Genomic DNA, 57671 nt, shown 5'->3' with positions numbered 1-57671 from the left:
GCTCCGACGCCCGGGACAAGGCACTCAACGCGCTGCGCCAGCTCATCGACGAGGTCCACGCGGGCCGCTTCCCCGGCCTCTACCTGATGATCACCGGTACCCCCGCGTTCTACGACGGCACCCAGGGCGTGCACCGGCTCCCGCCCCTCGCCCAGCGGCTGGCCACCGACTTCACCACCGACCCGCGCTTCGACAACCCGCGCGCCGTCCAGGTCCGGCTTCCCGGCTTCACCCTCGAATCGCTGACCGGGCTCGGAATCACCATCCGCGACCTGTACACCGCGGGCGCCGACGCCCCCGAACGGATCGAGGCGCTCGCCGGCGACGCCTACATCACCGACCTCGCCGCGGCGGTCGGCGGCGCCCTCGGCGGCAAGGTCGGCGTCGCACCGCGGCTGTTCCTCAAGAAACTGGTCGGCGACGTCCTGGACCGCATCGACCAGTTCCCCGACTTCGACCCCCGCGTCCACTACAAGCTCACCGTCACCGGCACCGAACTCACCGACGTGGAACGCAACCTCGCAGCGGACGACATCGATCTGGACGTGTGATGGAGCGGCTGCACCCGGTCGTTCTGCATCACATCGTCAACACGCTCGAATGGCCCGACCTGCGTCCCCTCCAGCGCCAGGCCATCGCTCCGATCCTCGATGGCGACGACGCGCTGCTGCTGGCACCGACCGCCGGTGGGAAGACCGAGGCCGCCGCGTTCCCCATCCTCACCGCGATGGCCGAGCGGGAATGGACCGGCGTCTCGGTGCTCTACCTGTGCCCGCTGAAGGCACTGCTCAACAACCTCGCACCTCGCCTCGACCGGTACACCGGCTGGCTCGGCCGCCGTACCGGACTCTGGCACGGCGACACCCGCGAAGCCGAACGGCGGCGCATCCGGCTCGACCCGCCGGACATCCTGCTGACCACCCCGGAATCGCTGGAGTCCATGCTCATCAGCTACAAGACCGACCACGCCCACCTGCTCGGCAAGATACGCGCGGTCATCGTCGACGAGGTGCACGCCTTCGCCGGCGACGACCGCGGCTGGCACCTGCTCGCCGTGCTGGAACGCCTCACCCGCGTGACCGGCCGTCCCATCCAGCGGATCGGCCTCTCCGCCACCGTCGGCAATCCTGACCGGCTCCTGGCATGGTTACAGGGCTCGGGCACGGGCACCCGTCCCGCCCGCGTCGTCGCACCCGAGGCGGGAACGGCGGCGGCGCCGGGCACCCGGATCGAACTCGACTACGTCGGCTCCATCGAGAACGCCGCCAAGGTCATCGCCACCCTGCATCCCGGCGAGAAGCGGCTGGTGTTCTGCGACTCGCGCAGCCAGGTCGAGCAGCTCGGCGCCGCTCTGCGCGCCCGCGACGTCACCACGTTCCTATCTCACGCCTCCCTGTCGGCCGACGAGCGGCACCGCTCCGAGCAGGCGTTCTCCGAAGCACGCGACTGCGTGATCGTCTCGACGTCCACCCTCGAACTCGGCATCGACGTCGGCGACCTGGACCGCGTGATCCAGATCGACTCCCCCGCCACCGTGGCCTCGTTCCTGCAACGCCTCGGGCGCACCGGCCGCCGCCCCGGCACCGGACGGTCCTGCCTGTTCCTCGCCACCCGGGACCAGGCACTCCTCCAGGCGGCGGGACTGCTGTTGCTTTGGGGACGGGGATGGGTCGAGAACGTCACCGCACCGCCGGAGCCGCGCCACCTGGTGGCCCAGCAGATCCTGGCCATCGCCCTCCAGGAGCACCGGTTCGGGAACCGGACGTGGGCGCGGCACTGGAACGGCCTGCCGCCGTTCGACCGCTCCGGCGAGCCCGTCCTGCGCCACCTCGTCAACGAGGGCTTCCTCGACGAGGACGGCGGCATGCTCTTCATCGGCCCTGAAGCCGAGAAGAGGTTCGGCCACCGGCACTTCATGGACCTGACCGCGTCGTTCACGGCACCGCCGCAGTTCACCGTCCTGGCCGGGCGCGCCGAGATCGGCCGTACGGACCCGTCCGTGCTCACCGAGGAGCGGCCCGGCCCGCGCCGCATCCTGCTGGCCGGACGCACCTGGCAGGTCGGCCACATCGACTGGAAGAGGCGCCGCTGCTTCGTCGAACCGGCCGAGGGGGAAGGCGTCGCGAAATGGACCGCGGGCGGCATCGCGGGCCTGTCGTTCGAACTGACCCGCGCCATGCGTGACGTCCTACTCGGCGCCGACCCGCCCGTCACCCTCACACGCAGGGCGACCACACGCCTCGCCCGCCTGCGCACGGACGAGGCGACGGATGCGGTGCACCCTGCCGGGTCTGTCATCGCGGTCACCGGCACCGACGTTCGGTGGTGGACGTGGGCCGGATACCGCGCCAACGCCACCCTGACCGCCACGCTCTCCTCGGTGACAGATCCGGCGCAGCGGCCGACCGACCTGTACCTACGGCTCCGCCAAGACCTGACTCCGGACATGTGGCGGGCCGCGCGGGCTGAAGCGCCGCTCGTCCTGCCCGAGGTCGACGCCCGCGCCGTTCGGGGGCTGAAGTTCTCGGCGGCCCTCCCGGCGCGCCTCGCGGCCGCGACCGTGGCCGCCAGGCTCGCCGACCTCGACGGGGCCCGAAAAGTCCTCGACGAACCCACCCGCTTCAGCACCCATACTTCTTAGGCTCGCCTCAGCCTGACCACGGCGACCTGACATAACCGCACCGCTGGCCAACCCTCACCCGCTCACTGACTACCTACGACCTTTAGGACTTACTCGTCTGCGGTTAGCGCAGCCTGGTGGGCTTCTTCCGCTGGGACGCTTGGTGAATGCCGACGAATCAGTCAGGTCTGTGGGCGATCACCTGCGCGATGCAACTGAGACCAAAGAGTCCCCCGTTACTTGTGCAGTGCTCGGCAGAAGCACCGAATCGAACCCCTCCTCAATGCAGGAGGTCTTGGTGCATACTGCCCGTACTCGGCGGGTTCAGACGGGGCGGTGGTCTGGGGCGATGGGGGCGGACGAAGCATGGCACCTGGTTCGTTACTTCTGTTGCGATGAGCGAACGGCGAAATATGGGCCCTATGTCCGGCTGATCCCCGATGAGGATCCAGAACCCAGCGTTCTGCTCGACGGCCGTCTGTACTGCTTCCCGCTGATGGAAGGCGATGACGCCTATGGGAGGGGCGTCAACGTCGAGGTCTATCTCGGGCTCTCCAAGCTGGGCGGGCTGCTGTGGGATCAGGAGATCCGGGCATTGCTGCGGCTGTCGGGACTCGACCATCCGGCGCTGCCGGAGTTGCTGGCGGGCGGCTACCAGACCGCCGAGGCAGCGGCGAAGGCGGGCGTGCCGGACGTCGACGGCGTGGCGTTCGTGGCCACCGAGGGTGCCGACCTCACGCTCGCGGACGTGGGATCCGAGGTCTACCGGAAGGACCCGCTGGAAGCGCTGCGGCAGTTCGAGCATCTGGCGGACGGCCTGGCGGTCCTGCACGACGTCGGTCTCTCGCACCGGAACCTCTGGCCGGGCGCGGTCGACCACGCCCGTGACCGGGGTGGCGGCCAGCGGCTGCGGCTGGCCAGGTTCGAGCTGAGCGCTTTCGTGTCCAACCTGCTCAGCGGTACGGCGGTCGACTCGCTGGCGGCGCGGGAGGAGGTCCGCCGGCTCGTCCTCGGGCAGGGGGCCGATCCGCTGCCGTACCTGCCGCCCGAACGGCTGCGGTTCCTGCTGCCGCTGGACGGCGAGACGCAGCCCGTCACCGAGAGCGCCAAAGCCGATGTCTACGGTCTGGGCGCGATCGTGTGGGAGTGGTTCGTCGGCCCGTTCCCCGGAGGGCTGCCGCGCGAGATTCCGGACGGGGCGGACGGTGTGCGCGAGGCGCGCGAGGCGCTGGACCGGCACGGTGATCACCTGCGCACCGCGTTGGCCAGGGCCGACGTGCCCAAGGGGATCCGCGAGCTGCTGCTTCGGATGCTCCACGCCGAGCCTGACGGCCGTCCCACCGCCGAAGAGGTCGTCAACGAGCTCAGCGAGACGCACGAGGCCAACGTCGTCGAACTCGGCGCAGCCGTGCATGAGACCCCCTACCTGGTGGCGTTCATGCCGGACAAGTGCGACGAGACGCTCGGCAGGTGGCAGTGGCTGGAGTTCGACGCCGACACGCCTGAGGGCATCCACGAGACCATCGCGCTGCTGAAGGAGGACCTGAAGGGCGCCGTGGTGGTGCATTCCAAGGACGGCGCCGAACCGTACGTGGACGGGGGCGAGACGGCGGCCAAGAGGGAGGCCACCACCGCGCTCCTGGGCACGCGCGCCGTCTGGTTCTGCCAGATCTTCCGCCGGAACGTCGCGCACGGCCGTGGCGAGCAGCTACCCGAGGTGCTGCTCATCAAATACGTGGCCCGGCGCGACTCGCACAAGCTGCGGACCAGGCTCGACGACCTCAAGGCGGGGTCGCGCGAGCGCCACCTGCCGGAGATCACCCTGTTCGACTACCGGGTTCCCGGAGTCCGGATGGACGCGATGCGCCGGGAGCGCCCGTCCTGGGTGCGGTTCCTGGAGACGGTGACGCCGGTGAGCCGCGTGTCCGAGCGGGAGCTGGACTACCAGCGCGCGATCGACTGGCTGCTGCAGTACCAGGGCGTGGAGCTCCAGGCCCGCCGCTATCCCTACAAGCTCGATCCGGACGCCGCCGCGGGCCCTGATGGCCACGTGCTGGCCTACTGGGACCGGACGCGGGACAGGGACCGGATCTACAAGCAGGCCCTGCTCACCAAGTACGCCAGCTACCCCGATCTGCGTCCGGACTTCGGCGACTTCTTCGGACGCCTGGAGAGCGAGGACAGCGGCAGCGCCGACGTGGAGGTGTATCCGGGCGACAGCGACCGCAAGGACTCCGGCGTGCAGGGGATCGCGGCGGAGGTGGTGCGCGGTGACGGGCGCGACCGCGTTATCCTGCGCCGGAAGCCAGGCCAGCCGAAGATCCCGTCCAGCGGCTGGATCCGGCCGGCCGACGACAGCGGTTCCGAGGCGGTGCTGGCCCGCCAGGCCGAGGCGCGCTGGGAGCTGTTCGCGATGCGGCAGCTGACCCGGCAACTGCGCACTCCCACGGCCGTGCGCACGCTGCCGGACCGGTGGAAGAAGGCGGGGGATCGCCTGCTGGAGGGGGGCGCGAAGGCCGTCCAGGACATCCTCACGCACGAGCCGTTCTTCGCGCTGCAGGGCCCTCCCGGCACCGGGAAGACCACGGTGACGTCGCGCGCCATCGCCGCCTACCTCCAGGAGTGGCCGACCCACCGGATCCTGGTGTCAGCCCAGTCCAACTTCACCCTCGACAACCTCGCCGCCCGCATCCTCAAGGACATCGGCGCCCGCGACGACAAGGGGCCGACCGACCGGCGCGCCGACGTGCCGATCGCGCTGCGGATCGTGTCGCAGCGCGGCACCCCCGACGAGACGGTGAAACCGTGGCTCCGCGACGACCTGGCCGTCCGCCGCTTCCGCCAGATGCGCGCGCACGTGGACGGCATGTTCGCCAAGGGGCTGGACGAGGGCCTGCGCCCGGTCTTCGGCTTCTGGCGCGGGCTGCTCGACGAGGAGGGCGGCGAGTCGGTCCTCGCCGAGCTGGCCGACCGGCTGCAGCGCGGCGCGAACATCGTGTTCGCCACCTGCGCCACGGCGACGACCCGCAACCTGGGCGCGACCGGCGCCGCCTCGTCCTTCGACTGGGTGGTGGTGGAGGAGGCCGCGAAGGCGTGGCCGACCGAGCTGGCGATCCCGCTGGTCCGCGGCACCCGGTGGACGCTCATCGGCGACCACTTCCAGCTGCCCGCGCACCGCCGCGACGAGGTGGTGCGGTTCCTGGACGCGTGCGTCGGCGACCCCAACGCCGGGATCTCCATCGTCGGGGACAAACGGCACACCTATATCGACGCCTTCGACCTCTTCCGCAGCCTGTTCGAGCCGAAGCCGGGGCCGGCGTCCGTGGAGCGGCCCACCGCCATGCTGTCGACGCAGTTCCGGATGCGTGAACCCATCGCCCAGGTCATCAGCCGGGTCTTCTACCCGCGAGAACCGGCCGCCGGCGAACCGCCGCCCGAGGATGGGCTGCCGTCGGGTGGACTGGCCACCCACCACAACGAGGAACCGTCACCGCTGCGGGCTCCGCACTGGCTCCGGGAGCGGGCCCTCGTGTGGGTGGACACCGACGGGCTGGCGCACTGCGAGGAACGCCCCTACTGGAAGAACGAGGGGGAGGCGGAGCTCATCAACTCCATCGTGTCGTCGATGGAACCCCGTCCGGTGCCGGGCCGCGACGGCTACACGGCCGAGCCGCTCGCCGTGCTGACGCCCTACCGGCAGCAGGCCGATGTGCTCCGCCGCTACGGCGATCTCGCACCGCACGTCCAGACCATCCACGCGTTCCAGGGCCGCGAGGCCGACATCGTGGTGGTGTCGCTGGTGCGCAACAAGACGCGCGGCGCGGGCGGCGCGGCCGAGAGCTACGGCCATCTGAGCCGCCCGGACCTGGTCAACGTGATGTTCTCGCGGGCCCGCAGGCTGCTGGTGATCGTCGGCGACTACCAGCACTTCGCCCGGTACGAGGACGGGCGCGGCGACTTCTGGCGGCAGGTCTGCCAGGCGGTCGACCACTACGGGCACATCCACAACGCCTCCGATGTGCTGCGGCTGGAGGAGCTGTGAGCGGCGCCGTCACCGTCTACGTCCCGTGCGACGTGGTGAGCATCGCAGTGCGCATGGGCTACGGGGACTCGCTCTCGCTCATGGAGGAGCTGGTCCTGCGCGCGGTACACGCGGGCCTGATCGAGCCCGACCAGCTCGCCCAGCGGCTGGGGCTCGGCGCCAGGCTCGTCCACGACCTCGTCTACGACCTGTGGCGGCAAGGCCATCTCACCATCGCCACGGCCGTCAGCCCGCCCACCCTCGCGGTCTCCGCCACGGTGGCGCGGTGCCTCGACACCGGCGACCTGAAGAGGCTCCGCGGCGCGGAGAGCATCCAGGACAACCGCGAAGTCATGATCGACAAGCTGACGTTGCGGGTGCTGCCCGCCTCCGGGCGCTCCAGGCCGCCCCGGTCCAGGCTCGCGGTGCCGGTCGAGGACAGGCGGGTGCGGCTGGAGGACGCTCCGCGGAGCGCCGTGCTGAAGGCGCTGGACGAGTCGCTGCGCAGGGACCAGGCGAACCGGCCCGTCGCCGTCGACCGTGCCCATGGGCCGGTCGTCGGGCACCGGGCGCTGCGCCCGCTGTCCTACCGGCTGCCGCCTCCCGACCTGCGCAAGGCGGCCGGCCGCCGGTGGATCGAACTGAAGGTGGCCCCGCACTGGGACGAGGACCTGCGGCAGCTGACCGTCACCGTCGTCGACGGCAGGTGGCCCGCCGAGTACCGGCAGGAGGCATCGGACCAGCTCACCCGCCTCGTCGCGGACGCCCCGAACGGCCCGCTGGCGGTCGAGCTCCGCAACCAGGCCCAGGACACGCTGGTCGATCCGCCCACACCGGCCGCGGCCCTGAAACGCCTGGAACACCGCATCGAGGTGGCCGCCGACATTCCGGCGGGCCAGCGCCGCAACTGGCATCTGGAACTCGCCGACGACGCCCGGCAGCTGGAGGAACTGCTCCGGGCGCAGGTCGGCCGGGAGATCCGCGCCCGCGCCGTCACCGGAAAGGAGCAGGAGGATCTGCTGGTCCGGCTCGTCCGCGAGGCCCGCACCCAGCTGGTGATCGTGTCCCCTTGGATCGGTTATCCGGCGCTGGCGCGGCTGCTGGACGCCCTGGCCGACCGGGCACGGCACGGCGTCCGCATCGTGTTCGTCTGGGGTTCCGACGGCAACAGGGAGTACCAGGAGGAGTTCGACGAGCAGACCCGCAACGCGCTGGAGGATCTGGCCCGCTCCGCGTCCGGTGACCACTCCGACCAGATCCTCATCCCCCGCACAAGCGCGCGCACCCACGCCAAGCTCCTGCTGGTCGATGACCGCACCGCGCTGGTCACCAGCCGCAACCTGCTGTCGTCCACGGGCTCGCTGTCCGAACTCGGCGTGCTGCTGGAGGCCGCCGAGGGCGGGTCGCCGATCATCACGGAGCTGCTGGGCTGGGCCCGTGCCGCGATCCCCTCCTACGAGCAGAGCCGCAGGATCCTCATCCGCCCCGCCGACTTCGCCGCCGCCGGCGGCGCGACGTCCGATGGCGATGCGGGACGGGACGAGCCGCCCGGCGGCACCGGCGGCGAGACCGGGATCGCGCCGCCGGACGAGGATCCCGCCGACCCGCGGGCCGAGAGCGCGTCCCGGGCCTTCTGGACCAAGGCGTGGCGGGAGCACGCCGCACGCAGCCGCGCCTTCCTCGAGGGACGCGCGCTGCCGTCCGGCCGGCCCGTCACCGACGCGGTCCACCGCGCCCTGCTGCGCACCGCCCTGGCCAAGGCCACGCGGCGGGTGGTCATCGCCTCACATGGGCTGTCGGCCGAGGCCGTGGACACCGGCCTGCTGGGCGCGCTGCGGTCCTGCCTCGACCGCGAGGTCGAGGTGACGCTCGTGTACGGAAACGGCAAGCGGCTGACAGGGCCGGCCCGCGACAGCTGGGATCTGGCCGGCACCCGCCTGGAGGACCTGAAGCGGGAGTATCCGGGAAGGCTTCGGCTGATCTGTGACAGCAACCACGCCAAGGTCCTGGTCTGGGACGACGAGGCGGTGGTCGGCAGCTTCAACTACCTGTCCTTCGAGGGAAGGTACGGGCGGCAGCGGCTGGGGTCCGAACTGAGCGTGCGGCTGACCGGGGGCGGGATCGCCGACGAGGTGGCGGCGGCGGTCGGCGCGGCCCCCCTACCGCGCCCCGAGCAGAGCCGCCCGCGCCCTCCGGCGACGGCCGGGACGGCCTTCAACGCCGCGCAGCGGCTGCTCAAGATCTACAAGGACGGAGCCGCCTCGGCCCCGGCGGCGGTCCGCGACGCGCTCGCCCGCGCCGACGACCCGTGGCGGCTGCTCGACGCGCTCGGTGAGGAGCCCGACACGCCGCCGGCCCTGGTCAAGCTGGTGGCCGCACGCTGCCTCACCGACCACACGCCCCCCGGGGAGACCTTCTCCCAGAGCACGAGCCGGTGGCACCGCTGGCTGATCGACCACCTCTGGCGGAACGGCGACTTCGTCGAGGCCGCGGTGCTCCGGCACGCCCTCGCCGACCCCCGGCTCCGGCCGCGGCACCGGCTGGCCATGCTCGCCGCGGCCCGCGGCACGCCCGCGCTCGTCACGGCACTGGAGGACCTCGCGGTGGACGACCCGGACGCCGACGAGCGCGTGGTCGGAGTGCTGGCGGCCACCGGCGCGGTCGCCCTGCAGGGCAGCCATGCCGCGGCGGACGCCTTGGACCTGCTCGCGGCGGATATCGACCCACTCTGGAAGGACCTGGCAGAGCGCACCGCGGGCTACTGGGCGGGCTCCGGAGGCCAGGCGATCACCCGAGAACTGCTGCGGGACGCGTTGCACAGCTCGCAGCGCGACCAAGAACGGGCGGAGGCGTGGATCACCCTGGAACGCCTCCTCGAACACGCACGGTCCTCGACGTTCGAGAACGCCGCCAGCATCAGGACGCACCGCGCCCTCTTCGAGAGCAGCTCCGGCGAGTTCGCCGTCCTCGCCAAACGCGTCAGGGAACGCTCCCCCGGGACGCTGCGTCCCTGGCTCGCAGACCTCCCGACGCGAAACATGACCCAGCTGGTGCAAAACGTCGGAGCCAAGGTGTCCCCCGGCAAGCCACCGATGTACGGCAACCACCTCAAACGCTACGTGAAACGGCTCGACCCGATCCTGGCCCAGGCGGACACCGTCCTGCGGCTGTGCGAGGACGCCGAGCCCGGCGCGAAGGTGACCCTGCCGAGGGAGGCGCCGGAACTGGCGGGCTGGATCGTCGAGTCCTGGTCGGGGTTCACCCAGTACATCGGTGAGATGGCCGCCCCGGAGGGCAGGCTCGCCCGCGCGTTCCTCGACGACCTGGAGGAGCTCACGCGATGGGGGGCGCAGCTCGATGACGACTGAGCCGTTGGCCGAGATCCTCGCGGACTGGCCGGGGCGCTGGCGGTATCCCCGGCTCGTCAAGGCCCTCACCGAGGGCGCACCGATGGACGACTCCGAAGCGGCCCGGTTCCTGCTCGGCGGGCTCGCCGACCCCGTATCGGCCGCCGGCGGCATCGAGCGGCTGATCGCGGAGGGCGAGTTCCAGCTCGTCGACGAGATGCTCACCCGGCAGGCGGAGCGCGGCTCCGCCGACGGGGAGATCACGGGCGACGGCCTGCGGAGGCTGCAGCAGGCGCTGGCGGAGGCCCGGCGGACCGCCCGCGGCGACGCCGAGCGCGAGCGCGCCACGCTCGCCGAGCGCGCCCGCCGGGCCGGGCTGGATCCCGATCCGCTGGCCGGGCTGGCCGACCACGCCCAGCTGAGCCGCACCGGTGCGCGCGAGCTGCTCGACCAGGAGATCGAGCGGATCGCCAAGGCGGAGAAGGCGATCGCCAAGGATCTGGCCGGCAGGCTGCACACGGCGTCGAGCGAGGCGCACCGCGCCGCGGTCGAAGGGTGCATCGGCGCCGGAGAGTTCCCCACCGCCCGGCGGCTCCTGGAGATCGGGCGCATCGACATGGACACCGGCGGCCCCTCGTCGGTGCCCCGTCCACCGCTGTGGGACCCCTCGATGGGCGACACCCTGGAGGAGATCCTGCTGCGCTACCCTCCGGACGCGCAGGAGGCTCTCCGTCCCCACCAGGTCCGGTACGCCGACGTCGGCGACACCGGCGCCGAGGTGGTGGAGGCGCTGCGGCACCTGGCCGCCCACCTGGACGAACCCAACGTCGCGACGTTCGCCACCGCGCTCGGCCGGATGCTGGGCGAGGACGTCCGCCCATCGGTCGAGGCCCGCGACGGCGGGTTCCAGACGAGGCTGCTCGGGCTGGACGACGCCCGGCTGCCCGGACTGCTGGTGACCCGCCGCACCGGGGTCACCCTGTGGGTCGCAGGCGCCGGTGCCCCGCCGCCCGGCGACCTCGAACGGCCATTGGTGTGGTTCGTGCCGGCATCCGTCCCGGTGGACGGGCGCCGCCCGCCCGGAACCGCCGTCCTGAGCGCGACCGACCTGCTGTGCCTGCTGGCCCGGCTGGAGCAGGGCGCTCCCGCGAACTCGCCCAGCCGGCGGGTGAACCTGCTGCGCGCGATCGTCCCGCAGCTGATCGCCCCGCCGGCGGGACTCGCTGGAATCACCGACGCGGAGACCGGTGTCGACCTGAACTCCGGGGCGTCGCCCCGGGAGAGCCTGGCCTGGCTGCTCGACCTGTGCGGCGTCACCGCCGACGCCGTGGTCGTCGACACGCTGGAGTACGAGACGGGCTCCCATCCTCGTGCCGCGGGAGTGCTGCTGAACCGGCTGCTGGCGGAGCCGCCCGCCGGGCACCGCCTGACGCTGACCGAGCTGAACGCCGTCCGGAACCGCGAGACGCGCGATCTGATCCGCGAGGAGCTGACCGCACCGCTCGGCGCCGAGGAGCGCGCCGTGCTCGGCATCGCCTACACGCTGCACCAGGACGCTCCGTTCGCCCCCGGCGATCTGCTCAACGACGTGCCGCTCATCGGCCTCGGCGAGGAGGACACCGCCAGGGCCGTCCAGAACCTCGCTCCGGAGGCCGTCCTGCCGCGCCTGACGCATCTGGCGCTGCTCCGCGACCACGCCGACGGGTACATGACCCTTCCCTCCGGCCTCGGCGAACTCCTGGCGGAGGGCGCCGAGTCCCTCGCCGCCACGGCGCTGCGCGAACTCGTCGAGCGGGCGGACGACGCGCACGCCACCATGATGGCGGCCCTCACCGACCAGGCCCTCGTCCGCGTCGGCCACCGCAGCGACAACATCGTGATGGGCGTCACCGAGCTGCTCGACGAGCTGGAGCGCGAGACCGACCCCGCCGCGCGCGCCCGGCTGATGGAACGGATCCGGGAGAGCGTCGGCCAGCTCGGCGGCGACCGGCAGCGCAGCGCGCTCGACGATCTGAAACGGCCGCCCGAGGACTGCGACCTGGCCGACCTCATGCGCAGACTCGGCCGGGGGGTGGAGTGGCGGGAGGGCGTCGAGGTGTCGTTCCACTGCACCGGCGGCGCGTTCCCCATCCATGCCGTCCGCGCGCTCCTCGAACTCGCCTTCGAGAACCTGCTGATCAACGCGGTGCAGGCGATGCGGAAGGCGAAGGTCCCGGCTGCTCTTCAGGAGATCGCGGTGCGGGTGCGGGAGGCGGAGCGGGACGGCCCCGGCGGCCGGCCCGGGCCGTGGAGCGTCGTCGACATCGAGGACGCGGGGCCGGGGCTCACCGCCGACGAGCTGTCGATACTGGCGCGCGGTGACACCTTCACCAAGCACGGCAGCGGCGGCACCGGGATCAAGGAGACCCGGGAGACCGTCCGCAGGTACGGCGGCGCGATCGAGTTCCTGCCCCGCTCGGAGACGCTGGGCGGCGCGCACCTGCGGGTGTGGCTGCCGAGGTCCTGACCCGGGTCCTCACGAGGGCTTGGTCCAGGCGCGGACGAACTCCCGCACGGCGTCCTCGGCCTGGCGCAGCGTGCCCGACCGCACCGACCGGCGGGTGGCCTCCGCCGAACGTTCGCACTCCTTCAGCCGCCGCAGGCCATCGGCGTTCCGCACCCTGCGCAGGCGCCGGGCCGCGTGGAAGAACGCCGAGTCCAGCCAGGTCTCCAGGCGGATGCGCACGTCCTCGTCCTCGTCGGAGGTCAGGGACTTGACCGCGGTGCGGATGGCCTGGCGGTTCAGCCGCCCGTTCTGCCGGTTCTGCTTGTTCACGATCTTGACCAGGCGGTAGCGGTCGCGGTGGACGCGCGGCTCCCGGTCGTAGTCGTCCCACGGCGGCGCCACCGTCATCAGCGCGGTGGGGATCTCGGTGTTGTCCCGCAGCCACTCGACGATGTCGAACCCCTGCTCGTCGTCGAAGCCGTCGGTCAGATGCAGGTCGACCAGCGCGCCGTGGCAGCGCAGGACACGGTCGCGGTCGGTCTTCAGCAGCCGGTCCCACTCCTCCAGGCTGCCGACCGGCACGTGGTCGTACTCGTCCAGGGCGTCCGTGACCTGGTCGAGGACGTCGTCCTCCACGACGAGGAGCAGCTTGCGCTCGCGCCGGGCGAGCCGGTCGCTCAGCGGAGCGCACTCGGGGTCGCCTGGAAACAGCGCGACGAAGTCCTCCAGCCCCACCGTGTCCACCAAGGCCGCCGACTCGATGCGCTTCAGCAGGGTCGCGCGTGCCTGGAACACCCGCCTCCAGCGCCCCGGACGGATCCTGGGATGGGCCCGCTTCGGGTCCTCCCTCCAGTAGCCGATCAGTTCCGCGACCTGCGCCTCGGTCGGTTCGGCGGGCAGCTCCCGCACCCCGCCGATGAACTCGGCCGCGTCCACCCGCACCCGTTCCATATCGAGCGCGTAAGCGTCCGTCACCAGGGATCCGAACGGCGGAATTGGCCACCCGAGCTTTCGCAGGGCTTCGAAATGCTTGTGCAAGGCGCTCTTGGAACTAATCGCACGCCCGCCGCCCTCTGGAGGGATCACCGCGTCCAGCAGTTCGTGGGTCTTCATTCCCTTGCGGCCGGCGAGCGCCAGGCACGTCAGGACGGCGGCCTGGAGCGAGGTCAGCGGCGGGAGCAGTTCACCGTGCCTTCGGATCACCAGGGCGCCCAGCACATCAATGGTCCACGATGGCTCCGCTCGCTCCACGCCCTCACGATAACCGGGCCTCTGAGTTTTCTCGGAGAAAAGCCCGGCAATGGCCACGAAACTCAGCGGGCGCGTGCCCTGGAACGGGGATCCGCGCGGGGATCGTCATCGCCAAGGACGAGGCGAGAGCGCCTCACCACGGCTCAGGAAAGGCCAGCCATGCACGAGATCCGGCTCACCCGAGACGAGCAGCCCATCCCCGGCCGCGTCCTGGTCATCACGCCGTTCGGCAAGGTGACCCACCCGGACGGGACCACCTTCGACTTCGACTGGCTCTACGAGGAGATCATCCGCACCACGATCGAGGAGGCGGGCATGACCCCGGTCCGCGCCGACGAGGTCTACGGCCCCGCCTCCGTCCAGGGCGTCGTGTGGCGCGGCATCCAGCAGGCCGAACTGGTCGTGGTGGACTTCTCCTGCCGCAACCCCAACGTCTCCCTGGAGTACATGGCGGCCAGGATCATCGGCAAGCGCATGATCTACCTCGCGCAGCACCCCGACGACATCCCCAGCGACGTGCGCGGCCTGCGCTACATCCCCTACGCCTACGGCTACGCCGAGATGGCCGCCATGCAGAAGGAGCTGCGGGTCCAGCTGGAGGCCGTGCGCAAGGAGCCGTCCCAGGAGATGGCCCTCATCCCGATGGCGACCGGCGGCACCGTCCCGGTCCGCGGCCAGATCGTCTCGGTGAGCCGCGAGTTCGCCGTGGTGCGCGCCGACGACGGCGGCCACGGCGTGCTCGGCTGCGAGGACGTCAACTGGGGCAGGATCGTCCACGACATGACCCGGCACTACTCCGTCGGCGACCGGGTCGACGGCGCGTTCGAGATGCTGCCCACCGGCGGGACGAAGTACACGCTGCTCGCCGGGCAGCCCAACCCGTGGAACGAGCTGGCCTCCACCCACCCCGTCGGGCGGACCTTCACCGGCACCGTGCACAGCGTCCGGGACGCCGGAGTGTTCGTCCGGATCTCCGGCCCGATCAACGGCCTCATCCCCCGGGGCAGCCTGCCGGAAGGCGCGTTCCCGCCGCCCGGCGGCAAGGTCGAGGTGACCGTGCTGGCCGTGGACTCCAGGCGGCGCCGCGTCACCCTCAGCCTGGTCGGGACCGGCTCGCAGCCGGCCGGGCCGGCCGGCGGCGTCAAGACCGGCGACCGCCTGGAGGGCGAGATCGTCAAGGTGCGGCCCGAGGGTGAGGGCGGGTTCGTCCTGCTCAAGGTGGACGGCCGCAGGCGCCCGGTCTTCCTGCACTGCACCGCGATGACGCCCGACCTGCGCCACGACCTCAACGCGGGCGGGATCGAGGTCGGCGAACTCCTCGACCTGGAGGTCACGCGCGTCGACCCGGCCGGCGACAAGGTCTTCGTCCGCGACGTGGAGAACGAGACCCCCGAGGCGCCCGGGCTGCCTGCCGCCGCCTGACCCACCGTCCGAGGGGCCGCGCACGGCGCGGCCCCTCCCGTCCCACGTGGAGATCCTCATGCCGTGCGACCGTGACACCGTCCTGGAGATCTACAAGATCGCCGTCGAGACGACCGACCGCGCCTCCGCCCGCCGGGGCACCGCCAACGCCTTCTTCCTCGCGCTCCAGACCGCGCTGATGGGCCTGGCCACCACGCTGCCCCCGGCGAACGCGTTCGCCACCACCGCCGCCTACCTGGCGGCCCTCACCCTGTGCGGCTCCTGGTGGGTGCAGCTGCGCACCTACCGCGACCTCAACCGCGCGAAATACGAGACCATCACCGCGATCGAGGCCACCCTCCCCACCGCCCTCTTCACCGAGGAGTGGGCCAACCGCCGCCGCGGCCACGTCAGCCTCGGTCAGGTGGAACGAACGATCCCCTGCCTCTTCGCCGCCATCCACACCATGGTCTACATCTCGGCGATCGCCACCTGACGCCACCGGATCGGAACCCGCCGGGTACAAGGGAGTACCCGGCGGGTTCCGCCGGAGCCATTCTGATCACCCCAGCGCGAGCTTGTGCAGGGAACGCACGGAGATCTGGTGGCGTCGGCGATCAGCTGCGGCGGCGACGAGCCGCTCGCTTCCTGCCGCGAACGGTGCCTAGAGGGTCCGGCTCGGGCGCCACGTCCGAGCCGGACGCTCAGTACGCGAGCTCCCCGATGCCGCCGTCAACGCGCAGCACGGTACCGGCGGTGTAGGCGGACTCGTCCGAGGCGAGATAGACGGCCGCCTTCGCCAGTTCGGTGGCGGACCCCAGCCGATGGAGGGGCACTGTACGGCGGAGTTCCTCGTAGATTGCCGCCCGCCGCTCGGGGCCGAGGGGCTTGAAGATATCGGTGACGGTCGGCCCGGGGCTAAGTCCGTTGACCCGGATGCCCCGGTCCTTCAGCTCATAGGTCAGCCCGCGCGAGAAGGAGAGCAGGCGCGGCGGTCCAGCTGTACTGGGACACCTACGAGCGCCGGCTGGTCGCGGCGCTGGAGGCGGGGCCGGTGCTGCCGGCGCTGCGCGAGGTGCTGGCCGACCCGGCCCGGGCGCATGAGTACGCCTCCGACGTCGGCGTCCCGCACGGGTGCATGATCGGCAACACCACCGCCGAACTCGTCCCGCACGATGCCGAGGCCGGCGAGATCGTGGCCCGGGCGCACGCCCGCTTCACCCGGATCGTCGCCGACGCCCTGGGGCGCGCGCAGGCCGCGGGCGAGGTCACCCAGGACGCCACTCCCGAGGCGCAGGCCCATCTGGTGCTGTTCACCGTCCAGGGCCTTTCCCTGGTCTCCCGCACCGGACTCGACACGACCACCGCGCTCGCCGCCGTCGACGTCCTGATCGACGCCCTCCGCGCCTGATCGGCGGGCTCGGGTCCGCGACGCGTCCGCGTCGGCGATGGTGAGGCGGACCTCGGCTGCCGGGGTGTCGAACCCTGGTGCCGCCCGCCCCCTTTCCAAGGGGCGGGCGGCGGTGGTTCATCCGCTGGTGTGGACGAGGGGCGTGTCGACGAGGTGCTCGGCGAGGAACCACGCCTGCTTCTCACCGAGGCGGACGATGTCGGAGACGATCAGGTCGCCGGTGCCGTCGTCGCCCTGGTCGGTGACGCGCGCGGCGGCGTCGTGGGCCTCGGCGAGTATGACCTCGTGCTCCTCGAGCAGCCGGGACAGCATCGCCGGGACCTCCTCGACGCCGTCGGGCGGGCGCGGGATCGCGGTGATCTCGGCGGCGTGGCGGGGGTCGCCGATCGCGACGCCGCCGAGCGTCTGCACCCGTTCGGCGATGGCGTCCACCACGGCGAGCTGCTCGCCCGCATGCTGGTCCAGTAGCAGGTGGAGCTGGTGGAAGGTCTGCCCCCGGACGAGCCAGTGGTGCTTCTTGTAATGCGCGTAGAGGATCTGGGTGTCGGCCAGCAGGCGGTTGAGGCGCCGGCACGAGTACATGCGGGCCTCGTAGGAGAGGGAGAGCGGGAACTGCCGTACCGTGCCGAACGGCTGGATCTCCCGGCCGTGCTGGTGCAGCCACGGCTGGCTCGTCGTGGTCTGCGTTCCGTTCGCGGTCATGTGCGGTCTCCTTTTCCGGTGCGCTACTCGCCGAGGAAGGTCAGGAGCGCGTCGTTGACTTCGGCGGCGTGGGTCCAGCACAGGCCATGCGGCGCGCCCTCGATGGCGACGTACCGGCTGCCGGGGACGGCCTCGTGGGTGGGCCGTCCGCACGCCTCGATCGGCAGGATCCGGTCGGCGGTGCCGTGCATGACCAGCACCGGGATGTCGATCTTCGGCAGGTCGTCCCGGAAGTCGGTGTGCCAGGTGGCGACGCAGGCGACCGTGCCGGTGGGCGACGCGCCCACCGCGGTGTTCCAGGCGTCGCGGACGGCCTCCTCGCTGATCCGCGTCCCGAGGTTCTCGTCGAGGTTGTAGAAGTTCTTGTTCCACTCGGTGAAGTAGGCGAGCCGGTCGTCGGTGAGGGCCGCGGCGATCTCGTCGAAGACGCTCTGGGGAACGCCGTCGGGCGTCTCGGGGGTCTTGAGGAGGTAGGGCGGGACGCCGCCGATGATGGCGGCGCGGCGCACCCGGGCCGTCCCGTAGGTTCCGAGATAGCGCGCGACCTCCCCGCCGCCCATCGAGTGGCCCGCGATGTCGAAGTCGTGGAGGTCGAGGGCCTCGACCAGCGCGGCCAGGTCGGCGGCGAACGTGTCGTAGTCGTAGCCGATGGACGGCTGGCTGGACTTGCCGAAGCCGCGGCGGTCGTAGGTGATGACCCGGTGGCCGGCTGCGAGCAGGGCCCGCTCCTGCCGTTCCCAGGCCCGGCCGCTCAGCGGGAAGCCGTGGATGAGCACGACGGGCCGCCCGGTGCCGACGTCGGTGTAGTGCAGGCGGATCTCGGCGGTGTTCTCGTGTCCGACGGTGATGTACGGCATGGTCGTTCCTTTCCGTTGCCGTTCTCGGAGAGGGTTCTCCGAAGCGCGAAGGGAGGCCGGCCGGATGGACGTCATCGCCGGCACTCGCCGTCCGGCGGGTCCATGACCAGCTCGGGCGTCATGGGCACCGTGCGGATCCGGCGGCCGGTCGCGTGGAAGACGGCGTTGGCGATGGCCGCGGCGACGCCGACCTGGCCGATCTCGCCCACGCCCTTGGCGCCGAGCGGGCCGACCACGGCGTCGTCCACCTCGACGAAGTCGACGGTGACGTCCGGAGCGTCGGCGTTGACGGGGACGAGGTACTCGGCCAGGTTCGCCGCGGTCCAGCGGCCGTGGCGCGGATCCATGCGGTTGCCCTCCAGGAGGGCCTGGCTCAGGCCCCAGAGCATGCCGCCCATCAGCTGGCTGCGGGCGAGGAGCGGGTTGAGCACCCGTCCGGGCGCGAACGCGCCGGCCAGCCGGCGGACCCGGACCAGGCCGAGCCGGGGATCCACCGCCACCTCGGCGAACTGGGCGCCGAAGGTGAGCAGGCCGTGCGGGGTGTCGAGCGGCGGCGGGCGCCAGGTGCCGGTCGCCTCGGCGTCGGGCATGTGGTTGCGCGCGAGGAGGTCGCGGTAGCCGTCGGCGGCGCCGGGCCGCTCGGACGAGGTGAGGCGGCCGCCGGTCACGGTGACCGAGGCCGGCCCGACGCCGTGCAGCGGCGAGCCGGGGTCGTCCACGGCCAGGGCGATGAGCTGCTCGCGCAGCGCGGTGCCGGCGGCGTGCACGGCGGAGCCGACCATGCCGGCGCCGGCGGAGCCCACCGCGGCCGAGCTGTTCGGCAGCTCCGTGTCGCCCCCCTCGAACCGTACGTCGCGCAGCGGTACGCCGAGCGCGTCCGCGCCCACCTGGGTCGCCATCGTCAGCACGCCGGTGCCGAACTCCTGCGTCGAGGTCTGCACGGTCACGCTGCCGTCGGCGAGGATGCGGGCGCGGGCGCGCTGCGGCGGCATGAAGAACGCGATCGGGTAGGCGGCGGCCGCCATCCCGGTGCCGATCAGCCAGTCGCCGTCCCGCGTGGTGCGCGGCTCGGGGTTCCGCCGCGGCCAGCCGAACCGCTCGGCGCCGAGGCGGAGGCACGCGGCCAGCCCGTCGCTGGACCAGGGGTTGCCGTGGGGGTCGGCGGGCGCGCGGTTGCGCAGCCGCAGCTCGACCGGGTCGGTTCCGGTGGCGTAGGCGAGCTCGTCCATCGCCGTTTCGAGCACGTGGACGCCGAGGGTCTCGCCGGGGCCGCGGGTGAAGGTCGGGGTCATCGTGTTGCCTCGGACGAGGCGGTGCACGCCCAGGTAGTCGTCGCAGGCGTACAGCTGCGAGGAGACGCCGGTCGCGGGCTCGGCCCAGTCGTCGAACGGCGAGGTGATCGACAGCTTCTCGTGCCGGATCGCGGTGAGCCGGCCGTCCGCGGCGGCGCCGAGGGTGATGCGCTGCTCCTGCTCCTCGCGGTGCCCGCTGGAGGTGAACGCCTGCGGCCGGGTGAGCATCAGCTTGACGGGCCGGCCGACGTGGCGGGCGGCGATCGCGGTGAGCGTCGTGTGGGGCCAGACCATCGCCTTGGAACCGAATCCGCCGCCGACGAAGCGGGTGATGACCCTGACGTCCGCGATGGGCAGCCCGAGCAGCGCGGCCACGGTCTGCTGGGTGGCCCGGATCCCCATCGTCGAGTCGTACAGCGTCAGCCGCCCGTCCTCCTCCCAGACGGCGACCGTCGACGGAGCCTCCAGCGCGTTGTGGTGGTTGGCCGCCATCCGGTAGGCGGCGTCGATCCGCACCTCGGCGCGCGCCAGCCCGGCCTCGACGTCGCCGCGCTCGTTGCGGCCCGGCATGAGCCCGCCGAACAGCCGCTCCGCCTCGTAGGCCCGGTCGCGCCCCTGCTCGATCGTGGCGACCGGCGGGGCGGACTCGTAGGAGACGTCCACCAGGGAAGCCGCGTGATGGGCCTGCTCGTACGACTCGGCGACGACGAGGGCCACCGGCTGCCCGGCGTAGTGCACGGTGTCGTCCTGCATCGGGAAGAAGGTCTCGCCGGGCGCCGCGCCGCCCAGCAGCGACGGCAGCAGGGGCGGTTGGGCGGCGACCTTCGGCAGGTCGCGGTGGGTGAGAACGGCCAGGACGCCCTCGGCGGCGAGCGCCTCCGCCGTGCCGGCGGCGGACACGCGGCCCCTCGCGATCGTCGCGCCGACGATCGCCAGATGGGCGGTCCCGGGCAGGGAGATCTCGGCGGAGTAGCGGGCGGTGCCGGTGACCTTCGCCGGGCCGTCCACCCTCGTGACCGGCCGTCCGACCGCGGTCATGGCCGGGCTCCCTTCAGGGTGCGGGAGAGGGCGCGCACGATCGCCCGCCGCGCCAGTTCGATCTTGAACGTGTTGTGCTCGCGGGCGACCGCGGGCGCCAGCTCGGCGGACGCGGCCCGGCCGAACGCCGCCTCGTCCGCCGGGCCGCCGATGAGCGCCGCCTCCGCGCGCCGCGCCCGCCACGGCTTGGTGGCGACGCCGCCGAGGGCGAGGCGGACGTCGGTGACGACGCCGTCGTCGGTGTCCAGCGCCGCCGCGACGGACACGAGAGCGAACTCGTACGACCGCCGGTCGCGGAACTTCAGGTAGGTCGAGCGGGCGGCGACCGGCGCGCCGGGAACGGCGATCCCGACGATCAGCTCGCCGGGTCCGATCGGCTGCTCGGCCTCGGGCGTCGTGCCCGGAAGCAGGAAGAAGTCGTCGGACGGGATCGCGCGCTCGCCGTCCGGGCCCATCGTCTGGACGACGGCGTCGAGCGCCACGAGCGCCACCGCGACATCGGAGGGATGCGTGGCGATGCAGTGCTCGCTCGTGCCGAGGACGGCGTGGCCGCGGTTCCATCCGTCCAGGGCCGCGCAGCCCGAGCCCGGTTCGCGCTTGTTGCAGGGGGAGACACCGTCGCGCAGGTAGGCGCAGCGGGTGCGCTGGCGCAGGTTCCCCCCGATGGACGCCATGTTGCGCAGCTGCTGCGAGGCGCTGAGCAGCAGGGCCTGGGAGATGGCCGGGTAACGCCGTACCACGCTCGGCGCGCGCGCCACGTCGCTCATCCTCGCGAGCGCGCCGATGTGCAGGCCGCCGCCGGGCCCGTCCTCGACGGCGGACAGCGGCAGGTCGTTGATGTCGACGAGGTGGCGGGTGCCGGACACGCCGGCCCGGATGAGGTCCACCTCGGTCGTCCCGCCGGCGAGGAACGCGCTGCCGGGACGCGCCGCCGCGAGGGCGATCGCGTCGCCGACGCCCGCGGCGCGGCTGTAGGTCAGCGGCCTCATGCCGCACCGTCCCGGCCGTCGCGGACCTCGCGGATCGCGGCGCGGATGTTCGGGTACGCCGCGCAGCGGCAGATGTTGCCGCTCATGAACTCGGCGATGTCCTCGTCGGTCGCGGCGTTGCCCTCCTCCAGCAGCTTGATCGCCGACATGATCTGCCCGGGCGTGCAGTAACCGCACTGGAAGGCGTCGTGCCGGATGAAGGCGCGCTGCATCGGGTGCAGCTCGTCGCCGTCGGCCACCCCCTCGATCGTGACGACCTCGCGGCCGGACGCGGCGATCGCCAGGGTCAGGCAGGCGAGCACCCTCCGCCCGTCGATCCACACGGTGCATGCGCCGCACGTGCCCTGGTCGCAGCCCTTCTTGCTGCCGGTCAGGCCGAGCCGCTCGCGCAGCGCGTCGAGCAGGCTGGTGCGCGGCTCGATCTCGACCAGGCGGCGGACGCCGTTGACGTCGAGCGGCACCGGTACGGGATCCGGGCCACGGACACCGTGCCGGGAATCGATCGCGGCCATGGCGGTTCCTCCCATCGTGTTCGTGGACGAGCGGTGGTGGTCGGCCGCCCCGGAGGGGCGGCGCGGTTGCGGTCCTGACGGGGAGCGGCCGGCTCTGACTCGACGGTACGAACGGGGAGGCGGGGCTAGCGTGCGTCACATGACGTATTCGCGGGCGATCAGCGTGGCGAGTTCGGTTCGGGAGCCGACGCCGAGCTTCGGGTAGATCCGGTAGAGGTGGGTGCTGATCGTCCGCGGCGACAGGAAGAGCCGACTCGCGATCTCCCGGTTGGTCAGCCCCTCCGCGACCAGCCGGGCGACCTGGAGCTCCTGCGGTGTGAGCCGGTCGATCTCGCCGGCCGAGCGGCGCCGTGTCTCGCCGGAGGCGCGCAGCTCGGCGTGCGCGCGCTCGGCCCACGGCCGCGCGCCGAGCGCGCCGAACGTCTCGGCGGCGGCACGCAGCACCGCCCTCGCGGCGGACGGGCGGCCGCGCCGCAGCCGGGTGCCGAGGGCCAGCTGGAGGCGGGCGCGTTCGAAGGGCCACTCGGTGAGGTCGGCGTCGAGCGCCGCCCGCAGCGCGCCTTCCGCCTCCGCGTCCGGTGCCAGCAGCGCCCTCGCGCAGTGCAGGTTCGCGCGCAGCAGAGGTGAGGCGCCGGTCGCGCCGATCGGCTCCAGCTCGCGGATGCGCGCCGCCACCAAGTCGCGGCGGTCGCAGTGCACCGCGGCCTCGGCGAGATGGACGACCACCGAGAACCGCGCGTACGGGTGGTAGCCGGCCGCGGACGGGGTGAAGACGGCGTCGAGCTCGTCGTGGGCCTCGGCATGGCGCCCGCCGGCGAGCGCGGCGACGCCGCGGGCGATCCGCACCAGGCACAGCAGGGGGTGCGCGCCGTTCGCGAGAAGCGAGCGCTCGCACTCCGCCGTGATGTCGCGCACGGCCTCGCGGTCGCCGCGCAGGGCCTCCGCGTGCGCGCGGTTGAGCATGACGGGCACCACGAAGTTGAGCTGGCGGGTCTCGACGGCGAGCGCCTCGGCCTCGGCCGCCGCGGTGCGTCCGAGGAAGGCGTCGCCCCGCTGCACCGCGCACCACGTCTGATGGGCGAGCGCCCAGGTCAGCGAGACGAGGTTGCCCTCCCGGCGGTTCCGCGCGGCGCCTTCGGCGGCCAGCCGCGCCGCCGCCCCGAGCGCGCCGACGCCCGTCGCGGCGGCGGCGAGGCCCGCCAGCTCCGTCCCGGTGAGGCCCGGCCGCTCCAGCAGGGCGTTCAGCCGCTCGACCACCACCGCGCCCCGCTCGACCGGCGCGGACAGCCCGAGGGTCGTGACCAGCCGCGGTGCCAGCGGCGGCAGGTCGAGACGTTCGAGCAGCGCGACGATCTCGTTGCGGAGGCCGTCGTCGGGGTCGGAGAAGTACGTGCGCACCGCGACGCGGTCGAGGACCTCCAGCGCCCGTTCGTCCCGGCCGGACCGCCGCAGCCGCTCGGCGGCGGCGAGGTGGCCGGGCAGCCGCGTCGCACCCGACCAGACACCGACCTCGATGTCCGACAGCCACTGCAGGACGACGCGGTCCTCGGCGGGCAGGTCGTCGGCGTCGATCGCGCGCAGCAGCCGTTCCACCCCGTCGCGGTCGGCGAGTTCCAGCGTCGCCTCCAGGGCCCGCAGCAGCAGGCTCGCGCGCCGGCCGCGGTCCCCGGCCAGCCGGGCGGCCTGCTCCCAGGTCCGCGCCGCCTCGCCGGACGCCCCGCGCCGATGCAGCCGGCCGGCGAGATCGTCCAGGTCGGCGGAGACGCGCTCGTCCGTGCCGACGGTGGCCGCCGCCCGGTGCCGCACCGCGCGGTCGGGGTCGGTGATCGCGCGGGCGAGCGCGGCGTGCGCCCGCTGCCGCCGGGACGGCCCGGCCTGCTGCCGGATCGCCGACCGGATCAGGGGATGGCGGAAGCGGAGCCGGTAGGCGTCGTCCACGTCGACCAGGCGAGCGGCGACGGCGGGTTCCAGGTCCTCCACCGCCGGTCCGGGGGCCGACATGGCGGCGCCGGCCGCGAGGATCTCGTCGAGCCGGTCCGCCTCGTCCAGCGCGGCCACCAGGAGGAGCGCGCGGGTCGCCGCGGGCAGTTCCGCGACGGCGGCGCCGAAGGTGCGCTCCATCCGGGCCGTCAGCGGCAGCGTGGCCGGCAGCATGCCCTGCTCGCCGATCCGGGCCGCGGCCGCCGCGAGTTCGGTGAGGGCCAGCGGGTTGCCGGCCGCCTCGGCCAGCACCCGGGCGTGCAGCCGCGGCGCCAGGCCGGGCGCGCGCTCGTCCAGCAGCGCGGCCGCGGCCTCGTCCGGCAGCGGCTCCACCCGCAGCTCGGCCACCGGCAGGCCGGCGAGCCGCGACTCGGTCTCCGTGCCGTCCCGCATCGCCATGACCAGCACGACCGGGTCCGCGGACAGGCGCCGACCGACGAACGCCAGGGCCTCCCAGCTCGGCGCGTCCAGCCACTGCGCGTCGTCCACCAGGAGCAGCAGCGGCCGCCGCGCCGACCGTGCGGTCACCGCCGCGAGCAGGGCCAGGGCGAGCTGGAAGTGGTACTGCTCCCGGGCGCCGTCCGGCCGCGGCGGCACGGTGCCTCCCAGCAGGTCGAGCAGCGTGTGGGCCGCGGCGAAGGGAAGCCGGAACTCGGCCTGCACGGCGGTCAGGGAGACCGTCTCGACGCCAAGGTCCGACGCCACCTCCGCGGCGGCGCCGAGCAGGGACGACTTGCCGATCCCCGCTCCGCCGCGAACGACGAGCACCGCGTCCCCGCCGGGTGGGGCGGTGAGGAGCCTGCGCAGCGCGGCCATTTCCGATTCGCGCCCGCAGAGGCGCGGAGCGAGCGGAGCGGATTCGGAGACTGTCATGGTCACGTCCAGTTCGTTCCGATGACTCTCCGCCGGTCCGCCCGCGGGACGGCGGCCATGCGGAACCGCTCCCATGGTCGGGCCGGAGCGTCCGGATTCGAATCCGCCAGTGCACAGCCACATGGCCGGTGCCGGGAACCGCTACGGCAGGGCGCGATCGAGTTGGGTGCGCGAGGTGATGCCGAGCTTGGCGAAGACCTTGCCCAGGTGGTACTGGACGGTCCGGGCGCTGATGAACAGCCGGGAGGCGATCTCCGGATTCGACAGCCCGTCGCGTGCCAGCCGCGCGATCTGCGCCTCCTGGGCGGTCAGCTCACCGGTCGCCGGGACGGTGCGCCTGCGGGCGGTCTCGCCGGTGGCCAGCAGCTCGCGGCGGGCCCGTTCGGCGAACCCCTCCAGGCCCATCGTCTCCAGCATGTTCGCGGCCGTGCGCAGTTGGTCGCGCGCTTCGCCGCGGCGGCGCAGCCGGCGCAGCCACTCGCCGTACAGAAGGTGCGTGCGGGCGAGTTCGGTGCCGACGCGGGTACGGCCGAGGTGCGCCAGCGCCTTCCGGTAGAGGTCCTCGGCGGCGCCGCCCTCCGCCAGCAGGGCCTGCGACCGTGCTTCGACCCCGACCGCCCAGCCGGTGCCGCTGGCGCCGGTCATCTCGGTGAGCCAGCGGCAGACGTCGGCCGCGGCGCCGTTCTCGCCGCTGCGTACGGCCGCCTCGATGAACTCGGCCGCCGCCCAGTTCGCCACACCGGGGTACCGCATGCTCGGGTACTGCTGGTGGTCGAGGGCCGTACGGGCCGCCGCCATCGCCTCGGGATATTCGCCGAGTCCGTTGTGGAGGACCGCCTTCGCCCATGTGGCGACGGCCGCCCCGATGCCCTCGCCGCGCCGGGTGACGTCCCTGCCCGTGGACTCGACCAGCGCGAGGGCCTCGGCCCGGCTCCCCCGGAACGCGGCGAGGGCCATGGCGCTGTAGGGCGCGATGTTCCCGCCCGTCGCCTCCGCCACCGCCCGTCCCTCGCCGGTCAGCGAGGTCGCGGTGGCCAGATCGCCGGTGAACAGCAGCATGTAGGCGCGCGTGCTGAGCGCGAGTGGAAGCTCGCTCAACGCACCGGCCGTACGCGCGAGGTGGACGTACCGGACGGACAGGGCCTCCCAGCGCTCGTCGTCCCACAGGTGGAGGGCGGCCTCGGTGATCAGCCACAGCCGGCGCAGCTCCTCGTCCGCGGACATGCCCTCGCCGAAGGACGCCAGCGCCTGCCGGAGGGGCGGCACCCCCGCCGCGTACCCGTCGGTGAAGTTCGCCGCCAGGCCGGAGAGCAGGTGATCGGCCGAGTTCGGGAGGTCCATGGGCCGCGGTGCCGTCGAGGCGGCGCGGGCCACGTCGAGGGCGCCGCCGCCGGGGCTCGCCAGATGGCCCGCGAACATCGTGGCCGAGAGCGCGTCCAGATAGGTCTCGCGGGCGAGGCCCGGATCGGCCGGCGCCAGCCGTCCGGCGGCCCGGACGAGCAGCAGCGGAGCGTCGCCGCCCCGGCTGGTGACGAAGGTGAGGTGGGCGCGGAGCAGGTCGACGCGTGCGAGCGCGTACTCCTCCAGCGGCCCGGCCTCGGCCACGGTCAGCAGCTGCTGCGCCGCTTCGAACGCGCCGGCCTGGAACTTGGCGAGCGCGGCGTCCAGCGCTCGCCCGGACCGGCGGACCGGGTCGGGCGTCAGCGCGGCCGCGCGTTCGAGGAACGCCGCCGCCGCGGCGAGCCCGCCCCGGGCCCGCGCCCGCGCGGCGGAATGCTCCAGCTCGCCGGCGACCTCCTCGTCCGGGCCGGTGGCGGCCTGGGCCCGGTGCCAGGCGCGGCGGTCGCCGTCACGCTCGGGATCGGTGACCTCGGCGAGGGCGCCGTGCGCGGCCTGCCGCTGCGCGGCAGGCCGCGACCAGTACGCCACCGAGCGCACCAGTGGGTGGCGGAAGCGCACCCGGGTCCCGAACTCGGCCAGGTCCGCCTCGGCCACGGGCGCCCCGGCATCGCCGCCGACGCCGAGGCGCTCGGCCGCACGCGCCACGAGCACCGGGTCTCCCGTCGGATCGGCCGCGGCGAGCAGCAGCAGGCGCCGGCTCTCCGCCGGGAGGGCGTCGATCCGGTGCCGGAAGATCTGCTCGACGTCCCCCGCCGACCGCAGGGCGCCGGGCAGGCCGAACCCGCCGGCCAGTTCCGCCGCCGTCAGCCCGCGGGGCAGTTCCAGCAGGGCCAGCGGATTGCCCCGCGCCTCGGCGATGATCTGATCGCGGACCCGCACGTCCAGCGGCCCGGACAGCGCCGACTCCAGCAGTGCGCGCGCGTCCTCCACGCGCAGTCCTCCGACCGCCAGCTCCGCGAGCCCCGCCAGGCCGTCGCCGAGGGCGCGGGCCGCGAACACCATGCCGACCGATTCGGCGCCCAGCCGGCGGGCGACGAACGCGAGGACCTGCGCCGAGGCGCCGTCGAGCCATTGCTGATCGTCCACCAGGCACAGCAGCGGCCGCTCATCGGCCATGTCGGACAGCAGGCTCAGGACCGCGAGGCCGATCAGGAACAGGTCCGGTGCCGGTCCCTCCCGCAGCCCGAACGCGGTCCGCAGGGCGTCCCGCTGGGGCACCGGAATGCCGTCGAGGTGGCCGGTCATCGGCGCGCACAACTGGTGCAGGCCCGCGAAGGCCAGCTCCATCTCCGACTGGACGCCGGACACCCGGACGACGCGGCAGCCCGATGCCCGCCCGGCCGCGTACTCCAGCAGCGCGGTCTTCCCCGTACCCGCCGCGCCGTGCAGGACCAGCGCCCGGCTCTCACCCGCGCGAACGTCCTCGACCAGGCGGTCGAGCGGCTCGCGCTCGGCGCTGCGGCCCACGAACGGAATCGGACGCTCGCCTCGCGGCCGTGTCAGCACGCGGCCGAGTTTACATAACAGCCATTCTCAGAGGTCACGTCAGCTGACGGAATACCGATGGCGCGACGCCCGCTGTAACGGTCGGAAAGGACGCGAGGGAGAGAACATGGCAATCGAGAGGGCACTTCTCGCGGGCGGCTGCTTCTGGGGCATGGAGGAGCTGTTCCGCCGGCAGCCCGGAGTGGTCCGGACGCGGGTCGGCTACAGCGGCGGCGACGTGCCCAACGCCACCTACCGCGACCACGGGACCCACGCCGAGACCATCGAGGTCGTCTACGACCCCGACGAGACCGACTTCCGGGCGCTGCTCGAATTCTTCTTCCAGATCCACGACCCCACGACCCTGAACCGGCAGGGCAACGACATCGGCACGAGCTACCGTTCCGCGATCTTCTACACCTCGGAGGAGCAGCGGAAGGTCGCCGAGGACACCATCGCCGACGTCGACGCCTCCGGCCTGTGGCCGGGCAAGGTCGTCACCGAGGTGACCGCCGCCGGCGACTTCTGGGAGGCCGAGCCGGAGCACCAGGACTACCTGCGGAAGTTCCCGGACGGCTACACGTGCCACTTCCCCCGGCCCGGCTGGAGGCTCCCCAAGCGGACCGCCGGAGCCTGACGCCACGGGAGTCCCGGAACGCCTCGGGCGCCCGCTGGGCCCTGCTCGGCCCGCGGCCGCCGAGGTGGCCACTTAGTACGGCGGCCAGAGAATCCGAGGGTGGCCTCGCGGTTACGGATGACCTCCGAACGCCTCCGCGATGATCAGTCAGACAGTATTGTCTGACTGAGAGAGGGAGGTGTGCCGTGAGACCACTGGAGACGTCCGATCCCCGCCAGATCGGGCCTTACCGGATGCTCGCCCAGCTCGGCCGCGGGGGCATGGGACGGGTGCTGCTCGGCAGCGGGCCGGACGGGCGGCTGGCCGCGGTGAAGCTGGTCGACGAGCAGTTCGTGCACGACGAGGGGTTCCGCGGCCGGTTCCGCCGCGAGGTGCGCGCCTCCCGCCGGGTCGCCGGGGCCTACACCGCGGCGGTGATCGACGCCGATCCCGAGGCGGCCGAGCCGTGGCTGGCCTCGGTGTACGTGCCGGGCCCGTCGCTGCACGAGGTCGTCGCCGCGGCCGGTCCGCTGGCGGCCGGGCCGGCGCTCCGGCTGGCCGCCGGCCTCGCCGCCGCGCTGACCGAGGTGCACCGCGCCGGGCTGGTGCACCGCGACCTGAAGCCGTCCAACGTGCTGCTCACCGAGGACGGCCTGCGGGTGATCGATTTCGGTATCGCGCGGGCCGCCGAGGGCGAGGACGGCACCCAGCTCACCCATACCGGCGCCCTGGTCGGCACGCCCGGCTTCATGTCCCCGGAGCAGGCCCTCGGACGGGAGCTGACCACCGCCAGCGACGTCTTCGCGCTGGGCTCGACGCTGGTGTACGCCTGCACCGGGCAGGGGCCGTTCAACGCGCGGAGCACCCCGCAGACCCTGCAGAACGTGATCCACGCCGGCCCCGTGCTGGGCGACCTGCCGGACCTGATCCGCGAGATCGTCCCGGCCTGCCTGGCCAAGGACCCGGCCGCGCGGCCGGAGCCCGCCGAGCTGCTGCGGACGATCGGCGAGGTGCCGCCGTCGGCCCGGCCCTGGCCGGACCCCGTGCACGACACGATCGCGCGGCAGGACGCCGAGGTCGCCCGGCTGCTCCAGGCACCGGCGCCGCACGTCCCGCCGGGGCCGGCGTCCGCGCCCGCGCCCACGGCCGTCGCGCCGGCGCCGGGCAGGAGGCGGTTCCTGCTGATGGCGGGCGGTGGCGCCGCCCTCGGGCTCGCCGCGCTCGGCGGTACCGCCGCCTGGGCACTGCGCGGGGACGGCGAGCCGGCGGCCGGCCGGAAGAGCGCGTCCGGCGGGGGCGGCAGCGGTACGGGCGCGAAGCCGCTGGCCGTCCTGGAAGGCCACGCCGGTGCCGTGCACCACGCGGAGTTCAACGGCTCGGGCGATCTCCTGGTCACCGCCGGGGAGGACGGCACCGTACGGCTGTGGGACGCCAGGACCCGGCGGCCGTCCGGGCAGCCGCTCAAGATCGCCCCCAAGTCGGCCATCAGCGCCAGGTTCGACCGGGCGGGGCGGCTGCTGCTCACCGCCAGCATGGACGGCGGCGTCAAGGTGTGGGACGTGCGGTCCCGCCGGCAGGTCGGCGCGACCCTCGGCATCCCCATGTTCGACTTCACCGACGATCCGGCCCCGGTGAGCGACGTGGCGTTCAGTCCCGCCGGGGACCGGCTGGCGGCCATCGGCTCCCACCTGAAGCTGTGGGACACCGGGACCCGCGAGGAGGTGGGCGGGATCACCTTCGACAAGCCGAACCTCATGTCGTTCATCGCGTTCAGCGGGGACGGGCGGCGGCTGGCCATCACCGTCAACGACATGGTGCGGTTCTGGGATGTGGAGTCCCGCAAGGACGTCGGGCAGCCCCTGCGCGGGCACACCGTCCAGATCACGAACGCGGCCATGAGCCCGGACGGCCGGACGTTGGCGACCGGGAGCGGGGACATGACCGTGCGGCTGTGGGACGTCCAGCGCGCGGCCGCGCTCGGCGAGATCGTGCGCGCGAGCGACCACGCCCCGCAGGGCATCGCGTTCAGCCCGGACGGCCGGCTGCTCGCCACCGTCGGCAACGACGCCACCGCGCGGCTGTGGGACGTGGCCGGGCGCCGGGAGGTCGGCAAGCCGTTCGGCGTGGGGAGGGCCTCCGCCGTGGCGTTCAGCCCGGACGGGAAGGTCCTCGCCGTCGGCGGTGACGAGAAGGTGTCGCTCTACGACGTCGCCGGCCGCACCCGCGCCTGACCCCCGAGGTGACCATGCGACCGCTCGCCGCGTCCGATCCGGAGGGGGTCGGGCACTACCGGATGCTCGCCGAGCTCGGCCGCGGCGGGATGGGCCGGGTGCTGCTCGGGTCCTCGCCCGACGGGCGGCCGGTCGCGGTGAAGCTCATGCACGCCCGGCTGACCGGGACCGCCGGCTTCCGGGAGCGGTTCCGCGCCGAGGTGGCGGCCACCCGCAGGGTGTCCGGCGCGTACACGGCCGCCGTGCTCGACGCGGACGCGGACGCGCCGACCCCGTGGCTGGCGTCGGTGTACGTGCCAGGGCCGTCGCTGCGGGACGCGGTCCGGGCGGCCGGGCCGCTGCCGGAGCCGGCGGTGCTGCGGCTTGCGGCCGGGCTCGCGGCCGCGCTCGTGGAGATCCACCGGGCCGGGCTGGTGCACCGCGACCTGAAGCCGTCCAACGTGCTGCTGGCCGCCGACGGCCCGAAGGTGATCGATTTCGGGGTGGCGCGGGCGGCCGGAGGCGACGGCGAGGGGCGGACCGGCGTCCTGGCCGGAACGCCCGGGTACATGTCGCCGGAGCAGGCCGATGAGGGGTCGGCGACCGCGGCCGGCGACGTCTTCTCGCTGGGGTCGGTGCTGGTGTACGCCTGCACCGGCCGCGGCCCCTTCGACGGGCCCGGCCCGGCGCAGGCGCTGTACAACGTCGTGCACGCCGAGCCCGACCTGTCCGCCGTGCCGGACCGGCTCCGCCCGGCCGTCGCGGCCTGCCTGGCCAAGGACCCGGCCGGACGTCCGGACCCCGCCCGGCTGGCGGCGATGGTCGGCGCGGTCGCCCCGGCCGCGCGGCCGTGGCCGCCCGCGGTGCAGCGGATGATCGACGAGCGGCGGGCCTGGGCCGGGCGGGCGCCCGGCCCGGAGCCCGCGGCGACCCTGGTCTACCCGCGCCGCCGCCGCTCCGGCCCGTTCACCGCCCTCGGCTCCCCGCGCGGCGCGCTGGCGGCGGGCGGCGTGCTGGCGGTGTGCGCGGCGGTGGCGACGGCCCTGGTGCTGGCGCCGTGGTCGGGCTCGTCCGCCCGGAGCGCTCCCGGGACGTCCGGATCCGCGGCGCCGCCGCCGAGCCGCTCGCTGCGCGGGCACACCGCGTCCGTGCGCGACCTGGCGTTCACCCCGGACGGCCGGACGGTCGCCAGCGCCGGCGACGACACCACCGTACGGCTCTGGAACGTCGCGGACGGGAAGCTCCGCCGCGAGCCCATCGACCACCCCGACGGCGTCAACGCGCTGGCGATCAGCCGTGGCGGCACCACCCTGTACACCGCGGGCGACGACGGCCACCTCCGCCTCTTCCCGATGTCGGGCGACGGCAAGCCGGGCGACCTCGACATCGATCTCGGGCCCCTGACGTCCCTGGCCCTGAGCCCGGACGGCCGCGTCCTGGCCACCAGCAACACGGACCAGTCCGTACGGCTGTGGGACCTGGACGACGGGAAGGTCGGCCCTCTCCTGGAGACCGGCGCCGGCAACGTCCAGGCCCTGGCGTTCGCCCCGAACAGCCGCATGCTGGCCATCGGCACGACCGGCACCGAGGACGATCCCGGCACTGGCACGACCCGCGGTGTGGCGCAGCTGTGGGAGGTGTACGACCGCAAGAAGCTCAGCGAGGACCTGTCCGGGCACGACTCCTGGCTGGAGGACGTGGCGTTCAGCCCCGACGGGCAGACGCTGGCGACGGCGGGCGGTGAGACCGCCCTCTTGTGGGACGTGGCGAGCGGCCGGCAGTCGGGCACTGCGTTCCGGTGCGACGGCCGCTGCCACACGGCGGCGTTCAGCCCGGACGGCCGCGTCCTCGCGGCCGGCGGCTCGGAAGGGACCGTACGGCTGTGGGACGTGTCCCGCCGCCGGCAGCTCGGCCCGGCGCTGACCGGGCACGGCGGCGCCGTCCTCAGCGTGCGCTTCAGCCCGGACGGCCGCACCCTCGCCACCGGCGGCCAGGACGGCACCGTCCGACTGTGGACGGTCCCCGCGGGCCGGCAAGGGGCGTGAACGATAGGCTGGCCGGGCTCGGGGCGGCTGCTTGCGAGGATTCCCCATGCGGATCTCTGACCTTGCCGGTCTCGCTACCCGGGCCGTGACGGCGGGTGCGCTGGCGGCAATCCCCGGTTGCGGCCTTTGCCGTGCCTGTCGGCAGCCACTCGAATATTGAGAGCTTTGTCGGCGATCTCCCGTACGGTACGTCTCCATGATCGAAACGAGCCGGGCCGACGAGGACACGCTGGTCATGCCGGAGGACTGGCGGCGTGCGCGGCATCCTCGCCGCGACCGTCCGGACGTGCCGCGGCCGCCCGCGCCCCATCCGTCCGCGCCCGAGAAGGCACGCGCGTTCGTGGACTCCGTCCGCGAGGACATCGAGGCCGTGCTGGACCTCTCCGGCACGGCCACCGACGTCGCGGCGGCCGCCCGCGCCTATCTGGATGGTGAGCCGGACGCGCTCGGGGCGGCTGCGCTCGGGCACGTCGCCGGCTCGATGGGCGAGTCGAGGCAGTGGACCGGGCCCCGGCCCGACTTCCCGTTCGCCGATGCCCTGGTCGCCGAGCACGGGGTCGCGTTCGCCGCGCACGCCTTCGTGGAAGGGGTCGGGCTCGTGGGGGCGGGTCCGGCGCACCTCGGCGTGTACGGGCCCCGGCATCGGAACACCCTTGAGCTGTACGGCAGCCAGGGTTTCGGCCGGGACGTCGCCCGGTCGCTGCGGGCGCGCCTCGCGGCCGCGCCCGACGACGTGTACGCCGAGGCGGAGAAGCGGCTGGAGGGCGCTCGCGGGCACGACTGGCAGCGGGCCCTCGCCGCCTACCTGGTGCCGACCCGTGAGGACTGGGTCGAGGACCTGTGCGCGGACCCCGGCCGGCTCAACGACTCCGGCTTCGCCTACAGGTGGCTGGTGTTCTGCGCGTTCGGCCGCCCGCACCAGCCCGCCGCGTCCGGCCTGCGGTTCGGCCGTGGCGAGGCGGAGCCGGACTGCATCGCCACGCTCATCGAGGGGATCGGCCCAACGGCCCTCGTGCCGCTGCTGGCGCAGGCCCTGCACAGCGAGTACGTCAACGACTGGCTGCTCTTGCAGGTTCTCTCCGCGCTGCCCGTGGACGAGGCGTTCCAGGCGCTCCTCGACCGCATCGGCCGTCCCGACGTGGCGCGCGCCCTCCCGGGTGCCGCCCGCCGGTTCCCGGGCCGCGCGATCCGGCTCCTGTCGGCCTCCGCGGCGCCGGCGGCCGCCGACCTGCTGGCCGAGATCGTCCGCGCCGAGCGGGACGTCGCCGCGAAGGTCGCGCCCGAGCTCCCCGCACGGCGGCGCCAGACGGTTCAGACGCTTCTCGAACGGTTCCCGGATGCCACCGGTCTGCCGCCGCTGCTGACCGAACCGCCGTGGACCCGTGCCCGCGAGAACGCCAAGCCCGTCGTCATCAAGGACCTCCCCCTGCCGGGCACGCGCGCGATCCGGTGGGAGCCGGGCGAACGCGATGCCTGGGCCGTCCAGGATGACACCGCCCGCCGGTGGACGAACGGAATGGACTTCGCCGATGTGGCCGCGAAGTTCCGCACGAAGGACGGGTACGCGCCGATCCACGAGCAGACCCTGCTCCTCAGGGGCCCCGACGAGCTGGTCCGCCCGCTGCTGAAGGGCTGGACGGCCGACGACGGTCACTACTACCACGAGGACGGCTGGCTGGGGCCGCTCGTCGCGCGCCATGGAGTGGACGCCCACGATGTCGTGCTCGCCCTCGTCCGCAAGTACCCGGCGGACCTCAGGCGGTACGCGATGCCGCTGCTGTCCGACGAGATCGCGCGGACGATGGCCGACTGGCTCGTCCGCCTCAAGGCGGGCGGCAGGACGGCCCGCGCCTGGTTCGGCCGGCACGGTCACGCCGCCGCGCCGTCCCTGATCCCGGACGCGCTGGGCAGGCCCGGTCCCGCCCGCCGGGCCGCCGAGGCGGCGCTGCGCCTGATCGCCGGCCGGCACGGGCCGGGCCCGATCGTCGAGGCGGCGCGCGTCCACGGCGACGAGGCGGCGGCCGCGATCGGGGCGCTGCTGTCCACCGACCCCCTCGACGTCCTGCCCCAGGACATCCCGGACACCGGTTGGGCCGACCCGCGCGTCCTTCCGCGGATCCTGCTCCGCGATCGGACGCACGCGCTCCCGGACGTCGCCGTCCGGCACGTGCTGACGATGCTGGCGATGTCGAAGCCGGACGAGGTGTACGCGGGCGTCCAGGTCGTGCGCGACCTGTGCGATCCGGAGTCGCTGGCCGAGTTCGGCTGGGCGCTGTTCCGCCACTGGGAGTTCGCCGGGGCCCCGCCCGAGGGGAAGTGGGCGATCGCGCAGCTCGCGCTGACCGGCGACGACGGCACCGTACGGCGCCTCACCCCGGTGATCCGGGCGTGGCCGGGCGACAACGGCCACAGCAAGGCGGTGACCGGCCTGGACGTCCTGACCGCGATCGGCACCGAGACGGCGCTGATGCACCTGAACTCCATCGCGCAGCGGGTGAGGTACCAGGGAATCAAGAGGCAGGCCCAGGCGAGGATCGAGGCACTGGCGGACGAGCTCGGGCTGACCTCCGAGGAGCTCGCGGACCGGCTCGTCCCGGACTTCGGGCTGGACGCCTCCGGCACGCTCACGCTCGACTACGGCCCGCGCCGCTTCGTCGTCGGGTTCGACGAGCTGCTGCGGCCGACGATCGCCGACGAGGGCGGGAAGCCGCGGAAATCGCTCCCCAAGCCGGGCGCCAAGGACGACCCCGAGCTGGCCCCCGCCGCCCACAAGCGGTTCTCCGCCCTGAAGAAGGACGTGCGGACGGTCGCGTCCGACCAGCTCACCCGCCTGGAGCAGGCCATGCTCTCCCGGCGCCGGTGGCCGGTCGCCGGATTCCGCGAGTTCCTCGTCGCCCATCCGCTGGTCGGCCACCTCGTCCGCCGCCTGGTGTGGCTGGCCGAGCACGGGGACGGGACGGCCGCGCCCTTCCGCGTCGCCGAGGACGGGACGTTCGCGGACGTCGCCGACGAGACCGCCACCGTCCCCGAGGACGCCGGAATCATCGTCGCCCATCCCGTGGACCTCGGCGGCGACCTGCCCGCCTGGGCGCGGCTGTTCGCCGACTACGAGATCCTGCAGCCGTTCGAGCAGCTCGACCGTCCCGTCCACACCCTCACCGAGGGCGAGCGCGAGGCCGGCCGCCTGGCCCGGTTCGAGGGAGCGGTGGTGGACACCGGCGCCCTCCTCGGCCTCACCCGGCGGGGCTGGGAGCGCGGCACGCCGATGGAGGTCGGCCTGGAACGCTGGATCTCCCGGCCCCTCCCCCACGGCCGGCACCTGCTCCTCAGCCTCGACCCCGGCTTCGTCGTCGGCGACCCCCACGGCCAGGGCGACCAGACCCTCGTCGACGTCCGGCTCTCCAACCACCCCTACTACGACGGCCGGGGCCATCCCGCCCCGCACACGGCGTTCGGCGCCCTCGATCCCGTCACCGCGTCCGAGATCCTCGCCGACCTCGTCCACCTGACCGCCCCGACCGACGGAACCGCCCGATGACCGACGAGAACACCCTCATCACGCCGGACTCCTGGATCCGCGCCCGGCATCCGCGGCGCGACCGTTCCGGCGTACCGAAGCCGCCGGCGCCCGCCCTGGCCGCCGCCGAGCGCGTGCGCTCCCTGGTGGACGCCGTCCGCGACGACATCGAGCACATCCTCGGGCTCCCCGGCACCGCGGCCGACCTCGCGGACGCCGCCCGCGCCCACCTGCGCGGCGAGCCGGACCCGCTCGGCGCGGTGGCGATCGCGTTCGTCGCCGCCCCGCTGAACAGGATGTCGAACTGGTCCGTTCCCGCGCCCGGCCGCCTGTTCACCGAGGCCCTGATCGCCGAGCACGGCGTGGCGTTCGCCGCCCGCGCCTACACGGAGTGGGCGGGGATCGCGGTCGACAACCCTGCGAACAGCGGATCCACCGGCTTTCCGGTGACGTCGACCCCGGAGAAGCTGCGGGCGATGACCGTCCGCCGCCAGAACCCCTCCGAGGCCCTCTGCGACTGGTGGCTGACCAAGGAGAGCGGCAAGGTGCTGCGCACCCACCTGGCGGCGGCCCCCGACGACGTCTACGCCGAGGCGGTCGAGCTCATCGCGGACGCCCGCCGGCACCCCCTGCAGAAGGTGGTCGCCGCCTACCTCGCGCCGGCCCGCGAGGACTGGGTCGAGGACCTGTGGGCGCGCCCCGGTGAGATCCCGTTCGACCGCATCCGCATGTGGCCGGTGTTCTGCGCGCTCGGCCGCCCGCACCAGCCCGCGGCGTTCGGACGGACGCTCCGCGGCGGCTGGAGCCACGAGGTCATCGCGACTCTCATCGAGGGCATCGGCCCAGAGGCCGTCGTCCCGCTCCTGGTGGAGGCCATGGACGGCCCCTACTGGAACTCCACCGACGACATCCGGACGGCCCTGGGGTTCCTCACCGCGCTGCCCGTGGACGCCGCGTTCCAGGCGCTCGTCGACCGGATCGGCCGGCCCGAGACCGTCCCCGCGCTGCTGACGGCCGCCCGCCGTTTCCCGGTCCGCGCGATGCGGCTGCTGCCCGGGTCCACGGATCCGCGGGCCCCCGAACTGCTGTCCGCGCATGTGCGCGCGAACCCCGGCATCGCCGAGGAGGTCGCCCGGGATCTCCCGGACGAGCAGGGGGCGGCGATCCGGGAGATCATCGCCGGGAACACGCGCGTACCGCCGGCCACCGGCCTGCCTCCCCTGCTGACCCTGCTGACCGTACCGCCGTGGACCCGTCCCCGAGCGAAGACCAGGCCCGCCGTCGTCACGGGCCTGCCCGCCCCCGGCGTCCGCGCGACCGACTGGGCGCCGGGCGAGCGGGACGCCTGGACGGCGCGGCTGTCCGAGCGCTGGGACCTGCGCGCGAGGACCACGGACTTCGCCGAGCTGGCGGCGGAGCTCGCGGCAGGGGGGAGCACCGTGATCGCCATCCGCGGCACCCTCCTGCTCAAAGGCCCCGAGGAACTCGCGCGCCCGCTGCTGGAGGGCTGGGAACCCGACGACCTCTACGAGGTACACGAGTGGCTTCCGGCGCTCGTGGCGCGCCACGGAGTGGACGCCCACGACCCCGCGCTGTTCCTCGCCCGCGGCAATCCGGCCACCCTCGGGCAGTACCTGCTGCCGCTGCTGTCCGACGAGATCGCGCGGACGATGGCCGAGTGGCTCGTCCGCCGGAAATCCGGGGCGAGGACGGCCCGCGCCTGGTTCCGCCGCCACGGGACCGCCGCCGCGCCGTCCCTGATCCCGGACGCGCTGGGCAAGGCCGGCCCCGGCCGCCGGGCCGCCGAGGCGGCGCTGCGCCTCATCGCCGACCGGCACGGACCCGACGGGATCGTCGAGGCGGCGCGCGTCCACGGCGACCGGGCCGCCGCCGGGATCGAGGCGCTGCTGTCGGCCGACCCCCTGGAGGAACTGCCCAAGAAGATCCCGGCCGTCGAGTGGGCCGACCCGCGCGCGCTGCCGCAGCTCCTGCTGCGCGACCGCGAGCGGGCCCTGCCGGACGAGGCGGCCGGGCACGTCCTGACGATGCTGGCGATGTCGGAGCCCGGTCACGAGTACGCGGGCGTCCGGGCCGTCCGCGACCTGTGCGACCCGGCCTCGCTCGCCGGATTCGGGTGGGCGCTGTTCCGCTGGTGGGAGTTGAACGGCGCGCCGTCAAAGGAGGGCTGGGCGTTCACCCAGCTCGCGCTGACCGGCGACGACGGCACCGTCCGCCGCCTCGCCCCGGTGATCCGGGCGTGGCCGGGCGACGGCGGGCACGCCAAGGCCGTCACCGGCCTGGACGTCCTCGCCGCGATCGGCACCGAGACGGCGCTGACGCACCTGCACTCGATCTCGCAGCGGGTGAGGTTCAAGGGCCTCCGCACCCGCGCCCGGGACAAGATCCAGGAGGTCGCGGCCGAGCTCGGGCTCACCGCCGATCAGCTCGCCGACCGCGTCGTCCCCGACCTGGGCCTGGACGCGTCCGGCACGCTCACGCTCGACTACGGCCCGCGCCGCTTCGTCGTCGGGTTCGACGAGCTGCTGCGGCCGACGATCGCCGACGAGGACGGCGCCCGCCGCAAGACGCTGCCCAAGCCGGGCGCCAAGGACGACCCGGAGCTGGCCCCCGCCGCGGCCAAGCGGTTCGCCGCCCTCAAGAAGGACGTCCGCACGATCGCGTCCGACCAGCTCGCCCGCCTCGAACGGGCCATGGTCACCGGCCGCCGGTGGCCGGTCGCCGAGTTCCGCGAGTTCCTCGTCGCGCACCCCCTCGTCGGCCATCTGGTCCGCCGCCTGGTCTGGCTCGCCGACGGCGGCGGAGCCGCCGCCGGGGCGGCGTTCCGCGTCGCCGAGGACGGCACGTTCGCGAACGCCGCCGACGACACGGTCGTCCTCGGCGAGACCGCGACGGTCGGGGTCGCCCACCCGATCCACCTCGGCGACGAGGCGAAGGCGTGGTCGGAGGTGTTCGCCGACTACGAGATCCTGCAGCCGTTCGAGCAGCTCGGGCGTCCCGTCCACGCGCTCACCGCCGCCGAGCGCGAGACCGGCCGCCTGGCCCGCTTCGAGGGCGTGCGGGTTCCGGCCGGCGACCTGCTCGGCCTCGTCCGCCGCGGCTGGGAGCGCGGCGCGCCGCTCGACGCGGGCATCGAGCTCGAGTTCACCCACCCCGGGCCCGGCTGCGGCGTCGTCATCGACCTCCACCCCGGGCTCCCCGTGGGCGAACCGGAAGACCAGATCTTCAGCCGCGTCCGGCTGGTCTCCACGCACGACCTCGACCCCGTCGCCGTCTCCGAGGTCCTCACCGACCTGGTGAACGTCACCACCGGGTGACGGCGCGTCCGGCTCAGCGGTCGGGGTAGCCGAGCGCCCGCCGGCACAGCCGGAGGAGGAGGCGGTGCATTTCCTCCTCCTCTTCCCGGCTGTGCTCGCGGGAGAAGAGCATGTACCAGTTGCGCTCGCACATGTAGGTCAGCGTGATGCACATGGAGCGGGCGTCGCCCAGGTCGGGCACCAGGCCCTCGGCCCGGTCCCGTTCGAGCGCGGCGCTCTGGACGTCGGCGGCGCGTTCGAAGAAGCGGCGCCAGGTCTCGCGCAGCGCGGCGTCGCGTCCGGTCTGGTCGATGATCGCGCACAGCAGGCCGCTGTTGTGCCGCCACCACTCGGCGAAGCCGGAGATCACGTCGTCGAGGATCTGTTCCAGGCCCCGGCCGGCGTGCACGGTGAGGATGCCCATCGCCGACTCGATCGTGCGGTCGAGGGCGGCCCTGACCACCGCGTCCTTGTTGTCGAAGTAGAAGTACACGGCGGCGCGCGACAGCCCGGCGCCGGCGGCGATCTGCGCGAGGTCGATCTCGGCCAGGGGTTTGGCGGCCATCAGCCGCTCGGCGCTGTCGAGCAGGGCCGCCTCCTGCCGGTCGCCGCGGCTCATCCGGGGCCGCCTGCGCCCCGACCCGGACGACGCCGGAGCCGCTTCGGATGCCAAATCACACCTTCTGAGTAAGGAACGTGCAGGTAGCCCGCTCGAAGCACGTCGGCCAACTATATGTCCATAAATCTAATCACATCGTCTGTTACTCTCAACAAGCTGTCAAACACCCTCCCGCGCCGGTATCTGGAGGGGCCGGAGTGGGACCAGCGGAGGTATGTGGCGTCGTGCAGATGGCGATGAGCTGACCGCATGGCGGGAACCGGTGGCCTGGACGCTCTGCGGCCCGAGGACCCGGCGCAGGTGGGCGGCTACCGGCTGCTGGCCCGGCTCGGCGCCGGCGGGATGGGACGGGTGTACCTGGGGCGCGACGAGCGGGGACGCACGGTCGCGGTCAAGGTGGTGCATCCCGAACTCGCCCGCGACCCGGAGTTCCGCTCCCGCTTCGAGCGGGAGGTGGCGGCGGCACGGCGGGTGGGCGGCGCGTGGACGGCGCAGGTCCTGGACGCCGACACCGCGGCCGCGACGCCATGGCTGGCCACCGCCTACGTCCCGGGCCCCACGCTCCGGGACGCGGTCGGGCGGCACGGCCCGCTGCCGGAGCGCTCGGCCCTCGCCCTCGCCGCCGGCCTGGCCCGCGCGCTCCAGGCGGTGCACGCCTGCGGCCTGGTCCACCGCGACCTCAAGCCCACCAACGTCCTGGTGACGCTGGACGGGCCGCGCGTCATCGACTTCGGCATCGCGCGTTCGCTGGACGCGACCGTGGCGACCCGCACGGGGGCGCTCATCGGGTCGCCGGGCTTCATGTCGCCCGAGCAGGTGCGCGGGCGGCGGCCGACGCCCGCGAGCGACGTGTTCTGCCTGGGGGCGGTGCTGGCGTACGCGGCGAGCGGGCGCGAGCCGTTCGGACGTTCCGACAGCGGCATGCACGCCGTGATGTACCGCATCGTCCAGGAGGAACCCGACCTCGACGGGCTGCCCGAGCCGGTGCTGCGGGTGGCGGAGGCGTGCCTGGCCAAGAGCCCGGACGAGCGTCCCCGCCCGGACGAGATCCTCGCCCTCCTGTCCGCCGAGTCCGGCGAGTACGGCGAGCCGTGGCTGCCCGCCGCCATCGCCGTGGACATCGGCCGCAACGCCGCCCGCCTGCTGGAACTAGAGGCGCCCGCGCACGCGCCCCGCTCCGCCGCGCCCCCGCCGTACCCTCCGCCACCCTTCGCGACGCCGCCCGTGCGGCGGACGCGGACGCCCGCCTACCTGGCGGCCGGGGCGCTCGGAACCGTCCTCGTCGTCGCCATGGCACTGGCCGTCCTCCTCGACCTCGAACGGGAGCCGGGCGGCCCGGCACCGCTCGACGCGACGACGAGCACGGCCACGGCCAGGCAGCTGCGGACGGACCCCTCCGGGAACCTGCCGGAGGCCATGGTGGGCGCCTGGGAGGGGCAGTCCGTCACCCCCGGGACCCGCGAGCAGTGGACGCGGCGCGTCATCCTGCGGCAGGGCCGGAGCGGCGGCGCCGCCGGCTCGATCTGGTCGGTCACCGACGACACGCTGTGCGAGTCCCGGCTGACGCTGGTCTCGGCCGGGACCGCCTCGGCCGAGCTGCGGTCCCGTACCGTGCGCAGCGTCCCCGCGGGAGCCTGCGGCGACGGCTCACGGTGGAGCATGGCGCTGGGCGGCGACGGAACGCTGAACTGGACGGCGGGATCGGCGTCGGCCACCCTGTCCAAGTCCTCCGGCGACCGGGTCCCCGAACGCTACCGCGGCCGATGGTGGACCACGGTGGGAAGGCCCACCGCCGGAAGCACGGCCGCTCCCCCGAGGAAGACCTTCGAGATCTCCGGCGGCGCCGTGGGCACGGAGGCCGTCGAGATCTCCGTGACGGACGGCGGCGACACGTGCCGGGCGGCCGCCGTCCTGATATCCGTCGAACCGGCCATCGTCTTCTTCTCCACCCGCGTTCTCGAAGGCGGCTGCGAGCTCGGCGGCATGCAGCGGATCGCCCCCGACGTCCAGAACGGCGGCCTGCGCTGGGAAGCCCTCAAGCAGGGCCAGGCCGGCGGCCTCCAGCGCGGCTGACCACCACCTCCCGCCGGTCCGGGCCGGGTCACGAGCGATGCCCGGCGCCGGACGTCCTCCCTCCCCGCGCAATACGTAGAGATACGAATAGCGGTCTGACCTGCGCGGATACAAACTTGATCAAGAGGGGGGACGATGGGTTCGTTCAGGGACACGGCCGTGGCACGGCTCGCCGACGCCGCCGCGCTCGCGGAGGCGCTGGCGCCGTCGGCGGAGTTCCTGGTCGAGCAGTCCTACGTGCTGGAGCACGCCCGGCTGGAGTCGGTCCGCTCGGTCACGGTCCGGAGCCTGCGCGTCGAGGAGCCGGTCTTCCCGGCGACCCGCCACGCGGGGAGCTGGACGGCCGTCGGCCGCTCGCCGCCGGAGCGCACCGAGTTCCTCGCCGAAGGCCGCGCGGACGCGCCCGTGTGGATCGACCTGCTGGCCGGCGTCGAGGTGGAGGTCGTCGCCGAGGTGGATCCCGGCGGCCTGGCGTCCCTGGTGGTGGCGGCGCTGGACGACTTCCGGACGCTGGAGGAGTTCCGCGACCGGTTCCGCTTCCTCGACCTGGACGCCTTCATGGCGGCGCACGGGCTCGCCACCGTCGAGGACCTGCGTGAGGCCGGCCAGTACCTGCGGGCCGAGATCCGCCTCAGGAAGCCGGCGGAGTTCGATCCGGCCGACCCCGCCAACAGGCGTACGGCGCGGTTGCGGGTGGCGGTGCTGGTCGCCGACCCGGCCGACGTGACCGGGGCGATACGGGCCGCGCGCCTGGTGTCGGCCTCGGCCGGGGCGCCCGTCCCGCCGCCCGACGAACTGGGCGAGCACCGCGCCCCGTATGCGATGGCCGCGGTGTTCCCGCGGGTCGGCGCCGAGCCTCCGGGGCCGACCGAGCAGGAGATCACCCGGCTGCTCGCCGGTGCGGGGATCGCGGCGCTGTTCATCCCATGACGGCCGGCGGGCCGCCACGCGCGTGACGCAGGAGGAAGGTCGAATGAGTTCCGTCCGCTACATCAGAGTCACTCCCAGCTCCGACATGTTCACCCCGGCGGTGCGCGCCTACGGCAACGTCGCGATCATCGGCACGGTGACGCCGGAGGGGGCCGCGCCGGCGGACATGGTGGTCGCCGGCGAGGTCGTGCCGTTCGCCGACCCGTCCGAGGCGCGCCGCCGGGCACCGGGCACGCTCGGGAGATCCGTGGCACTGGCGCTCAAGCAGTCGCCCGGGCCCGCGGTCGTGTACGCGGTACGGGTCGACGGCAATCCCGTGGACTGGGCGGCCGGGTTCAAGGCCATCGAGTCCGAGAGCGTGCAGCTGGTCACCGTGGCCGGCACGCCGCTCGACGCGACCACCGGCCAGAACACGGGCCCGATCGGCCTGCTGGCCGCCCACGTCTCCGCGGACGCGCCCGACGGCCTGGAACGCATGGGCGTGGCGATGCTGGAGGACGGCGCGACCGACACGACCGTGCTCACCACGTCGCTGGCCAAGGACCGGATGGTCTACGTCGCCCACCGGAGCGCGCAGGACGCCGCGGCCGCCGTCGCCGGGACGATCGCCGGCTACGAGCCGCACGTGTCGATGCTGCTGAAACCGGTCGACATCGACAGCAAGCCGCTCCCGGCCACCGACATCCTCGCGCTCAACGGCGTGGAGACCCCGAACGGCCCGCCGGCCGGCAAGGGCGTCGTCTGGCTGGCGCACCCGCCGCTGATCCCGGGGCGCGGCTGCTACCTGGGCGAGGGGTACACCGGCGATCCGGGCAGCACCAAGAAGTACATCGACATCGTCCGCTGCCTGGACGACGTGTCGTACCGGCTCAAGGCGCGGCTCATCCGGACCATCGGGAACCTGCGCATCAGCCGGTCGGGGCTGCGGGCGCTCGTGGCCCAGCTGGAGGCGGTGCTCGAACCGCTGGTCCGCGCGGAGGTCATCGAGGGCTACACCGTGGTGGTGCCGATCCTGGCGCTGCTCGACAAGGAGGAGCGCACCCCGGAGGAGCAGGCGGAGGTCGACGACGCGCAGGCCCAGCGCCTCGTCGAGGTGCTGGCCTCGGTCGACTACGCGGGCGCGATCCACCGCCTCAACATCAAGCTGAACTTCCACTAGCCCGAGGAGCAACCGGAATGGCCGACTGGAACACGCGGCTGGAAGTCAGGCTCGGGGACAGGACCATCACCCCGATCACCAACTTCGCGCCGTCGTTCAACGTCCCGCACGCGGTGATCCACAGCCTGGAGGCCGACGGCGTCGGCTACGTGCGCCAGCCGTTCACGTTCACCTTCACCATGACGATCCCCGCGATCGCCGGGGCCGTCGCGGACCTGACCGAGCTGGCGGTGACCGGCGGGGAGTTCGCCGTCGCGGTGGCCGAGAAGACCGGCGGCGACTGGGTGTTCTCGGCGCTGAAGTTCGGCCGCTGCGTCGTCACCGCGACGCAGCCGTCCACCGTCACCGTGGACGGCGTCCCGCAGGCCAACTTCACCTGCATGGCCCTGAACGTCGGCGTGGAGGACTGACGGTGCACGCGGCGGGCGAGGAGGGCGACGAGGAGACCGGGGCGGCGGGGCTGCCGTCGTTCGCGGCGGGCGGCCGCGTCGAGCGGACCGGCATCGCGCTGGTGCACGAGGGCGAGTACATCGTCCCGGCCGAGGGCGGCGAGGCGGTCGTGTCCGGGAGCGCGGCGGGCGCCGGAACGGTCGTCAACTACTACTTCCCGATCGAGATCGAGGTCGTCGGGGACCTCGGCGCGCACCAGGTGCGGCGCGTCGCCGAGCACGTGTTCGACGAGCTCGGCCGCGAGCTGGAGGGCCTGGGGTGAGCCATGGCCGACGCCGTCAACACCCCCGTGCTCGTCGGGCCGGTGCCGCTGCTCTACGTGCAGGGCATCACGATGACCGAGGGCTACCGCGTGGAGCGGATCCTGGGCGGGCGGTTCTCGCAGGCGACGCAGCCTTCGGCGAAGACCATCACGATCGAGGCGGTGCTGCTCGGGCCGGAGCGCCGGGCGCTGAAGAAGGCGCTGGAGGTGCTGGCGCTGACGTCCCGGGCGCTGCTGGCCGCCGCCGCGCCCGCGCTGGCGATCAGCGGCATCCCGGTGGTGTGCGGGCTGACGCTCAGCCTCGACATGCAGATCACCGACCTGCGCTTCACCCAGAGCGTGCAGAAGCGCGACGCGTTCGACGTGTCGATCACGCTGACGCAGGTGCCCAGGTCCAGCCTGACCGCGCTGATCGGCGAGGTCGCCGACCTGGCGCTGAGCGCGGGGCTGGCGGCCGTGCCGAGCATGCCGCCGCCCGGCCCGGTGCCCCGCCCGCCCGGCCCGCCGCTGTGAGCGCGGGAGGGATCGCCGTGCCGCGCACCTATCTCCGGCTCCCGGTGGACGCCGACGAGGGGTTCCCGCAGAGCTTCCGCCTGCAGCTGGGGACCCTGGTCTACCTCGTCGAGCTGTACGTCAACGTCGCCGAGGAGCGGGCCGCCGAGGGCGGCGCGCTCGACCTGCTCGGCGGGGACGCCTTCCTGGTGGCGCGGGTGCTGCGCGAGGACAGCGGCCGGCTCGTCCCGCTGCTGCACCGCAAGGTCGCGCGCGGGCTGGAGTACGCGGCGGGGGAACTCTCCCTCGTCTTCAAGGAGGCCGTGGTGGACGTGCGGAACCTCAACGGTGTCGGAGCGTACGGGTCCCGCGTCGTGGCGGGGGTGGCGGCCCGATGAGTCGCGTCGCGGGGGTGGGGTTCCGATGGGCCTGGTGATCCGGTACAGCGTCACCATCGCGGAGGACAAGCCGGCGGGCGGGCTCCTGGGCGCGGTCGCGTCGGCGGCGGCGTCGGTACCGGGGCTGCCGTCGTTCGGGCTGCCGGTGACGGTGTCGAACGACGTGTTCGGCGGGTCGCTGATCCTGGACGCCGAGATCACCGTGGCCATGGCCGAGGGGCCGTCCGCCGACCGGTTCGAGGTGACGCTGGCCGGACTGCCGGGCTCGACCGTCGAGCGGATCCGCTCCACGATCGCGTCCACGCCGCTGCGGCTGACCGTCACCCTCGGCTACTTCGACGAGCCCGGCAGCGGCCGCAAGGTGATCGAGGGCCGGGTCCTGCGGGTGGCGGCGTGGGTCGCCGACGACGGCCGCACCCGCGTCCGGCTCACCGGGCAGGAGGCGGGCGGCTACGCGCTGCGGACGACGAAGGCCGCCCAGCACCTGGCCGGCTCCGCCACGGCCGACGAGTTCGCCCGCCGGGTGGCCAAGGCGGCCGGCGTGTCCCTGGCGCCCGGCTCGGAGCTGCCGGTACCGCTCCGTGCCTTCACCGTGCGGGCCCCGAACGCGCTCGGGGCGCTCGGGGAGCTGGCCGCCGCGGCCGAGGCGCCGATCGTCGTCCGGGACCAGCGCGTCCTCCTCGGGGCGGCGGTGGGCGGCGAGAAGGCGCCGGTCGCGTTCGACCCCGCCGTCAACCTCGTCGCGCTCGGCGACGGGCAGCACGAGGAGACCCGGGTCCGCGAACCGGACGACGACGAGCCGCCGCCCGTCCACACGGCCGTGAAGCTGACCGCGCTCGGCCATCCCGGCCTGCGCGCCGGCCAGGTGGCCACGGTGGAGGATGTCGACGACGTGCCGTCCGGCCCGCTGCGCGTCGCCGAGGTGGTGCACCGCTTCGGGGCGGGCACCGGCTACGTCTGCGACGTCACGCTCGTCGCGGCCCGGGCGGGGCGGCTCTCTCCGGCGGCGGGCGGCGCGCGGGGCATGCTGGACACCCTGCGGGCCCGGGGCGAGCGCGACCGGATGGCCGCGCCCGACATCGATGTCGGCGACGTCACCAAGTACACCCGCGGCGGGCACCGGGTCACGATGAAGTACGGCCAGTCGCCCGCGCCCGGCTCCGCCTCGCCCAGCGTCACCGATCCGGTGGACGACGACGCGGTCCTGCACGAGAAGCCGGTCGCGGCGCCGTTCGCGTTCGGGCCGTGCGGGCTGATGACGCCGGTCTACCCGGGGATGCGCGCGCTGCTGGCCCACAACCGGGGGCTGGTGAACGACGCCGCGGTGGTCGGCTACCTGTGGCGGCGGACGCCCGGCGCGCCCGCGCCCGAGCCGCGCGCCGGGGACTACTGGCTGGCCCTGCCCACGAGGCTCGGCCCGGACGGCATGCCCGACGGCCCGGGCGTCAACGACCTGACCGACGCGTCCGGCCGCCGGATCGTGCAGGCGCGCGGCCTGCGCATCGTCGTCGGCACCGGGCTGCTGCCGACGGTCGGCACCCGCCCCGACCCGCCCGCCGACGACTCGATCACGATCGAGCACCACACCGGGACCACCATCACCGTGACCGCCGACGGCGAGGTCACCGTCGCCACGAAGGGGAAGAAGATCATGTTCACCAACGAGGCCGTGCGGCTCACGCTCGACAAGTCGTCGGTGGCGGTGTCGTGATGCCCGCCGTCCTCACCACCGCCTCGCGGCTGCGGTGCATGCACGGGGGGACGCTGACCGCCGCCCCGTCGCAGGCGTCCCTGACGGTGGACGGCAGCCCGGCCCTGCTCGTCACCGACCTGATGGCCGCCACCGTCGCCGGGTGCACCAACAACGACCCGAGCAAGGGCTTCACCCCGTGCCTGAAGGTCACGGCGGTGACGGCGGGCGCGGCCACGAAACTGACGGTGCGGGGCACGCCGGTCGCGCTCGCCACCGCCCGCGGCACCACCAACGCCACGCCGCCGGCGCCCGTCATGTGGCAGGTGAGCGATGCCGGCCAGAGCAAGCTGAGCGCCGTCTGATGGCGGCGCTCGGGCACAGCCTGCTCCTGGAGGACGGCGACCTGGTCATGCGCGGCGGCCGGCTGGCCGAGGTCTCGGGCCGCGACAACCTCGTGCAGGCGCTGACGCTGCGGCTGCTGACCCCGTACGGGTCCGACCGCTTCGACACCGGGTACGGCCTGAGCCTCAAGGAGGCGCTGACCGGCACGCGCAGCCCGCGGATGGTCCGGGAGCTGCTCCGGCTGGAGATCGTCCGGACGCTGGCCGCCGACCCGCGCGTCGCGGAGGTGCTGGACGTGCGGTTCACCCCGGTGGAGGGCACCCGGCGGCGGTGGCTGGCCGAGGTGGACGTGGAGATCGTCGACGGGGGGCGGGCCTTCCTGGAGGCCCGGCTGGAGGTCTGATCCATGGCGTTCGGTGTCACCCCCGACGGATTCGCGCTCAAGCGGATCAACGAGATCCTCGCCGGTTCGTGCGAGCGGGCCCGGGCCGTGTTCGGGCCCGAGGTGGACCTGTCGAACACGAGCCCGCTCGGCATGCTGCTCGAAGTGGTGGCGGCCGAGGACGCCGAGCTGTGGAAGGAGCTGGAGCGGACCTACTACTCCATGTTCGTCTCCAGCGCCACCGGTGACGCGCTGGACCTGCTGGGGGACGACGCGGGCCTCGGGCGCCGGACCGGGCCGCGGTCGGGGGACGTGGAGTTCACGCTGGAGGGCGGCGCGCCCGGCCGCGTCTACGCCCTGCCCGAGGGGGTGCTGGTGACGCTCCCGAACGCGGACCGCGTGTTCCGGACCCTCGTCCCGGCCGTGCTCACCGCCGAGGCGCCGGTCCGGACGGTCAGCGTGGTGGAGACCGCCCCCGGGGGCGGGCCGGTGAACGCCGGCACGCTGGACCGGCTGCATCCCGACGACGCGGCCAGGCACCTGGCCGGATGGGCGCCCGCGGCCCTGGCCGTCACCAACCCGCTGCCGTTCGAGGGCACCTCCGCCGACGAGTCCGACGACTCGTACCGCGGCCGCCTGCTGGCGCTGCCGCGGACGGTCTGGACCGTCGAGACCGTCCGCCAGGCGGCGCTGGGCACCGAGGGCGTCCTGGACGTGCGGCTCTCGGACCCGGTCGGCGGGGTGGACGTCACCCAGAGCGTCTTCGGGCTGTTCACGTTCGACCAGCGGGCGTTCATCGGGGAGCGCCGGATCGGCGAGCCCTACTTCGCCGACCTGGCGGTCGCGCACGACCCGGCGCACCACTGGGAGGGCACCGGCGACGGCACCGCTCCCGGGCTGCGGGACCGGGTCAGGCGCGCGGTGGACCGGGTCCGGCCGATCGGCGTGCACGTCAACATCGTCGAGGCCGACCACATCGACGTGGGCGTGCGGGCGCGCGTGCTGGTGGCGGAGGGCGCCGACGGCGCCGCCGCGGCCGCCGCGATCCGGGCCCGGCTCGCGGACGACATCGGGCGGCTGCGGCTCGGCTCGGACGTCCTGTACTCCAAGGTGATGGGCGCGATCGCCGCGCAGGAGGGCGTGGTGGACGTGCGCGACCTGCGCCTGCGCCGCTGCCCGGCCGCGTTCGGCCGGGTCGGTTTCGGCACGGTGCCGTACCAGGCCGCCCCGGTGGAGGCGCCGCTCGGCGAGAACCTGGTGATGGGCCCGACCGAGATCCCGATGTTCCGCCCCGGCGGGGACCTGGCCGAGATCGAGGTGGCGACCCGATGACGCTCGCCGCGCGGCGCATGGCCGGGCGCCTCACCCTGCCGTTCGAGCGGGGCGGCTCCTGGATGCGGCTCGCGCTGGGCGCGGACGGGACGGTCGAGGAGCACCACGGGTTCGACCACCACGAGGAACGGTTCGGTGTCCCGCCCGACCCCGCCTACGTCGTCGAGGCGCTGGCCGACGTCAAGCACGACACCACGGTGCGCCTGACCGGGCAGGGCAGGGAGGTCAGCGTGACGGTCCCGGCCGGGACCCCGGCGGGCACCTCGTTCGCCGCGCCCCGGACGGCGGGGACCGTCGCCCAGGTGACCGCCGAGCCGTCCGCCGGTGACGTCTCGCGGGGATGGGCCGTCACCGCGCTGCTCGGGACGATCGCCAAGGCGCTGTGGGTCGTGGGCTGGGAGCGCGACCACCTGCGCCGCCAGTTCGCCCGCGTGCTGTCGCAGCGGCACCTGCCGTTCGCGTCCGGGCGCGCCCTGGACGCGCTGGGCACCGAGTTCGGCGTGCCCCGCCTGGCCGGGGAGGGCGACGACCGCTACCGGGATCGCCTGGGCGCGTTCCGGGCGTGGACGCTGCCGACCGCCGCGGGCCTGGCCGAGGTGCTCAACACCGCGGTCGGCCGGCTCGGCGAGGACGGGCGGACCCTGGTGGTGGACGACTCCGACGGGGTCGTGCACCGGGGCGTGCGGACGGTCCGGGTCGTGCCGGCGCGGATCCCGGAGGGCACCGGCATCGACGCGGCGGGCCGGACGACCGCGGCGGAGGGCGACGCCCCGCCCGAGGGCTTCTTCGACGCCCGGTTCCTCACCCGCATCGAGGGCGACGGCGCCGACCACGTCCCCCCGCCACCGCCTCCGGACGACGGTGACCAGGCCGGGAGCGGCGGGCCGCCTCCCGATCCGCGCCTCGTGCAGCCGGACACGGCCCGGGCGTTCGGCCGCCTGCTGCCGCTGGCCGCGGCCGAGGCGGCCGGGGGGCGGCTGCGGGTGCTGTCGGCGTTCGACCCCGCGGCGCCCGACGGCCGGGCGACCGGCCGGGCCATGCTCATGGAGCACACCGCGATCGGGTCCGCGCGGCTGGCGGCGCTGGCCCACCGGGCGGGCTTCGACCTGGTGTTCCACCGCCGCGGCGGCGAGGTCTACGCCGCCACCCTGCCCGGCGAGCTGTTCGTGCTGGCGGCCGCGGGCGCCGACCAGTCCGGCGACGTCCTGCCGGTCGGCGGCGCGCTGGTGCTCGCGCTGCGGCCGGCCCCGCCCGCCGGGGCGGCGGTGCGCTACCGGACGGTGCCGTGCGGCCCTGGATCCTGCACGCTCGCCCCCGCACCGGACGGCGCGTCGGTGACGGTCACCGGAACGGCGCCGGGACGGGTGACGGTCAAGGCCGAGATCTCGTACGCCACGCACACGCTCACCGCCACCCGCGAGCTGACCGCGCGGCCCGCCTCCCTCGAAACGGGCACCACCATCGCCGCCGACGGCACGACGGACCCCGGCGACCTGCCCGCGGGCGGCGACGCCGGCCCGGCGTTCCTGGTGCGGCACGACGACGAGCGCGTCGACTACGGCGGCGCGGAGGACAACCGCCGGATGCACCGCACCGCGCGCGACCGGCTGGACGACCTGCTCGGGCGGATCGCCGCGCTCGGCACCGTCCCGCCCGGCCGCCGGCTGCGGATCCTCGCCGCCTACCGGCCGGACGCCCCCGGCCCGGCCGGCCAGGGCCGGGAGCTGCGGCTCGCGCACCCGGACGTCCCGCCGGGGCGGCTGGCCGCGCTCGCCCACGCGGCGGGGTTCGACCGGGCCCGGGCGGACGCGGAGTCCGTGACCGTCCGGCAGGCGCCGGCCGATCCCGTCGACATCGCGGCCCCGGCGTCCTGGGACGGCGTGCTGGAGATGGACGCCGAGACCGTCTTCACCGTCCGCCCCGCGCCGGACACGGTCGGCTCGGCCGGCGTGCTCGGCTGGTCGGCGGGACCGGCCGGCCACGCCGGCGCCGGACTGGTGTCGGCCCGCAGCGAGACCCCGGCCACCGCGGTCGTCCGCGGCCTGCACCCGGGCACGGCGTGGGTCCAGGCCACCTACCTGATGGGGGACTCGCTCGGCCCGTACCGGTTCGCCGTGCGCCTGCACCCGCCGCCCGCCCCCGACGCCAAGGTGATCACGGCCGCCCAGTTCGACCTGATCGTCCGGCTCCTCGGCGACCTGCGCCCGCTCGGCGTCGAGGTCGTCACCCGGGAACTCCGCGACCACCTGATCGAGACCTGACACCCAGCCCGCTGCAGACCTGACCAGAGCCGCCCAGGAGGCCAGACCTCATGACCGAGATCAAGTTCGAGCCCGGATTCCGGCACGTGGAATGGGTGGACAACCGCGACCGCGTCCAGGCCGGGGGTCCCAACGGCTTCAACGTCCGCTTCACCGCCATCCGCAAGGACCTGGAGACGATCTCCGGTGCGGTGTCGGCGATCGACACCGCCATCAAGAAGCTGTCGCAGCAGGCGCCGCCCGAACCGCGGCGGCTCTCGCTGCCGCCGCTGTTCACGCCGGTCGGCTCCACGCCGCCGTGGACGTTCGACGCGGCGGGCACCGCCGTCCGCCCGGACGACGAGGCGGAGGTCGCCGGGCAGATGACGGTGCCGCTGCCCGACAAGGTCCGGCTGCTGGAGCTGCGGGTGCTCGGCCGGAACACCGGCCAGGATTCGCGCCTGAACATCGTGCTGGGACGCGTCCCGCTGGTCGGCAGCACCGCGCCCGAGCGCCTGGCCCAGGTCCTCGGCGACGACACCTTCGATTTCACCTCCGCCGTGGACGAGAGCAGGGCGCGCGTCGACATGAGCGCGTTCCGCTACCAGGTGTCGGCCCGGGTGACCGGCGCCGTCCCCGGCGACACCGTCACCCTGTCCAGCGTCCAGATCAAGTACATCGCCGACTGAAAACCGACTGGAACCGGAGGCCGCCATGGCCGGAAACCTCTTCCTCGCCGTCGACTACGGAATGCCCAACGCGCAGGACGACGGGACACAGAGACCGTTCACCGCCTCGCCCTGGTGGGACAACGCCAGCATCTTCCTCGATCCGCCACGGCCCACCAACGGCCAGGCGAAGGAGGGCCAGCCGTCCACCGTCAAGGTCCGCGTCAGCAACCGCGCGGACGGGGCCGTCGACGGCGTGAAGGTCCAGGCGTGGGTGATGAACCCCCACGTCGGGTGGACCGAGCCCAAACACGCCCAGGCCATGTTCACCAGCGGCATCAAGAGCGTCGCCCCGGGCAGCGGGTCCGGCGGCACCCTCGATCCGCACGTCTTCACCTGTCTCAGGAACAACCAGGCGTGGACGCCCACCGCCGGCCAGCTCACGGGCAGCGGGGGGCACATGTGCCTGGTGGCCAACTGCTTCCAGGACCCGCTGGAGGTCGAGGAACCGGAGGGCGCGGAGATCCCGCCCACCGGGAAGTTCGATGTCACCAACGACCCGCACCAGGGGCAGCGCAACATCATGGTGGAGATGAAGGCGAAGTCGCTGCTGCACGTTCCCCTCATGGTGCCGTTCGATCTCATGGCGCTTCCCGAAGTGGATGGGGACGTGTTCCTCGAAATCGGCGCGGTGGCAGATAAGAACTTCCTCGACGGGGGCGTGCTCAGCGCCCTGGTGTCGTCGCCGGAGATCGACGACGTCACCGGCGGCGAAGTCCCCGAACTGATCGTGGTCGGCAGTGACGGGCTGTATCCGGTACGGATGTCCCAGGAGCCGTTGAGCACGAGGCTCTCCATTCCCGGCCTGGGGGAATTCCGGGGTTCCAGCGAGAGCGGCGGCTTCGAGCCGATCGAACTGCCCCCGGACCTCGGGCGCGGCGGCTCGGACGACGACCCCCTGCACGGCCGCACCCCGGCCACACTGAAGATCGACATCAGCCGCGACGAGGCGGTCGGCGGCGTCCACGCCTTCGAGATCGTCCAGCGCACCAGGTACGGCACGCAGGTCGGCAGCGGCCTGCGGGTCGCGTTCGTGGTGACCGAGTAGGCCGGACGGGACCGCCGCCCGTGCGGGTCAACGTGCACGTACCGATCCGGATCCGGCTGGCCGGCACGCCGGACGCCGAGCGGCTCGCCGACCTGTCCCGGACGGTCGCGCGGCTGGTCGGGGCGCGGCTGGCCGAGTCCGAGCGGCGGCTGGCCCGGGCGGGCGGCCACGGGGCCGGGACGGCGGCCCGCGGCGAGGTCCGCGAGCCCTACTCATCCTCGTCCTCGTCCCCGTCCGAGGAGCAGGAGCACTACCTCATTCCTTCATACGCGGGCTCGTCGCCCGCCGCGCCCGGGCCGGCGGGCGGCCGGCAGGCGCGCGTCCCGGTCGTACGCCGCGCGGCACGGCCGTGGGTGGTGCTCAGGTCCGTGCCGTTCCGCACGACGGTGGGGCGGTTCCTCGGCTGGCTGGAGGCCGTGCGCGGCGCCCCCATGCCCGACGCCGAGCTGTACGGGCGGATGCTCGCCGGCGAGCAGTGGGCGGAGGTGTGGTGGGTACGCGCCGGACGCACCTACGACCGGGACGAGCTGGCCGCCGAACTCGTCGCGCGCGCCTCCCGCCTGGCGGGCACCGGGGACCGCTCCGAGCTGGCGTGGGCGCTCAGCCCGTTCGAGGGGCATCGCACGCTGCTGGCCGCGCTGGACGGGAGCGGCGCGGTCGCGGCGGGCGTCCCCGCGTTCGGCGCGCACAACGCCCGCCGCACCGGGGGCGGGGCGCTGCTGCACGGCGGGTGGGCCGTGTTCGCTTTCATGCGGCTGCCCCGGGTCCGGCTCGCCGACCTGGCGGAGCCCGGCCCCGGCCGGTGGCTCGACCTGCCCGTCCGCCAGGCCGGCTTCGTCGTCGACGCGGGATCGTTCGAGCACGACACCGGCGTCCCGTGGGACCGGTACGCCGAGGAGTTCGCCCGCGAGACCCTGCGCGTGTGGGTGCGGGCCGCCGAGGCGCGGCCTCCGGTGGACCGTGCGGCCCTGTTCACGCTGCTCGACCACGAGGCGGGCGATCCGCCGCCCGGCCTCCGGCAGGCCTCGGACCTCTTCCTGCTCGGCGGGGACGCACCCGCGCGCCTTCCCGAGCCGGTGGCGGCGGTCGCGCGGGGCGGGCCGTGGAACGTCCTCTACGTCCGTGCCCTGCTGGACCTCGCGCCCGACCGGCTCGGCGCGGCGCTGCACGGGCCCCGGGCGCGCGAGCTGGCCGCGCGGTTCCTCGCCCTCCTGCCCGGCGCGCCCGACGACCCCGCCTGGCGGGACGCCATGCTCGCGCTGATGTGGCGGTTCGAGCCCCTGCCCCACGTCCGGCCGCCGGGAGGCACCCTGTTCGAGCACGTCCTGAACGTGCTGGACGGCGCGGGGCGGCTGGAGACGCTGTTCGACGCCGCAGAAGCGTCGTCCTACGAGGGCCTGCGGTACAGGCTCCTGCTGCTGTGCCTGCCCACCCGGTACGCCGCGCACTCGCGCGTCGTCCGGCTGCGCGCGTTCCTGGCCGCCAAGCGCCGGGCCGACGCACCGCACGGTTACGTGGCCGGCGGGCCCGGCACGGGCGCGCTCCTGCTGGAGAAGGACCAGCGCCGGACCGTCCGCGCGGGCGCGATCTTCGGCGACGTGGACTCGATCTACATCTCCAGGAAGCCGCACAAGCGGCTCAAGCCGGCCCCGGCGGCGCGGCTGCGGGAGGCGTTCGACCGCGAGCGGGACGCGCTCGCTGCGAGGATCCTCACCGGCGCCACGGCCGAGGAGTACGACGAGCGGTCCTTCGCCGCCGCGGTCATCGCGCGCGCGGCCGCGGCCGCCGGCGTCACCGACGCCGACTTCGAGGAGGTCGTCGTCGAGCGGAGCATCCGCCTGCTGGAGGTGCTGGCCACCGAGCACTCGGGCGTGCCGGGGTTCGACGTCCGGTTCGAGTTCGTCGAACGGGTCAAGGGCGAGGAGCAAGGGTGGACCGGCGCGGGCGGCGAGGTCACCGAGAACGCCGGCGCGTTCGAGGGGCGGCTCATCGCGCTGCGGCTGGCGCGCGCCGGGGAGGTCTACGAGACGGCGACGGTGATCGTCCTCGGCGTGGGCGCGCTGGTCGTCGGCTGGGAGATCGGGGCCGTCGCCCTGCTGCTCCGGCTGGGCGGCGGCGCCGGCCAGGTCGCCGGCTCCATCGGGTTCGCCGAGGCGACGTACATCGTCCGGGCCGTCACCGGGGACACGCGCATCACGCTCCGCGGCTTTCTGGAGGCGGCGCTCGACGGCTACCTGATGGCGGTGGGCTTCCGGTTGGGCGGCGCGCTCGGCCGGTGGACCGCGACCAGGATCGGCACCGGCTCGGCCCGGCTGGTGGTCCGGGGATGGGTGGCCGAGAAGCTGCTCACCGGAGCGGTCGGCGGCGCCGCGCAGGGCCTGATGCAGACGTTCGCCCATGACGTGATCAAGGTCGGGCTGGGCGAGGGGTCGTGGTCGTCGGCCGGGACCTACGTCCGCGCGATGGCCTTCAACGCGGCGCTGGGCGTGGTCGCCGAGTTCACCGCCGTGCCCCTCCTCAAGTCGCTGCTGGAAAGGGCGCCGTCGGCGCGGGAACTGGCGGCGCTGCTGCGCGCGAACGGGTGGAACGCGGGGCGCTGGGCGGCGCAGATGACCCAGGCCCTCGCCCGGCTGCGGGCGGCGCTGGGCGCGGCGATCGGCGAGACCGGCGCCCGGTTCTGGACGGAGGGGTTCCGCGAGCGCGTGCAGGAGGTCGTCGAGCGGATGGGCGGCGAACTGCTCGCCCGCCGCGTCCTGGAACTCCACGGCGCCACGTTCTCCGCGGCGGCGGCCCGCGGGCTGGAACGGTTCCTGGCCGCGGCCGGGGCGGCGAAACCCGAACGGTCCGTCCGCCTGATGAACGAGTTCGCCGCGCACCCGCAGGAGACCGTCCACTTCCTTGAGGTGCTCGCCACGATGGACGAATCCGCCGTCCGCCATCTGGCCGTCGGGACGTTCGGCGGCACCGGCGAGCTGGCGGCCTTCCTCGGCCGGTTGGGCCGCTACACGCCCGAGCAGCAGCGGGCCGCCATCGGCCTGCTGGAACGGGCCGGGATCGTGGCCGGCCCGCCGCGCGCCGGAGCGCCGCCGCTGCGGCGGCAGTTCGAGCTGTCGCAGCGGCTCCAGGCGCGCGCGCTCGAAGCCGAGGCGGCGAACGCGCAGAAGCGGGCCGAGGCCGCGCTGGAGAAGGCCGCCGCCGCCGACGCCCACAACCCGGCGCGCGCGGAGCGGCTGCGCGCCCTCGCGAAACGGGAGCTGGCGGACGCCGCCGCACTGCGCACCCGTGCCGCCGGGTTCCCCCACGGCGGGCCCCTGCCCGAACTCCCCGGTCCGCGCGAGGCCGAGGAGGCGATCGACGCGCTGGTGCGGCGCGGCGGCGCCGCGGAGAGCGGCACGCTCGTGCGAGTGCCGCGCGCCGCGTCGGAGCACCATCCCGAACTGATCGAACGGCTGGTCAGGCCGGTGTTCCGCAGCCGTACCGGCAACCGCGTGGTGTTCCGGGTCGAGGGCGGCACCGGCATCCACAGCAGCAAGGCGTACCACTCGGTCGGCCGGGACGGGAGCGTGTCCATCAACACCAAGGGCGACATGCTCAACCTGAACTTCGGCGTGTTCGAGCGGGCGCTGGAGTTCCTGATCGGGCACCGGCCGGGCGGCCGCCTGGTCGTCTACGAGATCGACGAGGCGTGGTTCTCGGCGCTGCGCGGCAGCGCGCGGCCGGAGTTGGAGGCGCCCCCGGAGACGACCCGGCTGGTGGACGTCCGTTTCGCCGAGGACCAGCTGCAGCTGCCTCCCGACCTGATCCCCGAACTGCTGGAGTTCGTCGTCCCCGGCAGCGGCCGGGTCCTGGAGTTCGCGCCGTGACCGCGCGCCGCTACCACCTGCCCGGCGCGGCCGCCGACTCCCGCGAGGTTCCGCCCGAGCCGGCGCGCCTGGTGGAGGAGGCGGTGCGGCGGGCCGTACGCGCCGCTATACGCGCGGCGACCGGGACGGACGCCGCCGAGCCCGCGCGGAACGAGCCCGCGCGGGAACCGTTCGCGCCCGCCAGGGACCGGCCGGCCGGCTACGACGTGCCGAGCTACGACCGGGGCGGCCGGCCCGTCGCCGTCCCGGTGACCCGGCGGGGACCGGGAACTCCCGCGCCCCGCGGGCGGTCC

39 protein-coding genes (1 of these 39 running past the window's edge) are annotated in these 57671 nt (G+C 74.0%); 29 read left to right on the top strand and 10 right to left on the bottom strand.

Annotated elements, in window-relative coordinates; all coding sequences use genetic code 11:
• The 5 genes from brxD to AB0881_RS04200 form a co-directional block, all read left to right on the top strand.
• On the top strand, positions 1 to 551 hold the end of the coding sequence (gene brxD / locus AB0881_RS04220) for a BREX system ATP-binding protein BrxD (RefSeq protein ID WP_366614054.1). Its footprint begins 763 nt before the window's first position; 551 of the gene's 1314 nt are visible here — the last part of the coding sequence; the start codon falls outside the window, past its left edge; its stop codon occupies positions 549 to 551.
• On the top strand, positions 551 to 2641 hold the full coding sequence (locus AB0881_RS04215) for a DEAD/DEAH box helicase (protein WP_366614052.1): 2091 nt from the start codon (positions 551 to 553) through the stop codon (positions 2639 to 2641). The genes brxD and AB0881_RS04215 overlap by 1 nt, the downstream gene beginning before the upstream one ends.
• Positions 2642 to 3116: 475 nt before the next feature.
• On the top strand, positions 3117 to 6662 hold the full coding sequence (locus AB0881_RS04210; RefSeq protein WP_366614050.1) for an AAA domain-containing protein: 3546 nt from the start codon (positions 3117 to 3119) through the stop codon (positions 6660 to 6662).
• The gene (locus AB0881_RS04205) at positions 6659 to 10009 is read left to right on the top strand and encodes a hypothetical protein (protein WP_366614048.1); all 3351 of its coding nucleotides are present in this window, start codon (positions 6659 to 6661) and stop codon (positions 10007 to 10009) included. The genes AB0881_RS04210 and AB0881_RS04205 overlap by 4 nt, the downstream gene beginning before the upstream one ends.
• Positions 9999 to 12494: an ATP-binding protein gene (locus AB0881_RS04200; protein WP_366614046.1), complete on the top strand. Its 2496-nt coding sequence runs from the start codon at positions 9999 to 10001 to the stop codon at positions 12492 to 12494. The genes AB0881_RS04205 and AB0881_RS04200 overlap by 11 nt, the downstream gene beginning before the upstream one ends.
• A gap of 9 nt (positions 12495 to 12503) precedes the next feature.
• Here AB0881_RS04200 and AB0881_RS04195 read toward each other — a convergent pair whose 3' ends face one another.
• Complete coding sequence (locus AB0881_RS04195; RefSeq protein ID WP_366614044.1) at positions 12504 to 13724, bottom strand: hypothetical protein; 1221 nt, start codon at positions 13722 to 13724, stop codon at positions 12504 to 12506.
• 159 nt (positions 13725 to 13883) lie between these two features.
• Here AB0881_RS04195 and AB0881_RS04190 point away from each other — a divergent pair, with 159 nt between their 5' ends.
• Entirely contained in the window at positions 13884 to 15146 is a 1263-nt protein-coding gene (locus AB0881_RS04190) for a S1 RNA-binding domain-containing protein (RefSeq protein ID WP_366614043.1), read from the top strand.
• A 58-nt stretch (positions 15147 to 15204) separates the two neighbouring features.
• Positions 15205 to 15621, top strand: coding sequence for a hypothetical protein (locus AB0881_RS04185; RefSeq protein ID WP_366614042.1), 417 nt, complete (start codon positions 15205 to 15207; stop codon positions 15619 to 15621).
• A 208-nt stretch (positions 15622 to 15829) separates the two neighbouring features.
• Here AB0881_RS04185 and AB0881_RS04180 read toward each other — a convergent pair whose 3' ends face one another.
• The gene (locus AB0881_RS04180; RefSeq protein ID WP_366614322.1) at positions 15830 to 16111 is read right to left on the bottom strand and encodes an SDR family oxidoreductase; all 282 of its coding nucleotides are present in this window, start codon (positions 16109 to 16111) and stop codon (positions 15830 to 15832) included.
• A gap of 68 nt (positions 16112 to 16179) precedes the next feature.
• On the opposite strand from AB0881_RS04180, the gene AB0881_RS04175 reads away from it, so the two are divergent.
• Complete coding sequence (locus tag AB0881_RS04175) at positions 16180 to 16536, top strand: TetR family transcriptional regulator C-terminal domain-containing protein (RefSeq protein WP_366614040.1); 357 nt, start codon at positions 16180 to 16182, stop codon at positions 16534 to 16536.
• Positions 16537 to 16653: 117 nt separating this feature from the next.
• On the opposite strand, the gene AB0881_RS04170 is transcribed toward AB0881_RS04175, so the two are convergent.
• The 7 genes from AB0881_RS04170 to AB0881_RS04140 form a co-directional block, all read right to left on the bottom strand.
• Positions 16654 to 17238 (bottom strand): DNA starvation/stationary phase protection protein, encoded by a 585-nt coding sequence (locus AB0881_RS04170; RefSeq protein WP_366614039.1) that lies wholly within the window; start codon positions 17236 to 17238, stop codon positions 16654 to 16656.
• A gap of 23 nt (positions 17239 to 17261) precedes the next feature.
• Positions 17262 to 18095 carry an alpha/beta hydrolase gene (locus AB0881_RS04165; RefSeq protein WP_366614037.1) on the bottom strand — a complete coding sequence of 278 codons (834 nt, stop codon included), beginning with the start codon at positions 18093 to 18095 and terminating at the stop codon, positions 17262 to 17264.
• A 71-nt stretch (positions 18096 to 18166) separates the two neighbouring features.
• Positions 18167 to 20425, bottom strand: a complete 2259-nt coding sequence (locus tag AB0881_RS04160; protein WP_366614035.1) for a xanthine dehydrogenase family protein molybdopterin-binding subunit — start codon at positions 20423 to 20425, stop codon at positions 18167 to 18169.
• Complete coding sequence (locus AB0881_RS04155; protein ID WP_366614033.1) at positions 20422 to 21414, bottom strand: xanthine dehydrogenase family protein subunit M; 993 nt, start codon at positions 21412 to 21414, stop codon at positions 20422 to 20424. The genes AB0881_RS04160 and AB0881_RS04155 overlap by 4 nt, the downstream gene beginning before the upstream one ends.
• Complete coding sequence (locus tag AB0881_RS04150; protein WP_366614032.1) at positions 21411 to 21926, bottom strand: (2Fe-2S)-binding protein; 516 nt, start codon at positions 21924 to 21926, stop codon at positions 21411 to 21413. Before AB0881_RS04150 ends, AB0881_RS04155 begins: the two co-directional genes overlap by 4 nt.
• Positions 21927 to 22061: 135 nt before the next feature.
• Positions 22062 to 24779, bottom strand: a complete 2718-nt coding sequence (locus AB0881_RS04145; RefSeq protein WP_366614030.1) for a LuxR C-terminal-related transcriptional regulator — start codon at positions 24777 to 24779, stop codon at positions 22062 to 22064.
• A 141-nt stretch (positions 24780 to 24920) separates the two neighbouring features.
• A complete protein-coding gene (locus tag AB0881_RS04140; RefSeq protein WP_366614028.1) occupies positions 24921 to 27647 on the bottom strand; it encodes an AAA family ATPase in 2727 nt (908 codons plus the stop codon).
• A 145-nt stretch (positions 27648 to 27792) separates the two neighbouring features.
• On the opposite strand from AB0881_RS04140, the gene msrA reads away from it, so the two are divergent.
• The 5 genes from msrA to AB0881_RS04115 all read left to right on the top strand — a co-directional run bounded on the left by msrA (position 27793) and on the right by AB0881_RS04115 (position 39388).
• Positions 27793 to 28302: a peptide-methionine (S)-S-oxide reductase MsrA gene (gene msrA / locus AB0881_RS04135; RefSeq protein WP_366614027.1), complete on the top strand. Its 510-nt coding sequence runs from the start codon at positions 27793 to 27795 to the stop codon at positions 28300 to 28302.
• Positions 28303 to 28487: 185 nt separating this feature from the next.
• Positions 28488 to 30512 (top strand): serine/threonine-protein kinase, encoded by a 2025-nt coding sequence (locus tag AB0881_RS04130; protein ID WP_366614025.1) that lies wholly within the window; start codon positions 28488 to 28490, stop codon positions 30510 to 30512.
• Between the two features lie 14 nt (positions 30513 to 30526).
• Positions 30527 to 32536: a serine/threonine-protein kinase gene (locus AB0881_RS04125; protein WP_366614023.1), complete on the top strand. Its 2010-nt coding sequence runs from the start codon at positions 30527 to 30529 to the stop codon at positions 32534 to 32536.
• 196 nt (positions 32537 to 32732) lie between these two features.
• Entirely contained in the window at positions 32733 to 36074 is a 3342-nt protein-coding gene (locus tag AB0881_RS04120) for a DUF4132 domain-containing protein (RefSeq protein WP_366614021.1), read from the top strand.
• Positions 36071 to 39388, top strand: a complete 3318-nt coding sequence (locus AB0881_RS04115; protein WP_366614020.1) for a DUF4132 domain-containing protein — start codon at positions 36071 to 36073, stop codon at positions 39386 to 39388. The genes AB0881_RS04120 and AB0881_RS04115 overlap by 4 nt, the downstream gene beginning before the upstream one ends.
• 13 nt (positions 39389 to 39401) lie before the next feature.
• Here AB0881_RS04115 and AB0881_RS04110 read toward each other — a convergent pair whose 3' ends face one another.
• On the bottom strand, positions 39402 to 39986 hold the full coding sequence (locus AB0881_RS04110; RefSeq protein WP_366614018.1) for a helix-turn-helix domain-containing protein: 585 nt from the start codon (positions 39984 to 39986) through the stop codon (positions 39402 to 39404).
• A 249-nt stretch (positions 39987 to 40235) separates the two neighbouring features.
• On the opposite strand from AB0881_RS04110, the gene AB0881_RS04105 reads away from it, so the two are divergent.
• From AB0881_RS04105 to AB0881_RS04030, 16 genes are all read left to right on the top strand, one after another.
• On the top strand, positions 40236 to 42059 hold the full coding sequence (locus tag AB0881_RS04105; protein WP_366614016.1) for a serine/threonine-protein kinase: 1824 nt from the start codon (positions 40236 to 40238) through the stop codon (positions 42057 to 42059).
• A gap of 135 nt (positions 42060 to 42194) precedes the next feature.
• Positions 42195 to 42989, top strand: coding sequence for a hypothetical protein (locus tag AB0881_RS04100; RefSeq protein ID WP_366614015.1), 795 nt, complete (start codon positions 42195 to 42197; stop codon positions 42987 to 42989).
• A gap of 43 nt (positions 42990 to 43032) precedes the next feature.
• Complete coding sequence (locus AB0881_RS04095) at positions 43033 to 44148, top strand: hypothetical protein (protein WP_366614014.1); 1116 nt, start codon at positions 43033 to 43035, stop codon at positions 44146 to 44148.
• Between the two features lie 17 nt (positions 44149 to 44165).
• Positions 44166 to 44558, top strand: a complete 393-nt coding sequence (locus AB0881_RS04090) for a hypothetical protein (protein WP_366614012.1) — start codon at positions 44166 to 44168, stop codon at positions 44556 to 44558.
• A gap of 2 nt (positions 44559 to 44560) precedes the next feature.
• A complete protein-coding gene (locus AB0881_RS04085; protein ID WP_366614011.1) occupies positions 44561 to 44860 on the top strand; it encodes a hypothetical protein in 300 nt (99 codons plus the stop codon).
• A 3-nt stretch (positions 44861 to 44863) separates the two neighbouring features.
• Positions 44864 to 45373, top strand: coding sequence for a hypothetical protein (locus AB0881_RS04080; protein ID WP_366614009.1), 510 nt, complete (start codon positions 44864 to 44866; stop codon positions 45371 to 45373).
• 17 nt (positions 45374 to 45390) lie between these two features.
• The gene (locus tag AB0881_RS04075; protein ID WP_366614007.1) at positions 45391 to 45750 is read left to right on the top strand and encodes a hypothetical protein; all 360 of its coding nucleotides are present in this window, start codon (positions 45391 to 45393) and stop codon (positions 45748 to 45750) included.
• Positions 45751 to 45775: 25 nt separating this feature from the next.
• Positions 45776 to 47461, top strand: coding sequence for a hypothetical protein (locus AB0881_RS04070; protein ID WP_366614006.1), 1686 nt, complete (start codon positions 45776 to 45778; stop codon positions 47459 to 47461).
• Entirely contained in the window at positions 47461 to 47805 is a 345-nt protein-coding gene (locus AB0881_RS04065; protein WP_366614004.1) for a hypothetical protein, read from the top strand. The genes AB0881_RS04070 and AB0881_RS04065 overlap by 1 nt, the downstream gene beginning before the upstream one ends.
• Complete coding sequence (locus AB0881_RS04060) at positions 47805 to 48188, top strand: hypothetical protein (RefSeq protein WP_366614002.1); 384 nt, start codon at positions 47805 to 47807, stop codon at positions 48186 to 48188. Before AB0881_RS04065 ends, AB0881_RS04060 begins: the two co-directional genes overlap by 1 nt.
• 3 nt (positions 48189 to 48191) lie before the next feature.
• Positions 48192 to 49499 (top strand): baseplate J/gp47 family protein, encoded by a 1308-nt coding sequence (locus tag AB0881_RS04055; RefSeq protein ID WP_366614001.1) that lies wholly within the window; start codon positions 48192 to 48194, stop codon positions 49497 to 49499.
• Positions 49496 to 51760 carry a hypothetical protein gene (locus AB0881_RS04050; protein WP_366613999.1) on the top strand — a complete coding sequence of 755 codons (2265 nt, stop codon included), beginning with the start codon at positions 49496 to 49498 and terminating at the stop codon, positions 51758 to 51760. Before AB0881_RS04055 ends, AB0881_RS04050 begins: the two co-directional genes overlap by 4 nt.
• Positions 51761 to 51810: 50 nt before the next feature.
• Positions 51811 to 52428, top strand: a complete 618-nt coding sequence (locus AB0881_RS04045) for a hypothetical protein (RefSeq protein ID WP_366613998.1) — start codon at positions 51811 to 51813, stop codon at positions 52426 to 52428.
• Between the two features lie 25 nt (positions 52429 to 52453).
• Positions 52454 to 53515, top strand: coding sequence for a hypothetical protein (locus tag AB0881_RS04040; RefSeq protein ID WP_366613997.1), 1062 nt, complete (start codon positions 52454 to 52456; stop codon positions 53513 to 53515).
• Positions 53516 to 53535: 20 nt separating this feature from the next.
• Positions 53536 to 57378 (top strand): hypothetical protein, encoded by a 3843-nt coding sequence (locus AB0881_RS04035; protein ID WP_366613995.1) that lies wholly within the window; start codon positions 53536 to 53538, stop codon positions 57376 to 57378.
• Positions 57375 to 57671, top strand: a 297-nt coding sequence (locus AB0881_RS04030) for a hypothetical protein (RefSeq protein ID WP_366613994.1), incomplete at its 3' end; no start/stop codon positions are given. The genes AB0881_RS04035 and AB0881_RS04030, both read left to right, overlap by 4 nt.

The sequence above is a fragment of the Spirillospora sp. NPDC029432 genome (genome assembly GCF_040703975.1).
Classification (GTDB): Bacteria; Actinomycetota; Actinomycetes; order Streptosporangiales; family Streptosporangiaceae; genus Spirillospora.
Note: the sequence above shows the minus strand (reverse complement) of the source record. Positions and strands in the feature narration are given on the sequence as shown.

What these genes read in the sequence shown, in the direction of transcription:
- AB0881_RS04215 (WP_366614052.1), top strand. Translation starts at nt 551, where the DNA reads ATGGAGCGGCTGCACCCGGTCGTTCTGCATCACATCGTCAACACGCTC.
- AB0881_RS04210 (WP_366614050.1), top strand. Translation starts at nt 3,117, where the DNA reads ATGGAAGGCGATGACGCCTATGGGAGGGGCGTCAACGTCGAGGTCTAT.
- AB0881_RS04200 (WP_366614046.1), top strand. Translation starts at nt 9,999, where the DNA reads ATGACGACTGAGCCGTTGGCCGAGATCCTCGCGGACTGGCCGGGGCGC.
- AB0881_RS04190 (WP_366614043.1), top strand. Translation starts at nt 13,884, where the DNA reads ATGCACGAGATCCGGCTCACCCGAGACGAGCAGCCCATCCCCGGCCGC.
- AB0881_RS04185 (WP_366614042.1), top strand. Translation starts at nt 15,205, where the DNA reads ATGCCGTGCGACCGTGACACCGTCCTGGAGATCTACAAGATCGCCGTC.
- AB0881_RS04170 (WP_366614039.1), bottom strand. Translation starts at nt 17,238, where the DNA reads ATGACCGCGAACGGAACGCAGACCACGACGAGCCAGCCGTGGCTGCAC.
- AB0881_RS04165 (WP_366614037.1), bottom strand. Translation starts at nt 18,095, where the DNA reads ATGCCGTACATCACCGTCGGACACGAGAACACCGCCGAGATCCGCCTG.
- AB0881_RS04160 (WP_366614035.1), bottom strand. Translation starts at nt 20,425, where the DNA reads ATGACCGCGGTCGGACGGCCGGTCACGAGGGTGGACGGCCCGGCGAAG.
- AB0881_RS04155 (WP_366614033.1), bottom strand. Translation starts at nt 21,414, where the DNA reads ATGAGGCCGCTGACCTACAGCCGCGCCGCGGGCGTCGGCGACGCGATC.
- AB0881_RS04150 (WP_366614032.1), bottom strand. Translation starts at nt 21,926, where the DNA reads ATGGCCGCGATCGATTCCCGGCACGGTGTCCGTGGCCCGGATCCCGTA.
- AB0881_RS04145 (WP_366614030.1), bottom strand. Translation starts at nt 24,779, where the DNA reads ATGACAGTCTCCGAATCCGCTCCGCTCGCTCCGCGCCTCTGCGGGCGC.
- msrA (WP_366614027.1), top strand. Translation starts at nt 27,793, where the DNA reads ATGGCAATCGAGAGGGCACTTCTCGCGGGCGGCTGCTTCTGGGGCATG.
- AB0881_RS04125 (WP_366614023.1), top strand. Translation starts at nt 30,527, where the DNA reads ATGCGACCGCTCGCCGCGTCCGATCCGGAGGGGGTCGGGCACTACCGG.
- AB0881_RS04120 (WP_366614021.1), top strand. Translation starts at nt 32,733, where the DNA reads ATGATCGAAACGAGCCGGGCCGACGAGGACACGCTGGTCATGCCGGAG.
- AB0881_RS04115 (WP_366614020.1), top strand. Translation starts at nt 36,071, where the DNA reads ATGACCGACGAGAACACCCTCATCACGCCGGACTCCTGGATCCGCGCC.
- AB0881_RS04110 (WP_366614018.1), bottom strand. Translation starts at nt 39,986, where the DNA reads ATGAGCCGCGGCGACCGGCAGGAGGCGGCCCTGCTCGACAGCGCCGAG.
- AB0881_RS04105 (WP_366614016.1), top strand. Translation starts at nt 40,236, where the DNA reads ATGGCGGGAACCGGTGGCCTGGACGCTCTGCGGCCCGAGGACCCGGCG.
- AB0881_RS04100 (WP_366614015.1), top strand. Translation starts at nt 42,195, where the DNA reads ATGGGTTCGTTCAGGGACACGGCCGTGGCACGGCTCGCCGACGCCGCC.
- AB0881_RS04095 (WP_366614014.1), top strand. Translation starts at nt 43,033, where the DNA reads ATGAGTTCCGTCCGCTACATCAGAGTCACTCCCAGCTCCGACATGTTC.
- AB0881_RS04090 (WP_366614012.1), top strand. Translation starts at nt 44,166, where the DNA reads ATGGCCGACTGGAACACGCGGCTGGAAGTCAGGCTCGGGGACAGGACC.
- AB0881_RS04080 (WP_366614009.1), top strand. Translation starts at nt 44,864, where the DNA reads ATGGCCGACGCCGTCAACACCCCCGTGCTCGTCGGGCCGGTGCCGCTG.
- AB0881_RS04070 (WP_366614006.1), top strand. Translation starts at nt 45,776, where the DNA reads ATGGGCCTGGTGATCCGGTACAGCGTCACCATCGCGGAGGACAAGCCG.
- AB0881_RS04065 (WP_366614004.1), top strand. Translation starts at nt 47,461, where the DNA reads ATGCCCGCCGTCCTCACCACCGCCTCGCGGCTGCGGTGCATGCACGGG.
- AB0881_RS04060 (WP_366614002.1), top strand. Translation starts at nt 47,805, where the DNA reads ATGGCGGCGCTCGGGCACAGCCTGCTCCTGGAGGACGGCGACCTGGTC.
- AB0881_RS04055 (WP_366614001.1), top strand. Translation starts at nt 48,192, where the DNA reads ATGGCGTTCGGTGTCACCCCCGACGGATTCGCGCTCAAGCGGATCAAC.
- AB0881_RS04050 (WP_366613999.1), top strand. Translation starts at nt 49,496, where the DNA reads ATGACGCTCGCCGCGCGGCGCATGGCCGGGCGCCTCACCCTGCCGTTC.
- AB0881_RS04045 (WP_366613998.1), top strand. Translation starts at nt 51,811, where the DNA reads ATGACCGAGATCAAGTTCGAGCCCGGATTCCGGCACGTGGAATGGGTG.
- AB0881_RS04040 (WP_366613997.1), top strand. Translation starts at nt 52,454, where the DNA reads ATGGCCGGAAACCTCTTCCTCGCCGTCGACTACGGAATGCCCAACGCG.